Annotated in this window: 58 protein-coding genes (1 of these 58 running past the window's edge); 23 read left to right on the top strand and 35 right to left on the bottom strand. The window is 37.8% G+C overall.

Translation table 11 applies throughout. The features are described from left to right. On the top strand, nt 1–700 hold the 3' portion of the coding sequence (locus J3U37_RS11330) for an NAD(P)H-hydrate dehydratase (protein WP_267374967.1). 785 nt of this gene lie to the left of the window's left edge; only the last 700 of its 1,485 coding nucleotides appear in the window; its start codon lies off the left edge, out of view; the stop codon is at nt 698–700. 55 nt (nt 701–755) lie between these two features. Beyond that, complete coding sequence (locus J3U37_RS11325) at nt 756–1,115, top strand: helix-turn-helix domain-containing protein (RefSeq protein WP_267374964.1); 360 nt, start codon at nt 756–758, stop codon at nt 1,113–1,115. A gap of 72 nt (nt 1,116–1,187) precedes the next feature. Here J3U37_RS11325 and J3U37_RS11320 read toward each other — a convergent pair whose 3' ends face one another. Next, nucleotides 1,188–2,555, bottom strand: coding sequence for an L-serine ammonia-lyase (locus tag J3U37_RS11320; RefSeq protein ID WP_267374961.1), 1,368 nt, complete (start codon nt 2,553–2,555; stop codon nt 1,188–1,190). A 255-nt stretch (nt 2,556–2,810) separates the two neighbouring features. Continuing rightward, a complete protein-coding gene (locus tag J3U37_RS11315) occupies nt 2,811–4,115 on the bottom strand; it encodes a serine/threonine transporter (protein ID WP_267374959.1) in 1,305 nt (434 codons plus the stop codon). A gap of 358 nt (nt 4,116–4,473) precedes the next feature. On the opposite strand from J3U37_RS11315, the gene proS reads away from it, so the two are divergent. The 3 genes from proS (at nt 4,474) to J3U37_RS11300 (ending at nt 8,402) form a co-directional block, all read left to right on the top strand. Next, entirely contained in the window at nt 4,474–6,195 is a 1,722-nt protein-coding gene (gene proS, locus J3U37_RS11310; RefSeq protein ID WP_220218801.1) for a proline--tRNA ligase, read from the top strand. A 20-nt stretch (nt 6,196–6,215) separates the two neighbouring features. Then, the gene (locus J3U37_RS11305; RefSeq protein WP_267374956.1) at nt 6,216–6,800 is read left to right on the top strand and encodes a tyrosine-protein phosphatase; all 585 of its coding nucleotides are present in this window, start codon (nt 6,216–6,218) and stop codon (nt 6,798–6,800) included. A 138-nt stretch (nt 6,801–6,938) separates the two neighbouring features. Next, entirely contained in the window at nt 6,939–8,402 is a 1,464-nt protein-coding gene (locus J3U37_RS11300) for a M48 family metalloprotease (protein WP_416379777.1), read from the top strand. A 57-nt stretch (nt 8,403–8,459) separates the two neighbouring features. Here J3U37_RS11300 and J3U37_RS11295 read toward each other — a convergent pair whose 3' ends face one another. Genes J3U37_RS11295 through J3U37_RS11285 form a run of 3 tightly spaced genes read right to left on the bottom strand, consistent with a single transcriptional unit; the run spans nt 8,460 to nt 10,604 of the window. After that, nucleotides 8,460–9,122, bottom strand: coding sequence for a histidine phosphatase family protein (locus J3U37_RS11295; protein WP_267374954.1), 663 nt, complete (start codon nt 9,120–9,122; stop codon nt 8,460–8,462). A 22-nt stretch (nt 9,123–9,144) separates the two neighbouring features. Then, entirely contained in the window at nt 9,145–10,128 is a 984-nt protein-coding gene (gene rluC / locus J3U37_RS11290) for a 23S rRNA pseudouridine(955/2504/2580) synthase RluC (RefSeq protein ID WP_267374952.1), read from the bottom strand. Continuing rightward, nucleotides 10,098–10,604 carry a hypothetical protein gene (locus J3U37_RS11285; RefSeq protein WP_267374950.1) on the bottom strand — a complete coding sequence of 169 codons (507 nt, stop codon included), beginning with the start codon at nt 10,602–10,604 and terminating at the stop codon, nt 10,098–10,100. The genes rluC and J3U37_RS11285 overlap by 31 nt, the downstream gene beginning before the upstream one ends. Before the next feature lie 262 nt (nt 10,605–10,866). On the opposite strand from J3U37_RS11285, the gene dsbB reads away from it, so the two are divergent. The 4 genes from dsbB (at nt 10,867) to rapZ (ending at nt 13,744) form a co-directional block, all read left to right on the top strand. Beyond that, nucleotides 10,867–11,400, top strand: coding sequence for a disulfide bond formation protein DsbB (dsbB, locus tag J3U37_RS11280; RefSeq protein ID WP_220218795.1), 534 nt, complete (start codon nt 10,867–10,869; stop codon nt 11,398–11,400). A 72-nt stretch (nt 11,401–11,472) separates the two neighbouring features. Continuing rightward, nucleotides 11,473–12,129: a bifunctional tRNA pseudouridine(32) synthase/23S rRNA pseudouridine(746) synthase RluA gene (gene rluA, locus J3U37_RS11275; RefSeq protein WP_267374948.1), complete on the top strand. Its 657-nt coding sequence runs from the start codon at nt 11,473–11,475 to the stop codon at nt 12,127–12,129. Nucleotides 12,130–12,203: 74 nt separating this feature from the next. Continuing rightward, nucleotides 12,204–12,800, top strand: a complete 597-nt coding sequence (locus tag J3U37_RS11270) for an XTP/dITP diphosphatase (RefSeq protein ID WP_267329316.1) — start codon at nt 12,204–12,206, stop codon at nt 12,798–12,800. Nucleotides 12,801–12,895: 95 nt separating this feature from the next. Next, nucleotides 12,896–13,744, top strand: a complete 849-nt coding sequence (rapZ, locus tag J3U37_RS11265) for an RNase adapter RapZ (RefSeq protein WP_267374946.1) — start codon at nt 12,896–12,898, stop codon at nt 13,742–13,744. 3 nt (nt 13,745–13,747) lie between these two features. Here rapZ and J3U37_RS11260 read toward each other — a convergent pair whose 3' ends face one another. Both J3U37_RS11260 and envC read right to left on the bottom strand, forming a co-directional pair. Then, on the bottom strand, nt 13,748–14,569 hold the full coding sequence (locus J3U37_RS11260; RefSeq protein ID WP_267374942.1) for a divergent polysaccharide deacetylase family protein: 822 nt from the start codon (nt 14,567–14,569) through the stop codon (nt 13,748–13,750). Next, on the bottom strand, nt 14,566–15,729 hold the full coding sequence (envC, locus tag J3U37_RS11255; RefSeq protein ID WP_267329318.1) for a murein hydrolase activator EnvC: 1,164 nt from the start codon (nt 15,727–15,729) through the stop codon (nt 14,566–14,568). The genes J3U37_RS11260 and envC overlap by 4 nt, the downstream gene beginning before the upstream one ends. A 258-nt stretch (nt 15,730–15,987) precedes the next feature. Here envC and glyQ point away from each other — a divergent pair, with 258 nt between their 5' ends. The 4 genes from glyQ to ybaK all read left to right on the top strand — a co-directional run bounded on the left by glyQ (nt 15,988) and on the right by ybaK (nt 20,457). Then, nucleotides 15,988–16,923 (top strand): glycine--tRNA ligase subunit alpha, encoded by a 936-nt coding sequence (glyQ, locus tag J3U37_RS11250; RefSeq protein ID WP_220218789.1) that lies wholly within the window; start codon nt 15,988–15,990, stop codon nt 16,921–16,923. A gap of 10 nt (nt 16,924–16,933) precedes the next feature. After that, nucleotides 16,934–19,006, top strand: a complete 2,073-nt coding sequence (gene glyS / locus J3U37_RS11245; protein WP_366518700.1) for a glycine--tRNA ligase subunit beta — start codon at nt 16,934–16,936, stop codon at nt 19,004–19,006. 60 nt (nt 19,007–19,066) lie between these two features. After that, nucleotides 19,067–19,885, top strand: coding sequence for a hypothetical protein (locus tag J3U37_RS11240; RefSeq protein ID WP_267374937.1), 819 nt, complete (start codon nt 19,067–19,069; stop codon nt 19,883–19,885). Nucleotides 19,886–19,971: 86 nt separating this feature from the next. After that, nucleotides 19,972–20,457: a Cys-tRNA(Pro) deacylase gene (gene ybaK / locus J3U37_RS11235; RefSeq protein WP_267329321.1), complete on the top strand. Its 486-nt coding sequence runs from the start codon at nt 19,972–19,974 to the stop codon at nt 20,455–20,457. 170 nt (nt 20,458–20,627) lie between these two features. On the opposite strand, the gene J3U37_RS11230 is transcribed toward ybaK, so the two are convergent. From J3U37_RS11230 to J3U37_RS11215, 4 genes are all read right to left on the bottom strand, one after another. Beyond that, a complete protein-coding gene (locus tag J3U37_RS11230) occupies nt 20,628–20,900 on the bottom strand; it encodes an HU family DNA-binding protein (protein WP_220218785.1) in 273 nt (90 codons plus the stop codon). 164 nt (nt 20,901–21,064) lie between these two features. Then, a complete protein-coding gene (locus J3U37_RS11225) occupies nt 21,065–21,667 on the bottom strand; it encodes a YjaG family protein (protein WP_267374935.1) in 603 nt (200 codons plus the stop codon). Further along, nucleotides 21,660–22,733 (bottom strand): uroporphyrinogen decarboxylase, encoded by a 1,074-nt coding sequence (gene hemE / locus J3U37_RS11220; protein WP_267374932.1) that lies wholly within the window; start codon nt 22,731–22,733, stop codon nt 21,660–21,662. The genes J3U37_RS11225 and hemE overlap by 8 nt, the downstream gene beginning before the upstream one ends. Before the next feature lie 153 nt (nt 22,734–22,886). Continuing rightward, nucleotides 22,887–23,792, bottom strand: coding sequence for a LysR family transcriptional regulator ArgP (locus J3U37_RS11215; RefSeq protein ID WP_220218782.1), 906 nt, complete (start codon nt 23,790–23,792; stop codon nt 22,887–22,889). Nucleotides 23,793–24,000: 208 nt separating this feature from the next. Between J3U37_RS11215 and rpiA the strand changes: the two genes are divergently transcribed. The 4 genes from rpiA (at nt 24,001) to J3U37_RS11195 (ending at nt 27,758) form a co-directional block, all read left to right on the top strand. Beyond that, nucleotides 24,001–24,657, top strand: coding sequence for a ribose-5-phosphate isomerase RpiA (gene rpiA / locus J3U37_RS11210; protein WP_220218781.1), 657 nt, complete (start codon nt 24,001–24,003; stop codon nt 24,655–24,657). A 61-nt stretch (nt 24,658–24,718) separates the two neighbouring features. Next, nucleotides 24,719–25,960, top strand: coding sequence for a phosphoglycerate dehydrogenase (serA, locus tag J3U37_RS11205; RefSeq protein ID WP_220218780.1), 1,242 nt, complete (start codon nt 24,719–24,721; stop codon nt 25,958–25,960). Nucleotides 25,961–26,729: 769 nt separating this feature from the next. Next, nucleotides 26,730–26,894 (top strand): hypothetical protein, encoded by a 165-nt coding sequence (locus tag J3U37_RS11200; protein ID WP_267335085.1) that lies wholly within the window; start codon nt 26,730–26,732, stop codon nt 26,892–26,894. A gap of 699 nt (nt 26,895–27,593) precedes the next feature. After that, a complete protein-coding gene (locus J3U37_RS11195; RefSeq protein WP_267374929.1) occupies nt 27,594–27,758 on the top strand; it encodes a hypothetical protein in 165 nt (54 codons plus the stop codon). A 256-nt stretch (nt 27,759–28,014) separates the two neighbouring features. Here J3U37_RS11195 and srlR read toward each other — a convergent pair whose 3' ends face one another. The 6 genes from srlR to srlA all read right to left on the bottom strand — a co-directional run bounded on the left by srlR (nt 28,015) and on the right by srlA (nt 32,187). Beyond that, on the bottom strand, nt 28,015–28,794 hold the full coding sequence (gene srlR, locus J3U37_RS11190) for a glucitol operon DNA-binding transcriptional repressor SrlR (protein ID WP_220218779.1): 780 nt from the start codon (nt 28,792–28,794) through the stop codon (nt 28,015–28,017). Nucleotides 28,795–28,895: 101 nt separating this feature from the next. After that, nucleotides 28,896–29,261 carry a transcriptional regulator GutM gene (locus J3U37_RS11185; RefSeq protein WP_267374926.1) on the bottom strand — a complete coding sequence of 122 codons (366 nt, stop codon included), beginning with the start codon at nt 29,259–29,261 and terminating at the stop codon, nt 28,896–28,898. A 74-nt stretch (nt 29,262–29,335) separates the two neighbouring features. Next, entirely contained in the window at nt 29,336–30,115 is a 780-nt protein-coding gene (gene srlD / locus J3U37_RS11180; RefSeq protein WP_220218777.1) for a sorbitol-6-phosphate dehydrogenase, read from the bottom strand. Between the two features lie 10 nt (nt 30,116–30,125). Beyond that, the gene (locus tag J3U37_RS11175) at nt 30,126–30,494 is read right to left on the bottom strand and encodes a PTS glucitol/sorbitol transporter subunit IIA (RefSeq protein WP_220218776.1); all 369 of its coding nucleotides are present in this window, start codon (nt 30,492–30,494) and stop codon (nt 30,126–30,128) included. A gap of 102 nt (nt 30,495–30,596) precedes the next feature. Then, entirely contained in the window at nt 30,597–31,604 is a 1,008-nt protein-coding gene (locus J3U37_RS11170; protein WP_267374923.1) for a PTS glucitol/sorbitol transporter subunit IIB, read from the bottom strand. A 34-nt stretch (nt 31,605–31,638) separates the two neighbouring features. Continuing rightward, nucleotides 31,639–32,187, bottom strand: coding sequence for a glucitol/sorbitol-specific PTS transporter subunit IIC (gene srlA, locus J3U37_RS11165; RefSeq protein ID WP_220218774.1), 549 nt, complete (start codon nt 32,185–32,187; stop codon nt 31,639–31,641). Nucleotides 32,188–32,455: 268 nt separating this feature from the next. Between srlA and J3U37_RS11160 the strand changes: the two genes are divergently transcribed. From J3U37_RS11160 to J3U37_RS11145, 4 genes are all read left to right on the top strand, one after another. Further along, nucleotides 32,456–33,010 carry a Dps family protein gene (locus tag J3U37_RS11160; RefSeq protein ID WP_220218773.1) on the top strand — a complete coding sequence of 185 codons (555 nt, stop codon included), beginning with the start codon at nt 32,456–32,458 and terminating at the stop codon, nt 33,008–33,010. Between the two features lie 77 nt (nt 33,011–33,087). Beyond that, nucleotides 33,088–33,636, top strand: a complete 549-nt coding sequence (locus J3U37_RS11155; RefSeq protein ID WP_267329034.1) for an NADPH-dependent FMN reductase — start codon at nt 33,088–33,090, stop codon at nt 33,634–33,636. Between the two features lie 73 nt (nt 33,637–33,709). Further along, nucleotides 33,710–34,381 carry a DNA mismatch repair endonuclease MutH gene (gene mutH / locus J3U37_RS11150; protein ID WP_267329035.1) on the top strand — a complete coding sequence of 224 codons (672 nt, stop codon included), beginning with the start codon at nt 33,710–33,712 and terminating at the stop codon, nt 34,379–34,381. A gap of 395 nt (nt 34,382–34,776) precedes the next feature. Further along, complete coding sequence (locus J3U37_RS11145) at nt 34,777–36,030, top strand: PTS ascorbate transporter subunit IIC (RefSeq protein ID WP_267329036.1); 1,254 nt, start codon at nt 34,777–34,779, stop codon at nt 36,028–36,030. 96 nt (nt 36,031–36,126) lie between these two features. Here J3U37_RS11145 and argA read toward each other — a convergent pair whose 3' ends face one another. From argA to J3U37_RS11110, 7 genes are all read right to left on the bottom strand, one after another. Further along, nucleotides 36,127–37,455, bottom strand: a complete 1,329-nt coding sequence (gene argA, locus J3U37_RS11140) for an amino-acid N-acetyltransferase (RefSeq protein WP_416380010.1) — start codon at nt 37,453–37,455, stop codon at nt 36,127–36,129. 328 nt (nt 37,456–37,783) lie between these two features. Beyond that, the gene (locus tag J3U37_RS11135) at nt 37,784–39,064 is read right to left on the bottom strand and encodes an MFS transporter (RefSeq protein ID WP_220218767.1); all 1,281 of its coding nucleotides are present in this window, start codon (nt 39,062–39,064) and stop codon (nt 37,784–37,786) included. Between the two features lie 91 nt (nt 39,065–39,155). Beyond that, a complete protein-coding gene (locus J3U37_RS11130) occupies nt 39,156–40,355 on the bottom strand; it encodes an MFS transporter (RefSeq protein ID WP_220218766.1) in 1,200 nt (399 codons plus the stop codon). A 294-nt stretch (nt 40,356–40,649) separates the two neighbouring features. Beyond that, a complete protein-coding gene (aroL, locus tag J3U37_RS11125; protein WP_220218765.1) occupies nt 40,650–41,162 on the bottom strand; it encodes a shikimate kinase AroL in 513 nt (170 codons plus the stop codon). 212 nt (nt 41,163–41,374) lie between these two features. Then, nucleotides 41,375–41,728 (bottom strand): DUF1870 family protein, encoded by a 354-nt coding sequence (locus J3U37_RS11120; RefSeq protein ID WP_220218764.1) that lies wholly within the window; start codon nt 41,726–41,728, stop codon nt 41,375–41,377. 148 nt (nt 41,729–41,876) lie between these two features. Continuing rightward, entirely contained in the window at nt 41,877–42,707 is an 831-nt protein-coding gene (aroE, locus tag J3U37_RS11115) for a shikimate dehydrogenase (RefSeq protein ID WP_267329041.1), read from the bottom strand. Between the two features lie 287 nt (nt 42,708–42,994). Continuing rightward, a complete protein-coding gene (locus tag J3U37_RS11110) occupies nt 42,995–43,894 on the bottom strand; it encodes a LysR family transcriptional regulator (protein WP_220218762.1) in 900 nt (299 codons plus the stop codon). A gap of 300 nt (nt 43,895–44,194) precedes the next feature. Here J3U37_RS11110 and rpmB point away from each other — a divergent pair, with 300 nt between their 5' ends. Together rpmB and rpmG are read left to right on the top strand one after the other, a co-directional pair. Continuing rightward, nucleotides 44,195–44,431, top strand: coding sequence for a 50S ribosomal protein L28 (gene rpmB / locus J3U37_RS11105; protein ID WP_220218761.1), 237 nt, complete (start codon nt 44,195–44,197; stop codon nt 44,429–44,431). 15 nt (nt 44,432–44,446) lie between these two features. Beyond that, the gene (gene rpmG / locus J3U37_RS11100) at nt 44,447–44,614 is read left to right on the top strand and encodes a 50S ribosomal protein L33 (protein WP_034884348.1); all 168 of its coding nucleotides are present in this window, start codon (nt 44,447–44,449) and stop codon (nt 44,612–44,614) included. Nucleotides 44,615–44,739: 125 nt separating this feature from the next. On the opposite strand, the gene gltP is transcribed toward rpmG, so the two are convergent. The 11 genes from gltP to J3U37_RS11045 all read right to left on the bottom strand — a co-directional run bounded on the left by gltP (nt 44,740) and on the right by J3U37_RS11045 (nt 57,506). Next, on the bottom strand, nt 44,740–46,050 hold the full coding sequence (gltP, locus tag J3U37_RS11095) for a glutamate/aspartate:proton symporter GltP (RefSeq protein ID WP_370634042.1): 1,311 nt from the start codon (nt 46,048–46,050) through the stop codon (nt 44,740–44,742). Between the two features lie 87 nt (nt 46,051–46,137). Continuing rightward, nucleotides 46,138–48,831 (bottom strand): DNA topoisomerase (ATP-hydrolyzing) subunit A, encoded by a 2,694-nt coding sequence (gene gyrA / locus J3U37_RS11090; protein ID WP_267374914.1) that lies wholly within the window; start codon nt 48,829–48,831, stop codon nt 46,138–46,140. A 97-nt stretch (nt 48,832–48,928) separates the two neighbouring features. Continuing rightward, a complete protein-coding gene (locus tag J3U37_RS11085; RefSeq protein WP_267329043.1) occupies nt 48,929–49,507 on the bottom strand; it encodes an SIS domain-containing protein in 579 nt (192 codons plus the stop codon). 16 nt (nt 49,508–49,523) lie between these two features. Then, nucleotides 49,524–49,895: a YraN family protein gene (locus J3U37_RS11080; protein WP_267374912.1), complete on the bottom strand. Its 372-nt coding sequence runs from the start codon at nt 49,893–49,895 to the stop codon at nt 49,524–49,526. Next, nucleotides 49,858–51,708: a penicillin-binding protein activator gene (locus J3U37_RS11075; RefSeq protein ID WP_267374909.1), complete on the bottom strand. Its 1,851-nt coding sequence runs from the start codon at nt 51,706–51,708 to the stop codon at nt 49,858–49,860. The genes J3U37_RS11080 and J3U37_RS11075 overlap by 38 nt, the downstream gene beginning before the upstream one ends. 583 nt (nt 51,709–52,291) lie before the next feature. Beyond that, nucleotides 52,292–53,374, bottom strand: a complete 1,083-nt coding sequence (gene rlmM, locus J3U37_RS11070; protein ID WP_267329045.1) for a 23S rRNA (cytidine(2498)-2'-O)-methyltransferase RlmM — start codon at nt 53,372–53,374, stop codon at nt 52,292–52,294. 44 nt (nt 53,375–53,418) lie between these two features. Then, on the bottom strand, nt 53,419–54,369 hold the full coding sequence (locus tag J3U37_RS11065; protein ID WP_267374906.1) for a Kdo(2)-lipid IV(A) acyltransferase: 951 nt from the start codon (nt 54,367–54,369) through the stop codon (nt 53,419–53,421). A gap of 248 nt (nt 54,370–54,617) precedes the next feature. Then, entirely contained in the window at nt 54,618–55,412 is a 795-nt protein-coding gene (gene thyA / locus J3U37_RS11060) for a thymidylate synthase (RefSeq protein WP_267374903.1), read from the bottom strand. Next, nucleotides 55,409–56,278 (bottom strand): prolipoprotein diacylglyceryl transferase, encoded by an 870-nt coding sequence (gene lgt, locus J3U37_RS11055; RefSeq protein ID WP_220218752.1) that lies wholly within the window; start codon nt 56,276–56,278, stop codon nt 55,409–55,411. The genes thyA and lgt overlap by 4 nt, the downstream gene beginning before the upstream one ends. Continuing rightward, on the bottom strand, nt 56,275–56,847 hold the full coding sequence (gene rppH, locus J3U37_RS11050; protein ID WP_220218751.1) for an RNA pyrophosphohydrolase: 573 nt from the start codon (nt 56,845–56,847) through the stop codon (nt 56,275–56,277). The genes lgt and rppH overlap by 4 nt, the downstream gene beginning before the upstream one ends. Before the next feature lie 98 nt (nt 56,848–56,945). Continuing rightward, on the bottom strand, nt 56,946–57,506 hold the full coding sequence (locus tag J3U37_RS11045) for a YgjV family protein (protein ID WP_267329047.1): 561 nt from the start codon (nt 57,504–57,506) through the stop codon (nt 56,946–56,948). Between the last annotated feature and the right edge of the window lie 165 nt (nt 57,507–57,671).

The raw sequence follows: 57,671 nt of genomic DNA, 5'->3' as shown, positions 1-57,671 counted from the left end.
TCGAGCCGGCGCCGGGTTAGTACGTATTTACACACCAATTTGTAATAGCACTATTTTATTATCCCAACTCCCCGAAGCATTATTATCGCCTTTTACACCAAATCACGTTAATTTTAATGAACTTGAAACATGGATAAATTGGGCTTCGGTAATTGTTATCGGCCCCGGTATGGGGGTATCAGATGATAGTCATCAGATTTTATCTTACGTGCTTAACCATGCGACCGTGCCAATTATTATTGATGCTGACGGACTAAATGTGTTATCGCAAGATTTGTCATTACTTAAGCAAGCCAAATCGCCCATTATCCTTACACCACATTTAGGTGAAATGGCCAGCCTAACCAAACGCGCTATCGATGAAATTAAACATAATTTAATCGCAACAGCAAAAACTTTTTCGCAAAAGCACAATGTCATTTGTGTGTTAAAAGATGCTAAGACCGTCGTTGCCCAACCTCACAAACCGACTTATATTAATCAATCGGGTAATAATGGTATGGCAACGGCTGGATCAGGTGATGTGTTAACTGGCATAATAGCCGGACTCATTGCCGGTCATTTATCCGCCGCTCAAGCAGCCCCAGTAAGTGTTTACTTGCACGGTTTGGCAGGTAATAAAGCGGCTGAAAAATTAAATAAATACAGTTTATTAGCTTCTGATATCATCGAAGGTTTAACCCATATACTACCCAATTAATCCCAAAATAACAGGCTTGAAACCCAATGCATTATCTCTATATTGAGGATAACTCATGAATGAAACAACCGAAATGGTTGCAATGTTATGTCGCAGAATAAAAATGGCCAGAATTGAAAAAAATTTATCACAACAAGAACTTGCTCAAAAATCTGAGCTTGGCATAGCAACCATTAAACGCATCGAAAGTGGTGAATCCATTACTTTACATACACTGATTAACGTACTAAAAGGATTGGGCGAACTTGATCAGCTCAATAATTTACTTGCCTACAATGAACTGATGCATAGTACATCAACTGAGCAAGCTAAACGAAAAAGAAAGTTACGTTCAATAAAAAGTGAAAAAGTCGATATGCTGGCCAATAATGATTTTTTACGTTCTAAAGTCAATACCATGCGCTGGAAATATTAACTTTGATCGCTTCAATTCGCCAAATTGTTAATCGGCGAATTGAAGGATTAACTTATCGCAGTTAACGGCAAATTAACTACAATGAACGGTAATTGCCAGCCCGCCTCGTGATGTTTCACGATATTTAGCGTTCATGTCTTTACCGGTTTCATACATGGTTTCAATTACCTTATCTAGCGACACTTTGGCAACGGTTGTGCGTCTTAAAGCCATACGAGTGGCGTTAATTGCCTTAACAGCAGCAATAGCATTACGCTCAATACATGGCACTTGTACTTGCCCGGCAACCGGATCGCAAGTTAAACCTAAATTATGTTCCATGGCAATTTCAGCGGCCATACAAACTTGTTGCGGATTCCCACCTAAAAGCTCAGCAAGCCCAGCGGCAGCCATGGAGCAAGCAACACCAACTTCACCCTGACACCCTACTTCTGCACCCGATATTGAGGCATTTTTTTGATAAAGCTGCCCAATTGCGCCACAAGTTAAAAAGAAACGCATTGAGATATCCGGCGTAACAGGATTAATAAACTTATCATAATAGGCAAGCACCGCAGGAATGATCCCACATGCACCATTAGTTGGCGCCGTGACAACCCGCCCACCGGCAGCATTTTCTTCACTCACCGCTAAGGCAAACATATTGACCCAATCAATAATGACCATAGGATCGCTGATAATATTATCTTTGGTGGTCGATAATTGACGGTACAAGGAAAACGCTCGGCGTGGCACTTTAAGCGGGCCGGGTAATAACCCTTCGGTGTTCATGCCACGTTTAATACAATCTAAAATAGTCTGCCCGACACGATGAAAATAGTCTTCAATCTCTTCATAAGAGTGCAATTCCAGCTCGTTTTTCATCATAATACTGGAAATGGATAACGAATTATCTTCACACGATTTTAATAGCTGTGCGGCAGTCGAAAATGGATAAGGCAACAAAACCGGATTTTGTTCTTGCTGACCAAATTGCGCCTCTTCAACAATTTTGCCCCCACCAACAGAGTAGTAAGTTTTTTGAAACAGCAGCTCATCGCCATGATAAGCGCTTAATGTCATACCATTTTCATGTAATGGTAAAAATTTAGAATGAAAAACCATACACTCAGCTAGTGGAAAATCAATTTCATAACGATTGTCATAAATCGGTAACCGATTAGTCTGACTGATTTTTTCAATAAATATCGGGATGTTATCAATATTGACGGTATCGGGTTTTTCACCAGCCAGCCCCAGAATAATGGCGATATCGGTCTGATGCCCCTTACCAGTTAGTGATAATGAACCATAAACATCTGCTACAATTTTGGTTACAGACGGCATCAACCCTTGACTTATCAGCTCATCGACAAATGCTTTTCCAGCTCGCATTGGTCCGACTGTATGTGAACTTGACGGCCCAATACCGATTTTAAATATTTCAAATACCGAACTCATATTTTTCCCTTTTCAAAGCCCAATGTAACTGAGCCTTTTTGATAAAAACTTTATAGATTACTCAAACAAATTGGATAACAAACATCTGTGTTAAAAGCTTAACAACCACCAGTTAGGACAAAACGCCTCACGCTTAGAATGAAAAATTAGGACTGCTTTATAACACAATTGCTATCAACTTGAAGAATATTTATCCGCCTATTAACCTAAGCGGATTTTTTCTTTAAATGGTCATCATTACTGATAAATTCAAGCTTAAAGCAAATTATAAATCGCTGCTGAAATAGCAATCAAACCCATAATGACAATAAATATATTACTTAATTTGCCACGATACTTAGCTAATGCCGGTAATTTGTTGATCGCATACATTGGCATTAAAAACAGCAGTATCGCTAAAATTGGACCACCCAATGATTCAATTAAACCTAAAATACTCGGATTAAGTGTGGCTGTTCCCCAGGCCGTGATAAACATAAAGCCAATGGCAATTTTATCTAATTTTGCCGGTGAAATTGTCTTATCACAGCTACGCAGTGCTTTATTAATCACGCCATTAAAGCCCTCTTTACCCCCTAAATAGTGCCCTAAAAATGATTTCGCCATTGCAATAAACGCAATTGGGGGACCAATATACTCAATAACAGGTGAATTAAATCGGTTTGCCAAATAAGATAATGTCGAAATATTTTGTGCTTTTGCATCCAACAGCTCAGCAGGAGTTAAGCAAAGTGCACAGCTAAACACAAAAAACATGACCGTTACAACCATCATTATATTACTTGCGGCAATAATTGTAGAGCATTTTGGTTCAGCGTAAACATCGCCATACTCTTTGCGTTTAGCAACGGCTAAAGAAGAGATAATTGGAGAGTGATTAAATGCAAATACCATAACCGGAATAACCAGCCACAGCGTCATTAAAATACTTTGACTGCCGTCACTACCGGCCCCACTTAATGATACGTTAGAAAAAATTTCACCATTCCATTCCGGAATTAAAAATAGCGCTAAAATCATCAGTACAGCAATAAAAGGAAACACTAAAATCGACATCACTTTGACAATCAGCTCTTCACCAAAGTGAACAATCGACATTAAAAAAGCGACTAATACAAAAGATAATAACGCCCTTGGTATCGATGCCATGCCTAATTGATGTACCATAAAGCTATCAACAGTATTGGTGATACCAACGCTGTAAACCAATAAAATCGGGTAGATAGCAAAAAAATAGAGCACCGTGATAAAGTTGCCGGCAGTTCGTCCAAATGCCTCTTCAACCACCACCGTGATATCACCTTCAGGATTTTTACCCGATAAAACAAATCGACATAACGCTTGATGAGCATAAAATGTCATCGGAAAGGCAAGGACTAACATCACCAATAGTGGAATCAAGCCCCCGACACCTGCATTTATTGGTAAAAACAGAACGCCAGCCCCGATTGCTGTGCCATACAGACTTAGCATCCATAAGGTATCACTTTTACGCCACTTAGGTAATTTTACCCCATTGGTACCCCCAACAACATCTTTGTTTTCTACAGCATTATCCATATAAGATTCTCCTATACCTAAAAATTTGGGCGTATGATATCAATTTAACAACGTTACTAAAGTGATCTACATCACACAAATAAATAAAAAATTAAATATAATCAATGGGATAAACATATCTTTTTTGATACCTAGCCAACTTCCTAATTACTAAGGCATCATTTTTGATACGAAATGCATAAAAATCACTATCCTAATTACATAAATCTGTGGGTTGATCTAACCAAACTCTTTTAAACCAATTATGCCACTGCAAAAAAAATAACAATAAAATTACTTTAGTGTTACGTTAGGTACTGCTAAACTAGCTAACATTTTTATTATATTTATAGATAAATTATTTTTTCAGGATAAACGTATGCGAACCAGTAAATATCTTCTTTCTACGTTAAAAGAAACGCCTGCTGATGCTGAAGTCATTAGCCATCAATTAATGTTACGTGCCGGAATGATCCGCAAAGTTGCCGCAGGATTATATACTTGGCTACCGACTGGTTATCGTGTGCTAAAAAAAGTTGAAAACATTGTTCGTGAAGAGATGAATAAAGCCGGTGCGATCGAAGTGCTAATGCCGGTTGTTCAACCTGCCGATATTTGGCAAGAGAGCGGACGCTGGGAACAATATGGTCCGGAATTATTAAGAATTAAAGATCGTGGCGATCGTGATTTTGTCTTAGGTCCAACCCATGAAGAAGTCATTACTGATTTAGTGCGTAATGAAGTGAGTTCATATAAACAATTACCGCTAAATATTTATCAAATTCAAACAAAATTCCGTGATGAAGTTCGCCCAAGATTTGGCGTGATGCGATCACGTGAATTTATTATGAAAGATGCTTATTCGTTCCATACCACTCAAGAATCGCTTCAAGAAACTTATGATGATATGTATAAAGCCTATAGTGCGGTATTTACTCGTGCCGGATTAAACTTTAGAGCGGTGCGAGCAGATACAGGCTCAATTGGTGGTAACTGGTCACACGAATTTCAGGTATTAGCTGACAGCGGCGAGGATGATATTGTTTTTTCAACCGAATCGGATTACGCTGCCAATATTGAAATGGCACAAGCATTAGCTCCAACGCAAACTCGCCTTGCGCCAACAAGTGCCATGACATTAGTTGATACGCCTAATGCCAAAACTATTGAGGAATTAGTCGAACAATTTGAATTACCGATTGAAAAAACGGTTAAAACACTCATGGTTAAAGCAAGTAAAGAGAGTGGGCACCAGCTAGTTGCACTATTAGTCCGTGGTGACCATAGTTTAAATGAGATTAAAGCAGAAAAGATTGATATTGTGGCATCTCCTCTTGAATTTGCGACCGAAGAAGAGATACGGGCAATTGTCAAAGCTGGACCAGGATCATTGGGACCAATTAATCTCAATATGCCAATTATTATTGACCGTGATGTGGCTGTAATGAGTGATTTTAGTGCAGGCGCTAATATCGATCATAAGCACTACTTTAATATCAACTGGGAACGTGATTGCCCGCTTCCTCGCATCGAAGATATTCGTAATGTTGTTGAAGGAGATATCAGCCCGGATGGTAAAGGCACGCTACAAATAAAACGAGGTATCGAAGTTGGGCATATTTTCCAACTGGGTACTAAGTACTCACAAGCAATGAAAGCCACCGTACAAGGTGAAGATGGTCAAAATCATGTGATGATCATGGGCTGTTATGGTATTGGTGTAAGCCGTATTGTTGCTGCTGCCATTGAGCAGTGTCATGATGAACGTGGGATTGTATGGCCGGAAGCAATTGCGCCTTTCAGTGTTGTGATTATACCTATGAACATGCATAAATCAGAAAAAGTACAAGCAACGGCTGAAAAGCTCTATGCCGACTTGCAAGCTGCTGGCATAGAAGTACTATTTGATGATCGTAAAGAGCGCCCGGGCGTTATGTTTGCTGATGCTGAGCTTATCGGTATTCCACACACCATTGTCATTGGCGAAAGAAACTTAGATAACGGCGAAGTTGAATATAAACATCGTGCCGGTGGTGATAAAACGCTGGTAAAAGTTGAAGATATCCTTAGCTTTATCCAAAAGCGTCGTCAGTCAATTTAACACTGAATCAATTATTGAAGATGAATTATAAAACACAACATCTAATAGCAAACTATCCAAGCATACTAAAACAATTGGTGATGCTATTATTGTTGTGTTATTTAATTTTGATTACCACCGGTTGCCAGTTGTCGAATAAAAACCAGCTGGAACTACCCGGCAATTTTCATAAAATTTCTGATGATGTTTATCGCGCCGAACAACCGACAACGAAACAGCTACAGAATCTTAATGAGCTGGGCTTTAAAACTATCATTAATTTACGATTAATGCACAGCGATCGTGGTAGATTAACCGATACTAACCTCTCTGAGGTTTGGGTTAGAATGCGAGCCGGTGATATCAATGATGAAAACATGATTGAAGTGCTGACCGCTATTGCCAAATCCCCTAAACCGATTCTGATCCATTGTTGGCATGGTAGCGATCGCACCGGTGTAGTCAGTGCGATGTACCGTTTGGTTTTTCAAAACTGGACAAAAGAGCAAGCAATAAACGAATTGATGCAACCGGAATTGGGTTATCACAAAAAAGTATACCCCAATATCATACAATATCTGAAACAAGTGGATGTTGAAAAAATCCGTGCAGTCGTATTTCAATAATTTATTTTACGAATAAAAAACCGTTCAAGTTCGCCTCAATACGCATTTTATGCTCTTTTAGGAAAGGTTATTAAAATTCAGTGTGGTATTGTCTTTTTTTTCAGCTAAAATAACTGCCTATCACTCCTATGATTATGGTTGAAAAGAATGTTAAAGAAAGCAATCGCATTAGTTTTATCAAGTACATTATTATTACAAAATAGCGCTGTCGTCTACGCGAATAACATCTCCCTACCGGATATCGGCACCGCTGCCGCTTCGACCTTAAGTATTGGTCAAGAACTGGAAATGGGCGATTACTACATGCGAATGCTTCGTGCCAGTGCGCCAATCATTAACGATCCGGTTTTGAACCAATATATTAATGAGATTGGCAAAAAGTTAGTGTCAAAATCTGAATCCGTGCAAACCCCTTTCCATTTTTACATTATGCGAAGCGATGTGCTAAATGCTTTCGCCTTTTTTGGTGGAAATGTGGTGATTCATTCTAAACTTATATTAGATACCGATAACGAAAGCCAACTCGCCTCCGTTATGGCGCACGAAATTGGCCATGTTACTCAACGCCATTTGGCAAGAGCAATGGAAGCACAGAATCGTAATAGCCCTTATGTCTGGGGAGCTACGTTAGGCTCGTTATTGCTTACTTTAGCCAATCCTGAAGCTGGCATGGCAGCCATGACCGGCACGATGGCAGGATCGCAACAAAGCATGATAAGCTTTACTCAATCAAATGAACAAGAGGCCGATCGTGTCGGGCTTAGAACATTAGTTAAAGCGGGTTTTGATCCTAACGCTTCATCTGAATTTTTACAAAAACTCGCCGATCAAAGCCGTTTTACCACTAAACCGCCAGAAATTTTATTGACTCACCCCTTACCCAATAGCCGTTTAAGCGATGTTCGCAGCCGTTCCTTACAGTACGGTAAAAAAAATGTCTCCTCGTCAATAGACTACTATTTAGCCAAAGCACGACTTGCTATTCTTTATAACTCAAGAAATAAAAACATTGCTAAACTCTTGATTGAAGATTACAAAAAACTTAATACGCCACAAAGTAAAGTAGCCATTATCTATGCCAATGCGCTGGTTGATAATCATAATGGCAACAATCAGAAAGCTAAAGAGCAACTACAACCATTATTAGATAATGATCCAAACAATATCTGGTATATCGATTTGATGACCGATATTGATTTGGCAATGAATAATGGCAGCAGCGCTATTACTCGCCTGCAAGCGGCACTGAAACATTCACCGAATAACGCGGCATTAAAGCTTAACCTTGCAAATGCCTATATTAAAACGAAAAACTATCAGCAAGCTGCCAGTTTGTTACATCGTTATACCTTTGATAACAGTGATGATCAAAACGGCTGGGAATTACTGGTACAAGCTTACGGTGGCTTAAATTCACGCGCGCAAGAGATGAGCGCTCAAGCTGAAGTACAAGCGTTAGACGGTGATTTTGAAGGGGCAATTAATATCTTGCAAAATGCCAAACGTCAAACCAAAAACAATCAGACTTTAATTTCAAAGATTGATGCAAGAATTAATCAAATACAAAAACTACAAAAACGCTACGCGCCTTATCGAAGATAACAAGTAGCAAAACATCTCCAGACGACATTTTCGATGAGTCTGGAGAATAAAATCACACTATTTTTGGTTTAAATGATCGACATTATTGAAGAATTTAACTGAAAATTGACCTTCTGTCTGATCATCTGATTGCTGATAGTTCACCACGCTAATACTGGTATTTAACATTCGTGGGAAGTAATCCTCGTCACGATGCAACCGCCAGTCACCGCCATTTAGAACGCAAAGCAATAAGCGCAATACCGTGCCATGCGAAACCACAAGAATGTTACCATTTTGTTCGGGTGCATTTTGCACAATGGTGGTTAATGCGTTTTTCATTCGGGATAGCACTTCAAGGTAGTTTTCACCTTGATTGACACTTGCATCAAAATTAGCCGGATCGGTTAAATAAGTATTAAATTCCGGGACTTCTTTTTTCAGCATAGGAACATGCTGACCTTCCCAGGTACCAAAATCCATTTCCCGAAGATCGGTAAGTTCAAATGTTGGTATCACATTATCATTTTCATGAATAATATAATCTCGAGTTTCCATTGCTCGTTGCTGAGGGCTGGAATACGCCTGCATAAAAGGCACATTTTTTAAATGCTGTCCGGTCACTTTAGCCCCTAAAATACCGTCTTGAGTTAAAGGAGAATTTTGCGATCCTTGCATCTGATCTTTAATATTCCACTCAGTTTGACCGTGTCTTATTAGATATAAATTTAGATCTTTCATTCGTGCTTACTACCTTTTAATTTTATGATTTTGACTGTTGATGTTTATCTTTTCTCAGCAATGCCAAACAAGTTTGCAAAGTCTCATCCATCGGCGCTTGTAGTTGCATTGGCTCTAAGCTTTTGGGATGAATAAATTTTACATTGGCAGCGTGTAAAAATAATCGATTCAACTCGGTTTTATTTAATAATGCATCAAATTGATGACAACCATACCTGTCATCAAAAGCAATCGGGTGTCCGGTATATTGAGTATGCACCCGAATTTGATGCGTTCGCCCTGTGACAGGACTTGCTTTTATCAATGTGGCACATTCAAACCGCTCTTCAACTTTAAAGCGTGTTTCTGAAGGTTTACCATTTTTATCGACTTTAACCACACGTTCACCACTTTTAAGCACATTTTTAAGCAACGGCGCTTGCACGACTTTGCATTCAGAAGGCCAACTGCCTTTGACTAAAGCAAGATAGTTTTTGGTCATCTGTTTTAATCGGAGTTGTTCATGCAGTGCTTTTAAAGCTGAACGTTTTTTAGCAATTAACAGCACACCCGAGGTTTCACGGTCGATACGGTGAACTAATTCAAGAAATTTTGCTTCTGGTCTTAACGCACGTAATCCCTCAATAACGCCAAAACTCAGCCCACTACCGCCGTGCACCGCGATGCCGGAAGGTTTGTTAATGGCCAAAATGACCTCATCTTCATAAATAATCGCTTTTTCTAAATCAGCCACTTTATTGAGCTTAGTTGATATTTCCGGCGCGGGCTTTTCTGACACACGAATAGGCGGAATACGAATTTCATCCCCGATATTTAACTTATATTCGGGTTTTATACGTTTTTTGTTAACCCGCACTTCCCCCTTTCTCAATATGCGATAAATCATACTTTTTGGGACACCTTTTAAATGTGTGATCAAAAAGTTATCGATACGTTGAGTCGCATTTTCTTCAGATATCGTCACAAAAGTAACGTTTAATTTTTTTTGTGGGGCGTTTGTATGCATATAGGTGATAACTCGTTGATAATTGCTTCCCAATAATAATCCAGACTTTGAAAATGATTATTTAATATATTCATTTTTTGTTCAAAATCATCAAAATAGTGTGCTCTATTTTTTTTATCATTTTTCCAATTATTTAAAAATAATTCATAATAATAAATAGAGAATAGAAATTGAAATAATCCAACATTTAATATAATTTTTTTCTTATTTGAAGGAAAAAATAAATAAACGTGGTGATTAGTAATATTATATATTATCTTTCCATTTTCACTATCATCTAAAATTAATTCATTATTATTGAGATAGTTAGTTTCTTTTGTAAATTTAAAATCTAATTCTGTGGAGTTAGGTAAACCGATATTAAATAGTATTTCTGCATCTTCAATATTTAAACTATCTCTTAAATCATTGTTATCGTTTTTTATAATTAAATTATCTTGATAAAATAATTTGATTTGCGCTAGTTGATTTGTCATTCTTCTTCCATTATTACTAGGGAAAACCGGTTTTTTGCAAATATTAAATTTTCAATATCTGCTTAAACTTTTTAAGTTTCTTTTGTTAAATCCGGATAGTCATAACTTTGATTAATTAGAGATGATGAGTCCACTATCAATGAGTAAAAGTCGTTTTACATTATTGAAAAATCCTCTACACTACCGCTAACTTAATAATAGAACATTTTCCAATACACTCACTGATGAATGATTATAACGGAATACGGGAGAATAAAATAGTATGTTAGCATTGCTCAATCAATACTCACGTGGAAGAATAGCATGGGCGCTATTATTTTTATCTACAGCTGTTTTTGAAATAACCGCACTCTATTTTCAACACGGTTTAGGGCTAGCCCCTTGTACGCTTTGTATTTATCAACGATGTGCAATTTACGGCATCATGTTAGGCAGTATTTTCGGATTAATTGCACCCCAAAAGCTAATTTATCGCCTATTGGGTATTGCAATTTGGTTATATAGTGCCTATAAAGGTTTGAACTTAGCCATGTATCACGCCCATTTACAATTTGAACCCAATTTGACCGACAGCTGTGCTATAAACGTTCAATTTCCAAGTTGGCTACCATTAAATCAATGGTTTCCAAGCATGTTTAATGCTTACGGTAGCTGCGCTGAAAAAATATGGTCATTTTTAACCATTGAAATGTCACAATGGATGATTATCATTTTTGCCTGCTATATTATTGTCGGTATCATTGTCCTGTTTTCCCAAATTTTCCCAACAGCCAAAAGCTCGACGTGGCATAAATAATATTAGACTGGCACTTTTTGCCGAGTTTGTTAGAATGTGTGACAATTTTATTTTACAAATTGTCACACACAAATGCTTTTGGAATATCATCCGCCTACTGATCCGTGGCTTTCAATTCTATATCAAGATGATCATATTGTGGTTGTTAATAAGCAATCTGGTCTGCTATCTGTTTCGGGTAATAAGCCTCAATTTATTGACAGTATTATTCATCGTCTACAACAAAAATACAGTTATGTTGAATCGGTACATCGTTTAGATATGGCAACCAGCGGTATTATGGTCGCTGCGCTATCTAAACTTGCCGATCGTGAAATTAAGAAACAATTTAGAGAACGGATTCCGAAAAAAACTTATATCGCTGTTGTACATGGGCATATTGAACAAGATTACGGCCAAGTTGAACTACCTTTGATTTGTGATTGGCCTAATCGTCCACGGCAAATGGTTGATATGCAAAACGGTAAACATGCATTAACCGAGTATCAAGTCGTTGCACGCAATAGTGACAACACCACACGGGTTGAGTTATACCCGTTTACTGGCCGTTCGCATCAATTACGGGTACATATGCAAGCTATCGGACACCCAATTTTAGGCGATAAATTTTATGCGCACCCGCAAGCTTTTGCGATGTCGAAAAGATTGCTATTACACGCACAATCACTCACGATTAATCACCCTAAAACCGGGGAAAGCATGACATTTACTTGTGAACCGGAATTTTAAACCGCTAGGTAATCAGTAACCATTTAACTGACTAAAATAGCCTAAACAACATCAATCAATTAAGGAGCAACAAAATGCAACAAATTGTTTTAGCAACCAATAATCAAGGTAAGGTCAATGAGTTACAAACGCTATTAGCCGATGCCGGTTTTAATATTGTTGCGCAAAAACAGTTCAATGTTCCGGACGCTGAAGAAACAGGTTTAACCTTTGTTGAAAATGCTATTTTAAAAGCTCGTCATACTGCAAAATTAACCGGTTTACCCGCCATTGCTGACGACTCAGGATTAGTTGTTCAAGCGCTTAATGGCGCTCCCGGGATCTATTCGGCTCGTTATGCCGGTGAGCATGGCAACGACCAGAGTAATAATGAAAAATTACTCGATGCATTAAAAAATGTCCCGCCGGAAAATCGGCAAGCTTACTTTTATTGTGCGCTGGTATATTTGCAACATGAAAACGACCCAACGCCCATTATCTGTTTAGGTAAATGGGATGGTGTTATCTTAAATGAATTAAAAGGCGAAGGTGGTTTTGGTTACGATCCGCTGTTTTATATACCTCAACTCAATTGCACAGCAGCGGAGTTAACCAAAGATCACAAAAGCCAGATATCACATCGTGGATTAGCGCTTAAGCAGTTAATTGCCCAAATTAAAGCTAAGCACTAAAGCATAATGTTTTGCATGATTGTTTATACACAAAATTGCACAACAAGAAGTAAAAAGTATATACTTAAGGGAACAAATATGCTGGAGTTGTTATCATGATTTTAATGATAGTAAGTGGTCGTTCAGGTTCTGGAAAATCGATTGCGTTACGTGCATTAGAGGATATGGGGTTTTATTGTGTCGATAATATCCCGCTTGCACTATTACCACAATTAGCCGATTCATTAAAAAACAACAATACCCCTGTTGCCGTTAGTATTGATATCCGAAATTTACCCGCCAATTTTGACTTTAATCACGATGTATTACAGCGTTTACCGGCATCGGTAACCCCCGTAATTATCTTTTTCGATTGCAGCCGAAACACCCTTATTCGCCGTTACAGTGAAACAAGGCGCATTCACCCTTTAACCAATCAAAAATATTCGTTAGAAGAAGCTATCGACCTTGAAGAAAAATTTCTGGAGCCATTAAAATCGCACGCTAGCTTAGTGATTAATACCGATAATCTTTCGGTACATGAGCTATCAAGTATTTTAAGATCTCGAATTTTAGGTAAAAAAGAGCGTGAATTAACTATTATTTTTGAATCGTTTGGCTTTAAACATGGTTTGCCGGTCGACGCCGATTTCGTTTTTGATGTGCGCTTTTTACCCAATCCACACTGGGATATCAATTTACGAGCCCTAACCGGATTAGATGAGCCGGTTAAGCAATATCTGTTAAAACATGACGAAGTGACCAATTTTATCTATCAAACAGCCAATTACCTTAAGCAATGGCTGCCTCTTTTAGAAAAAAATAACCGCAGTTATTTAACCATTGCTATCGGTTGTACGGGTGGTCAACATCGTTCGGTTTTTATTGCTGAGCAGTTAGCGGCGTTTTTCCGGGCGCAAAATAAACAAATTCAAGTTCGTCATCGAACGTTGGAAAAAAAGTAACCGCTACTGTTTGGTTAGCATAAACTGACACAATAGCTCAAATAATTGTCGATATTTGTCGAGTAGTTTTTCTAAGTAAAGTGAGTTTTGCGTAGGTAACTCCGGGGCTGGAATTAACTCGCTGATTTTAATTAATTCAATATCATCGGGTAAATTTGCCAGTTTAGATGTTAGCACATTCACCGTTTGTGGATGAGGATGACCAATTGCAATTGCCACGCCATGCTTGCGCGCAACGTTAATTGCTGATTCAAATTGCTGGCCGATTGCGGTTTCAGTTATTTTATCATCTAAAAAGACATCTCGCTCAAGAACGGGAATAGCGTACTGGCTTGCCGCCTCTTTGGTTTTAGTTCTACCGATTGTCTTACTATCTAAAAAAAACATTGAGTAGTTGCTTAAGGCTTTCATCACATGATTCATACCCGTAAGATCCGAGGTCATCAAACTCCCCATATGGTTATTGACACCAATTGCATAAGGTACACGCTCTACTGCATCGGTAACAATTCGACTCACGACAGACTCTTCCATATAAGGAAAAAGGGTATCTTTCTCGAGCGGTTGTTTTCCTGTAGGTGCCATAGGTAAATGAATAATCACATCATTACCATGCTGATGAGCTAGCGTTGCAATCTTCTGTGCATTTGGAGAATTAGGTAAAACAGCGATAGTAATATTGGGTGAAAGCGCAATAATTTTCTGTTCGTTACTTTGCCGATAACCAAAATCGTCAATAACTAAAGCAAGTTTTGCCGCCCAAACACAGTGAACATTAATGATCATTAAGCTTAAACAAATAAAATGTACTAAACGTATCATCATTTTAACCACCCTCTTGGATCAAGCGCTTTACCGTCTCGCCTAATTTCAAAATATAAGCTTGGCGTATTTTGCCCGCCGCTTGAACCAACTAAAGCAATAGGTTGATTGGCATGAATTTTATCCCCAACATCAACTAAAACCCGTTGATTATATCCATATAAGCTCATATCACCTTTCCCATGTTCCAGTGCAACAACAAAACCATATCCTTGTAACCAACTGGCAAGAATAACTCGCCCGTCTGCAATCGCTTTTACTTGTGTACCGTCATTAGCATTGATTACCATTCCTTTCCAATGAAGTTCACCTTGTAAAGACTCACCAAATCGATGCGCAACAGTTCCGCTAACCGGCCAATCAAATTGGTGTCCGGGCTGACCAATACCACTGACACGAGCCATTAAACTGCGTTCGTCAGCGCTAAGTGTATAGTTTGTATTTTTCTGTTTTGCCTCAATGTGTTTTGCTTGTCTGGCTTCTTCTTCGGCAATAAGACGGCTCTCTCTTTCTGCCTGAGCAATTTTAGCTTGTAGTTTGGTTTCGTTTTCTTTTAGCTGAGCCAATTTTTGCTCATTTATTTGCATCGACGATTCAAGCGAGTTAATGGTTTTTTGCCGATCTTTTTGATTTTTCACAAGCCCGACTTGCTCTTGTTTCTGTTTGGTTTGTAATGCTTTTTGCGTAGTGAGTTTTATTTGTAACGCCGCTTTTTTATCGTTAAGTTGTAATTGCGTTTCACGCAGGGCATTAATTTGCTGCTCTCTTGCCTGATTGATATAACGATAATAGGTAATTAAACGTTCATTGCGATCGTTCTCTTCACTGGCAAAAATAAGTTCGAAACCGGTACTTTTTCCCAATTTAAACGCACTTTCAAGCTGTTTAGCTAATACCTGCCGTTGTTGCGTTTGTTTAGCGCTCAAATCATCGATTTGTTTAATTAATTGGTTAATTTCAGAATTGAGTTTTTTAAGTATGGTGCCATTTTTTTCAATGGATGTGAGTAGTTTGGCTATTTGTGTTTCTTGTTCTTTAAGCGCATTAACTAATTGTGTTCGCTCTTTTTTTTGCTCAGCTAAACGGGTTTCTTGCTCTTCAATGGATTGACGTATAATTTGTAATTGCTGATTATCATCAGCATACAAAAAACTAACTTTCATTAAGCAAATTAGCGTTACGACGACAATTTTGTTATGAATAGACATGGCGTTTGAATTTTTAATTTATTACCAAGCAATTAAGATAGTTTTACTATACCGATAAATAAGCCAATATGCAAAATGAAAACAGTATCAAATCGGTTAAACAATATATTAAATTATATAATGATTAGGCATTTCACAAGCTTGAATAAAAAGTATAAAATACAGCACTATTTAAATTATTGAAAAATCAATTCAACCATTAAAGATAACATCATGCAAAAGTTTAATGTCAAAACCTTTCAAGGGTTAATACTTACGTTACAAGATTACTGGGCTAATCAAGGTTGCACGGTAATTCAACCGTTAGATATGGAAGTTGGCGCCGGCACCTCTCATCCGATGACCTGTTTACGTGCACTAGGACCTGAGCCTATCAATGCCGCTTATGTTCAGCCTTCACGCCGCCCAACCGATGGTCGCTATGGTGAAAATCCCAACAGGTTACAACATTATTATCAGTTTCAAGTTATCTTAAAACCGTCACCAGAGAATATCCAAGAGCTCTATTTAGGATCACTCAAAGAGCTAGGACTCGATCCAACAATTAATGATATTCGTTTTGTCGAAGACAATTGGGAAAACCCTACGTTAGGCGCATGGGGATTAGGCTGGGAAGTTTGGTTGAATGGTATGGAAGTGACTCAGTTCACCTACTTTCAGCAAGTAGGCGGGCTTGAGTGTAAACCGGTAACAGGCGAAATAACTTATGGTTTAGAACGCTTAGCGATGTATATTCAAGGTGTCGATAGTGTTTACGATTTAATCTGGAGCGACGGTGCTTTTGGTAAAACCACCTATGGCGATGTGTTTCATCAAAACGAAGTTGAACAATCGACTTACAATTTTGAATATGCCAATATCGACTTTTTATTTTACTGCTTTGAACAACATGAAAAAGAAGCAAAATTTTTACTTGAATTAGAAAAACCTTTACCGCTACCTGCTTATGAACGAATTTTAAAAGCTGCACATTGCTTTAATTTACTTGATGCCCGTAAAGCGATTTCAGTAACCGAGCGACAACGCTATATATTGCGGATCAGAACATTAACCAAAATGGTTGCTGAAGCTTATTACGCCTCGCGTGAAGCACTTGGATTCCCGATGTGCCAAAATTCACCGTCAAACGAAAATGCATCATCTAAGTAGGAAGATAAATATTATGCAAAAAACATTTTTAGTGGAAATTGGTACAGAAGAGTTACCACCAAAATCACTCCGCACATTAGCGCAAAGTTTTGCCGCTAACTTTATTGAACAACTGGATAATGCTAATTTAGAACATGGTGAAGTACTTTGGTACGCATCGCCACGGCGTTTAGCGTTAAAAGTATTAAATTTAAATGATACTCAGCCCGATAGCCAAATTGTTAAACGTGGCCCGGCAGTGAGTGCCGCTTTCGATCAAGCAGGCAATCCAACCAAAGCGGCAGAAGGTTGGGCTCGTGGTTGTGGTATTAGCGTCGATCAAGCTGAGCGTGTGCAAACCGACAAAGGTGAATGGCTATCTTATACCCAATATCAAAAAGGTCAGGCGGTTGTTGATCTATTGTGTGATATGGTAAAAGCCGCGCTGAGCAAATTACCAATACCTAAACCGATGCGCTGGGCGGCTCGTCAAGTTGAGTTTATCCGCCCTAGCCATACTGTGACAATGCTATATGGTGATGAGCTGGTTCCCGGCACAATTTTAGATATTCAATCAGACCGCATTATCCGCGGTCACCGTTTTATGGGTGAACAAGAGTTTACCATTGATCATGCTGATCAGTATCCGGACATTCTTGAGCAGCGTGGTAAAGTCATTGCTGATTATGACAAACGTAAATCAATTATCAAACAGCAAGCACAAGAGGCGGCAGCCAAACTTAACGGTAAAGCAGATTTAACCGAAAGTTTACTTGAAGAAGTCTCATCTTTGGTTGAATGGCCGGTTGTGTTAACGGCAAAATTTGAAGAGCGATTTTTAGATGTGCCGGCCGAATCACTGGTGTATACCATGAAAGGCGATCAAAAATACTTCCCTGTTTATGATAATCAAGGCAAATTACTGCCGAATTTTATTTTTGTTGCAAATATTGAATCAAAAGATCCACAAGTGGTGATTGCCGGTAATGAAAAAGTGGTGCGTCCACGTTTAGCCGACGCCGAATTTTTTTATAAAACCGATTTAAAACAGCGTTTAGAAGACCGCTTACCTCGCCTTGAAACCGTGTTATTTCAACAACAACTTGGCACCGTTAAAGATAAATCATTACGAATCGAAGCACTGGCCGGTTATATAGCCGAGCAAATTGGCGCTGATGTTGCTAAGGCCAAACGTGCCGGAAAATTAACTAAGTGTGACTTAGTCACTAATACCGTGTTTGAGTTTCCCGAAACGCAAGGTATTATGGGACGATATTTAGCCATAAAAGACGGCGAAAGTATTGAAGTTGCCACTGCCATTGAAGAACAGTATAAACCACGTTTTTCAGGTGATGAATTGCCGAGCACAAACGTATCATGCGCGGTTTCAATCGCTGAAAAAATGGATACCTTAGCGGGTATTTTTGGTATCGGTCAACACCCTAAAGGCGATAAAGACCCGTTCGCATTACGCCGTGCGGCAATCGGTGTTTTACGTATTATTGTTGAAAAAAGCTTACCTTTAGATTTGCTTGATTTAACAAACTATGCGACATCACTATATGGCGATAAGTTAAACAATAAAAACGTTGTGACCGATATTGTCAGCTTTATGCAAGGTCGCTTCCGAGCATGGTATCAAGAGCTTGGTTTTGCAATCGATACCATTCAAGCGGTGTTAGCACTTAATCCAACTAAACCGGCTGATTTTGATGCCCGGATTAAAGCTGTTACCCATTTTAGAACGCTACCGGAAGCCTCTTCACTGGCTGAAGCCAATAAACGGGTTTCAAATATTTTATCGAAAGCACAAGTGCAAATTCCCGATACTATTAATACGGCATTATTAGAAGCCGGAGCAGAAGGTGAATTAGCGAAACAAGTGGTGATATTAAACGATAAGTTAGCACCTTATTTTAATGAAGGTCGTTATCAAGATGCGTTAGTTGAATTATCATCATTAAAATCACCTGTTGATGAATTTTTTGCATCAGTCATGGTGATGGCTGATGATGAAAAAATTAAACTCAATCGCTTGGCCTTGTTGAAGAAACTGCAAAATTTATTTTTAAAAGTTGCCGATATCTCTTTATTACAAGCATAACAACTATCTTATTTATAATAACAAGTGGTAATCAAGCGATTGCCACTCAGTGGATATAATATGAACAAACAATCAAGTTTAAGATTTAATGAAGTTTTCAAGCAAACTATTCATTTTATTAGCAATCGAATTGGGACGATTATTATTACCTGCATCATTTTTGGTGTATTAATGACATTGGCTATCAATAGTTTCTTTTATCAAGAATTACTAACTGAATTTGAAACTAATCCTGCTGTTATTATCTATCCCTTTTTTCAGTTTTATTTATTTCACACGTTTATAATAGCAATCATTATTGCAATGATTTATAGTTTTTCTCACTGTGATAATTTAAATATCAATAAATTAATATCTAACTCAGTAGCGAAATTTTTTCAGTTATGCGTTTTTTATTTACTATTTATTGGGGTGACATTAGTTCCTTTAATGATCGTCATTTTTTTATTACAGCATGTATTGTTATTACTATTTCCCCAACAAGGTGAAACGATATTTGACCTAATGATGACGATTGTTTCTTTAATTTTTCTATTTGTATTTTATTTTTATTGCGCATCTATCGTTGAACCTAAACAAAAAAGATTTAAGGATCTTTTTGCCGATGCCTTTAATTTTAGGATAAATCTTAAATCAGCAACAGCAATAATGTTCATTTGTTATATTGTTTGTGTCTGTGTTGTCTTACCACCGGTATTAAACTCACTAAACGCTGAAAATTACTTTGTTGTTATGAGTATTTTATTTTGTTTGACTTACTTTCTGATTTTTGTGTTGATAAGCTTTTTTTATCGTTTCATCACTTTACAGACCAATAATCAAACACCTGTATCGAAAAAAGATGAAGATGATCAGCAGTATAACAGTCTTATTTTGTAATCACTTTGCTTACTCGCTGGCTTTCCGTCAGCGGGTTGTTAAAGTTAGTTATTCAACGATTAAGGCCAATATCCGGATTAAATATCATGACACCTGCGATAAATCTTCTCAAAAAGCACAATATTCGTTTTCATCTTCATCAATATGATCATGACCCCAAACAGACACATTTTGGTCAAGAAGCCATTGATAAACTTGATCCTGATTCAAATGTAGTTGCCGGTCAAATATTCAAAACGCTCATTGTCAATTTAAATGGTGACAATAAAACATTTGCTGTTTGTGTTGTACCGGTTAATACCCATTTGGATTTGAAAAAAGCCGCTAAAGCGCTCGAATGTAAAAAAGTTGAGTTAGCCGATCCAAATTTGGCACAAAAAATTACCGGTTATTTGGTGGGTGGAATAAGTCCATTAGGTCAAAAAAAGCAATTACCCACACTCATTGACATAAGTGCAAATCAATTCGAAACGATGTTTATATCAGGTGGGAAACGTGGTTTAGAAATTGAGATTGCACCGCAAGCATTGGCAAGTATAGTAAATGCTAAATTGGTTGATGTTAGTGTTTAAACCAAAACAGTTTTAACCGGATAAATAGGGGTTATTAAATCAGGAAGAAGGAATAAAAGATAAGATAATATAATATTTTACGGCGTAAAAAAAGTTAATAGGCCACAAGACTAGGTCTTATGACCTCTAGATATCTTCTATCAATAAATCGACAGAAAATAAGCAAACAATTATTTGATTGCTTCTTTTAAGCTTTTACCAGAAACAAATGCTGGTACTTTACTTGCAGCAATTTTAATTTCTTTACCTGTTTTAGGGTTACGACCGGTACGAGCTTTACGAGCATTAACTTTAAACGTCCCAAAACCAACTAATTGAACTGGTTCACCTGCTTTTAATGATTCAGTTATAGCAGCTAAAGTAGCTTCTAAAGCTGTCTTTGCAGCAACTTTAGTTACACCAGCTTTGCTAGCAATTGCATCTACAAGTTCTGTTTTATTCATGGAGATATCCTTACATATTTATTTTATTGTTAATGTTGACATGATAAACAAAGTTAAAAAAACTTTGCAGCTGTAAACGTCTTTCAGACTACATTACTAGTAAATGTAGTCTATATTTCTCTAATGTTAAAGAAAAATTTATTAAAAAATAAAAAAAACACCCATTAAATGACTTGATTGCTCAAAAAAACACCAATATTACTGATTTTTTCAGACCTTATATCCGTCTTTAAGCCTTTTATTAAATCGATCATAACATTATTCTCATTACATAATAATCTAAATATCTCCCATTGCAAATCAAATTCTTCAATAACATCAGATAATTTTTCTTGCTCGCTTTCAGATAGAGAAATATTCGATTTGGTCATCTCAAATTCGGCAACAGTTGTGGCCGATATGCTGCTGACTTTAGCGGTATGTTCAGCGATCTCACCACTTAAATAGGAGTGCAAGATTTCACTTAATGCATGACAAGCATCAATTGCCGGATAAACCATATAAGGGCTATCTTCAGTAACGGTTGGAATAATCACTTCTAATTTTTCAAGTTGTAAATCGAAGTTAATTTTGGCATCTTGAACTAAGAGCGATTCCCAAATTAAATCTAGAATTTTTTTGAAGTTTTTGGCATCTTGTTCACACTGTTGTAAATTACAATAATAAACAAAGTTTGGATACATTCGTTCACACAAGCAAACCATAAATAATCGTTGTTGCCAATCTGCTAATTTTTCCACTCTTAATTGGACGGGATTTTTAATCATAATGAAACCTTTTGGACTGACGATGTACGGCGTCAACTAAATATTGTACATGCTCTACCGGAATATCGGGCAAAATTCCATGACCCAAATTAAAAACATGCCCATTATTATAGCCAAATTCTGATAAGAGTGATTCAACATTTGCTTCAATTGTCGGCTTATTGGCATATAAAACCGTCGGATCGAGATTACCTTGCAGCGCAATTTGCCCTTTATTGGCAATTTGACTTAAATTGACCGTCCAATCGACACCAACTGCATCACAGCCCGAACGCATAATGGTGTCTAACCATAAACCGCCACCTTTGGTAAATAATGTCACTGGTACATAAGACGTGATATCCTCACTCTTTTTACCTCGTTTTAATTGTGACAAAATTAGCTGCATATAATCTAATGAAAACGTTTGATAAGCTTGATGAGATAACACGCCGCCCCAAGAGTCAAAAATCATTACCGATTGCGCACCTGCTTCAATCTGAGCATTAAGATAAAGTGCAACACTGTGGGCTAACTTCTCTAATAAAAGATGCAGGGCTTTTGGTTCGCAATAAAGCATCTTTTTGATTTTACTGAAAGATTTGCTGCTTCCCCCTTCAATCATATAAGTGGCTAATGTCCATGGGCTACCGGAAAAACCAATTAACGGCACTTTTCCATTTAAGCTTTTTTTGGTTAAGCTAATTGCATCAGTAACATATTTAAGTGATTGATTGGGATCGGGAATCGGCAATTTTTCGATATCAGATAATTGAGTAATTGATCGGCTGAATTTAGGACCTTCTCCCGCTTCAAAATGGAGACCAAGCCCCATTGCATCAGGAATCGTTAAGATATCAGAAAAAATAATAGCGGCATCAAGATCAAAGCGTTGCAGTGGTTGTAAAGTGGCTTCGCAGGCCAGTTCAGGATTTTGACACATGGTCATAAAATTTCCGGCTTTGGCTCTTAATTGTCGATATTCAGGCAAGTAACGCCCCGCTTGACGCATCATCCATATTGGCGTGTAGTCTACCGGTAAACACTGCAAGGCACGTAAATAACGATCATTTTGTAATTGGCTCATTTTATCGACTCTTTAATAGAAGATGTTACGCTGTCAAAAAGTTTCAGAAAAGCACCATGTATCATAAGCACATGTCTAAAAAGTAATATATTTCAAATGGTTATATCTAAAAAATAATATGTTTCAGTAAAAAAGCTCAATACCCTTTGTATATTATTTTTTATCTTGCGGCTGTGATAATGTTCGCTGAGCATAACTAATCAATGTTTCTGAGATATTTTGCATGACACTGCTTTCCGGCGCAAAGCGATGCCAGTAAAGCATACGTCTTTGGTATAAACCTTCAGTTAAATTGACCAGCTCACCGGTTTTTAATTCCTGCTCAACTTGCAACATTGGGATCATACAGCACGCCGAACCTTGTTTAGCTAGCTGAACAAAAGCCTCAGATGAGCTAGTGATATGGCAAATCACACTGCCGGGGGTAAGATTAAAATTCTCTTGTAAAAACGCTTGATGCATATCATCCAAATGGTCAAAAGCCACCGCCGGCGCTTTTAATAGCGATGAGCGAGTCACGCCGTTAGGAAAGTATTTTTTAGCAAATTCCGGAGAAGCCACAAAAATATAGTCAAGCGCACCTAATCGATCCGACAAACAGCCAGGCAAAGGGTTGGCTTGAATACTAATGGCGGCAACAACGGTACCTAAACGCAATAGCTCTAAAGTATGCTCTTCATCTTTGACTTGAATGTCAAAACGTAAGATATTTTTATCCAAAACTGGCTTTAACGCAGGTAACACCCACGTTGCTAACGAATCGGCGTTAATGGCAATAGAGAGTGATAACGGCGTTGAATTTTGTTCATTGTCACCTAACCACTGCTGTTCTAACAATTCGACTTGATGCAATAATCCTAAAAGATGCTCACCTTGTTTAGTCGCTTTAGGCGGAATTGTTCTAACCAGTAATTGTTGGCCAAAAAAGCTTTCTAGTTGCTTGATACGTTGTGAAACCGCAGGTTGGGTAATACACAGTTTATCAGCCGCTCTTTCAAATCCTCGTTCTTTTATTACCGCATCTAATGCTTGTAATGCTCTATAATCTGGACGCTTCATAATCTCTTTACTAATGATTTGACCACAGCTTGGATAGTCAAGCTATATTAATTTTGCAAAAAAATTTAAACAGAACTTAAACTTAACATATTTTATAAAAATACTAATGATTTTTGCTTTCCAATTGGTTACTATGCCATATCTTCAACAATTTTGCTTTCAAAATTTTAATTTTTTAAGAAAAATTATACTTAAGTACGGTGATATCATGACGCAAGATGAATTAAAAAAAGCGGTGGGCTGGTCAGCATTAAAATTTGTTAAGCCCGGCGCACTAGTTGGTGTTGGCACAGGATCAACAGCTGCCCACTTTATTGATGCTTTAGCGACGATGAAAGATCAGATTAAAGGCGCTGTCTCAAGCTCGGAAGCATCGACCCAAAAATTAAAAAGCTATGGTATCACAGTGTTAGATTGTAACGATGTTGATAGTTTAGATGTCTACGTTGACGGTGCTGATGAAATTAATCATCAGTTACAAATGATTAAAGGCGGTGGCGCTGCGCTGACTCGTGAAAAAATTGTCTCAGCATTAGCCAAACAGTTTATCTGCATAGTTGATCAATCAAAAGTTGTTGATGTGCTAGGTAAATTTCCGTTACCGGTTGAAGTGATCCCAATGGCTCGCTCATATGTGGCAAGAGAGCTATTTAAACTCGGCGGAAAACCGATTTATCGTCAGGGTGTGATAACTGACAACGGTAATGTCATACTTGATGTCCACGACCTTGTCATTTCAACACCAACAGAACTTGAAGACCGCATCAATGGCATTGCCGGTGTGGTAACGGTAGGATTATTTGCCAACAAAGGCGCCGATGTTGCTCTAGTCGGTACGCCAAATGGTGTGACAGAATTAAGATAAAGCCTATTGCGCAAGCTGGCAGTATGTAACAATGATATAAAAAAGAAAGAGAGAGGAAAAAATGGTTGTTCAGGCGTTAACCAAAGATGAAAACAAATTTTTATTGCTTGAAGGGGTACACCCGACTGCGATAGAAACACTCAAATCAGCAGGCTTTACCAATATTGAGTATCATAAAAGTGCCTTATCGCAATCCGAACTGATCGAAGCATTAAAAGACGCACGTTTTATTGGCATACGTTCCCGAACAAACTTAACCAAAGAAATCATCGAAGCGGCGCCAAAACTAGCCGGTATTGGTTGTTTTTGTATCGGCACCAATCAAGTGGATCTTGATGCCGCTGCGGTAAAAGGAATACCTGTTTTTAACGCCCCCTTTTCCAATACTCGCTCAGTTGCTGAATTAGTGCTGGCCGAAGCCATTTTACTGTTACGCCGGGTACCAGAAGCGAACGCTAAAGCACATCAAGGAAAATGGAATAAAATAGCCACCGGATCGCATGAAGCTCGAGGCAAAAATCTGGGAATTATTGGTTATGGACATATCGGCAGCCAATTAAGTGTACTAGCAGAATCACTGGGTATGAACGTTTACTTTTACGATATTGAAACCAAATTACCATTAGGAAATGCCAAACAGATAGCCAGTATCAAAGAGTTACTCGCTATGAGCGATATTGTCAGTATGCACGTGCCGGAAAACGCAACCACAATAAAAATGATCAGTCACACTGAGTTTGACATGATGAAACCCGGCGCAATTTTAATTAACGCCTCACGTGGTAAAGTGATTGATCTGCAAGCATTAACGCAAGCGCTTGAAAGCGAAAAAATTAGCGGCGCAGCAATTGATGTTTTCCCAACCGAACCGGCGAGCAATAGCGATCCTTTTGATTCACCACTATGCAAATTTGATAATGTGATTATCACCCCCCATATTGGCGGATCCACAACCGAAGCGCAAGAAAATATCGGTATCGAAGTGGCGACAAAACTCGCCAAATACTCAGATACCGGCGCCACCCTATCGGCAGTTAACTTCCCCGAAGCATCATTACCGATTCCGGCGAAAGGATCCAGCCGTTTTATCAACATTCACCATAACCAGCCCGGCGTACTAACCGCAATCAACACCCTATTTGCCGAACAAGGCTTAAATATCTCAGCCCAGTATCTGCAAACCGATCCAAAAATTGGTTATGTGGTGATTGATATTGATCGCGTCGAGCAAAACAAAGCCGAAGAGTTATTAGTAAAACTTAAAAACGTCACCGGCACAATCAGAGCCAGACTCCTATTCTAATCACACCCCACGCAAGTGAACTGAGCGTCACTTGCGTAAAAATGCCAACCGCTAACCTTTCACCAAAGCCAAAAAATGCTTGTCAAGAAGTTTCAGAAAATATAGGTGTTTAAGCAAAAAACACAAATCCTTGACAAGAACTTTCAGAAAATACCCACGTTTCAGTATAAAATCAAAAAGTTTTAGATATTTCAAAAATATCCTAAACTCCTTATGCAGCTGCAAAGTAAAACCTTTTTTATAACTAAAAAGGTAGATTTTTCTAAACAACTTATGCAGCTATCAAGAGACAATTAAAAACGTGCTCGGTGGCAAAAAATTTCTAAACAGCTTATGCAGCCGTGAAGAATAAACAAATTGCATATGACTCATGTAACGATTTCTAAACGGCTTATGCAGCTTTGAAGACTTGATAGTTCTGCTCTGTGCTGTCCCGTCTTTTCTAAACGGCTTATGCAGCTTTCAAGTGTCGGTTTTTTGTTGAGTTCCTGCGTTTGTCTTTCTAAACGGCTTATGCAGCTTTCAAGTAGAATCTTACATACTATAAACATCGTTTATAAAAACACAAAGGGCAATTTTAGGTTTAAAAACCCTTTTTCTAACGCTTTCGCAATATATTGATTTTTAATGGTTTTATTTTTAGCTAAAAAAAAGGGGTTAAAAAGTTTGTATTTTAAACTCCACGACTATTTCTAAACGACTTACCATTAACTTTCTCAAAAACAAACAAGTGCACCAGACCGCACCTTCACAAAGCGCCGACAACTGAGTGAGGTTAGCACGCCAAACAGGGATGTTTGGCGAGGCGCTGCTTTGTCCGGAACAAATCAGCGCCGGTGCGTTAAGACCGAACGAAGGCGGAGGGCAGTCGAAGACCGCTTTGGGTGGTGCTGCGAGGGGGTTATTAGGGGGATTTCGCACAAAATCCCCCTAATTCGGACGCTGACACTGTAATGAAAATATCAACCAATTAACAGCGTCCGAAACCTACGGACTAAAAAACTGTAACTTTCAAAGAAAGTAAAAAACCTTGTCAAAAACTTCCAGAAAATACCTATGTTTCAGTATAAAGGCAAAAAGTTTTAGATATTTCAAAAATATCCTAAACCACTTATGCAGCTTCCAAGCATTAGAATGTTTTTAAATCTGATTGTTTTCTTTCTAAACAGCTTATGCAGCTTTGAAGAAAAACAGTATCTTTTGACGGTGTTTCTCGAGTTTCTAAACAGCTTATACAGCTTTGAAGTGCAATTGATAATTGAGCCTCATACCCTTCACTTTCTAAACAGCTTATACAGCTTTGAAGAAAGAGACTAGAGGGCTCTTAGTTATCGATGATTTCTAAACAGCTTATACAGCTTTGAAGTAGAAACTCACATACTATAAACATCGTTTATAAAAACATAAAGGGCAATTTTAGGTTTAAAAGCCCTTTTTTTTAGCGCTTTTGCAATATATTGATTTTTAATAGTTTTATTTTTAGCTAAAAAAAAGGGTTCATAAAGTTTGTATTTTCAATTCCACTACTAATTCTAAACGACTTACCATTACCTTCCACAAAAACAAACAAGTGCACCAGACCGCACCTTCACAAAGCGCCGACAACTGAGCGAAGTTAGCACGCCAAACAGGGATGTTTGGCGAGGCGCTGCTTTGTCCGGAACAAATCAGCGCCGGTGCGTTAAGACCGAACGAAGGCGGAGGGCAGTCGAAGACCGCTTTGGGTGGCGCTGCGAGGGGGTTATTAGGGGGATTTCGCATAAAATCCCCCCTAATTCGGACGCTAACACCAAAATGAAAATATCAACCAATTAACAGCGTCCGAAACCTGCGAACTAAAAACCCACAACTTTTAACTAAATTAAAAAACCTTGTCAAAAAGTTTCAGAAAATATAGGTGTTTAAGCAAAAAACACAAATCCTTGACAAGAACTTTCAGAAAACATAGGTGTTTAAGTAAAAAACGGTAATGGTAACCAAAGCCGCAATAAATAGTCGCTTACATGTATTTGGCTTATCAATAAGCTATAAAAAAGAACAACTACACTACGCCGTTAGCTATCAGCGACCTTAACTTTGATAACTTTGATATTTCGCTCAACAAGGGCATCATAATATTTATCATCTAAATTATCATCGGTAATAATGGTATCAACCGCACTTAAATCACACACCACATTGGGACTACGGCGGCCAAATTTTGAAGAATCGGCAAGTAAAATTAACTTAGCAGCGGCTTTACTCATCGCAACACTACCATGATAGCTTTCGTTAAAGGTTGTCACGCCACCGACTAAATCCACACCGTCAGCCCCCATAAACAGTTTATCAAAAGTATAGGATTCAAAAGCGGCAATCGCTGAAGCATTATTACTGTGAAAAGAGGCTGATTTACGGCGAAAGGTGCCACCTGTTAGGATAATAGTTTGATCGTTATCATTCGCCACCAGCTCATTTACCATATGTAAGCTGTTGGTCATAATAGTGAGATTATTAAATTGGGCTAACATGGGGATCATCTGTGCCACGGTGCTACCGGCATCAAAAATAATTGAATCACCTTCATGAATTAGTTTAGCCGCTTCGGCTGCTATCGCCTTTTTTGCGGCGGTATTGATGTAAGTTTTATGGTCAATAGCTCGATCACCAATCTCCCGATTTAACATAGCACCGCCATAAGTTCTTAAAACTAAACCACTTTCATTCAGTTGGGTAAGATCTTTACGAATGGTTGTACCGGTCGTTTGGAAATGGGCAACCAATTGATCAACACTTACTTGCCCATGATTTTGCAGATACTCTAAAATTGCAGTTTGTCTTTGCTTTACCTTCATGCTTAGATTCCATCATCATTATTAGCAGATATAAGAACTTATTTCGAAAATTATTATACTTTAAAATAAAAGAAAATACTTTTCATAATAAAAGTTTATTACTAATTATTTGCAGTAAGGGCGACACGTAATGCACTTTGTGAGGCAAGATCGTTTGGAAAGTATTGTATTGGATCGATTTGAGTGATCGATAAGCCATGTAAATCGCGCATCGCTTTTGGTAAAGCAAAAACGGTAATGCCCTTCATGATAACAGAGTCGATAACTACTTGATTTTCATCTAATGATAAAGCAATTAACACTCTAGGTTTAAAGCGTTTGGTTTGACTACGACCGACACCCAAATAAGTGCCTTTTTTCATGGCTAAAAATGCTTGATTGAAACGTCGAATCTGCACCCAGCTAAACACAATTTGGGTGCACCATGCAATAAAAGCCAGCACAATTAAGGTTGTTGTCATATTCATGGTGATCTCCGTTGATAAGCAAGGTAAATAGATGCGGCGAAAGCAATTGGTTTTGCTTTCGCGCGCTATTTTAACTAGAACATCACTTGTCCACCAGTAATATTAATGGATTGCCCGGTGCAGTAAGAGGCTTTATCGCTGGCATAAAACAGTAATACATTTAACACATCTTGATAATCACATCCTCTTTTGAGTGGCACTTTGTCAATATAGACTTGCTCAACTTCGCTTTCGGCAATACCTAATTTTTTCGCATATTGCGGGATCAATGATTGGAACATTGGCGATTTGAGTAAATTACCTAACATCAGTGAATTGACCGTAATGCCATAATCAGCCAGATCGAGCGCTAGCGATTGAGTTAATCCCACCCCACCGAATTTAGCCGCACTGTATCCGCAATTATGTTTGCTGCCGACTTTTCCTGATTTTGAGTTGATTTGAATAATGCGGCCGGCTATTTTGTGTTTTATCATCAATTTAGCAAATTCACGTGCACATAGAAAATAGCCGGTTAGATTGACATCAACCGAAAGTTGAAAATCTTTTAAGCTAAAATCGGTAATTGGTGCCGCTTTGGCCACCCCTGCACTATAGACAATTAAATCAACCCGATGAAAGGTATTATCGACATCTTGCGCCAGTTTAACGACACTTTCTTGATTGCCGGCATCAACCTTAAATCCTTGTGCCGTACCTGCACCATGTTTTTGATTAATTGCTTCGGCCACTTTGTTAGCATTATCTAAATTTAAATCCGCAACAACCACTTTATAACCGGCATCAGCAATCCCCAGGCTTAAAAATTCCCCTAGCGTTTGCCCGCCACCAATAACAACTGCAACTTGTTTCATTTTATATTCCTTAATTATTTACAATGCTAATTTCATCACCCACAAAAAGTTGAGCGGGTATGTCGCCTTTTACATGTACTGTTCCGGGTAATTCCGCTTGGCTACTACCGTCAAATCTTAATGTGATGTGACCCAATTGACGAAAATTGATGTTAGCGACATCGCCAACAGCTGTGATGTGATAAAGGTGCTTGCCTAATTGGAGTGTTTGCCCAACTTGCAGATCGTGTTTTAAATCGTCATGACTATGTACAAAACAGTAATCCGCCAAATCTGCCGGCGCGCCATTTTTAAACAGAATTAACATACCGTCAGCTAACGCTTCTTGAGCAAATTCACCGATTAGATCGATTTTTGAATGATAAATAACATTAGACATTATTAACCTTCTTTATTTGTAAGTTCTTAATCCAAAAATTTCTATTTTTTCCGCTACTTTTAGCAGGGATGAAATTCATCCCCGTGCTTTTGTTCAAATCATTTAATGATAGATAAAAAACGAGACTGCCCATGCAATAAGTACCGTTGGTGCGCCGGTCAGAAAACGGCTGACTAAAACAGCAGGTACCCCAACACGAACGGTATCTTGTTTAGCTTCCGCTAGCGATAAGCCAACCGGTATAAAGTCACATGCTGCTTGAGCATTAATGGCAAACAGTGCCGGTAGCGCTAAATGAGGCGGAATATTACCCAGTCCAATTTGAACGCCAACTAAGGTGCCAATCACTTGCGCAATAACGGCGCCGGGTCCTAAAAATGGTGAAAGTAGTGGGAATGAGCAGATCAACGCTAAAATGATTAACCCTATCGGATTATTTGCCAAAGGCACTAAACCATGGGCAATAAAGTCACCGAGTCCGGAGGCAATGATGATCCCAATAAGCGCCGAAACAAATGCCATAAAAGGCAGTATTGTTTTCAATACGGTATCTATCGTGTCACGGCCAGCTTGGAAAAATACCGCTACCCCCGATCCCATACCAATCCCGATTTTGGCTAACAGACCGTCACTTTGTTCGGTGATTTTTTTACTGCTGTCGTATTGCTTATAGCCGGTTGATTTTTGCTCTTCATCTATGATTGGCGGATTAGCGGATGCGTGATCGGCCGCATCACTTTGCTTTTCAATCAGTTGGATGTTATTGGGCTTGACTGCTGACACATAGATATCTTCCACAATATATTGCGCTAAAGGTCCGGATTTACCGGTGGCATGAATATTAATTGTAGGTACGCGATTTTTAGGGTAGATACCACAACGCAAGGTACCGCCACAATCAATGACAGCAACCCCGATCTCTTCTTTTGCCGGCTCGCCTTCTTTAAAACCGTCGATAGCTTCCCAGCCGGTTAATTCTACTAATGTGTCAACAATTGCTGGTCTTGTGCCGGCGGCGATATACACAATTTTTTTACCTGCAATAACCGGCAATTCTAAAGGGCCACCCCAACCCGCTTCGCCTTTTTCAATTCGAATAAATTTAGCCATTGTTGTATTCCTTCTTATAATGATTGATAAATATTTAGAGATGAACTTTTCTGTCTAATTTGATACCCATTTTTTTCTCAAAAATGGCGGTACAAAAGTCAGTTATCCAACCCCTAAAGAAGTTAGTGACAAGACCAACAAGAAAATAGCTAACCGCTAGCGGTCCTAATGGAAGATTTAATTGGGTTAAACCAGCGGCAATCCCTAAATAGACAAACAGCTCACCGGGATTAACGTGGGGAAATAGCCCATTCATGGAGTGGCAACTATAGGAAGAAGCTGCATAATAACTTGGCTTGTAAAACTCTGGCATAAAGCGACCTAAGCTTAATGTCATTGGATTACAAAATACAAATGTGCCAATTAAAGGTAATAACAGATAGCGTGAAATCGGATTACCGGCACAAGCTTGCGCTAAACGCTCAATCCGATCTTGCCCAATAAATTTAATTAGCGCATTCATCACAACGAGTAACGAAATTAACAATGGCAAAATGGCTGTTACCATGCCCACAAACACTTTGCCGCCCTCTTGGAATAAACCTATGAACCATTCGGCTCCAAACGAAATTGCATCAATCATATTGTCTCCTATTGAGTTAAATTTCGAAGGAATAGTAACAACTTTAAAAATCAAAAACTTTTAACTTTGTCACATTTTGAAATATTTTCTTTTATTTTGAAAGAAAATATTTAAAACAAAAGTTAACTTTAAAAGTTTTACAGATTCATAGATTGCTAAAATAGCAGTGATAGTCAACAATAGCTGTTTTTTATTGGACTTTGCTTCATAGTTAGCGTAATTTGATACTACAAAGCGTTTTTATTATAAATTTAGAGGAGAATCTAATATGGCTAAAAGCACTAAAAGTACCAAAAGTACGACTTCTGCAAAAAGGCTCCAACAAAAAGCAATTTTGTTTCCAACTGATTTAGGGCAAAAAGCATCAAGAGATATTTCCGGCGCAATGAATTCCGTTTTGGCAGATGTATTTGCCCTTTATTTAAAAACTAAAAATTTCCATTGGCATGTCAGTGGTCCACATTTCCGTGATTACCACTTAATGTTAGATGATCATGGTGAAGAATTATTCGCAATGACAGACCCTATTGCAGAACGTGTACGTAAATTAGGTGGTACGACATTACGCTCAATCGGTCATATCTCAAAATTACAAAGTATTTCTGATAATGATGCTGATTTTGTTGAACCGTCTGATATGCTTGCCGAACTTTGCCAAGATAATATTAAACTCACCGAGCGCATGCGTGTTGCTCATGATATTTGTGATAAATATAACGACTCAGCAACAGCAAGCTTGATTGAAGAGTGGATTGACCAAGCTGAACGCCGTGCATGGTTCTTATTTGAAACCGGTCGTCGACTTGATTCATCTGGTCACTAAAAAAGTATTATGCTCAATTATTACAACCCATAAGAGACACATTTGTGTCTCTTAATTCAAATTTAAGGGGTCGACAAATGAGTAAAAAAATTGCTGTATTGGTTGGAAGTCTGCGTAAAGATTCGTACAACTTAAAAGTTGCTAAAGTTTTACAACAAATTGCCCCACCTTCTTTATCACTATTAATCATTGAGATCGGCGATCTGCCGTTATATAACGAAGATATCGATACCGACAACCCTCCCGCTTCTTATACCCTTTTCCGTCAAGAAATTACCGATTGCCAAGGCGTCATTTTTGTCACACCGGAATACAATCGTGGTTTACCGGCAGTAATTAAAAATGCGATCGATGTTGGCTCTCGCCCTTATGGTAAAAATGCCTGGGCGAAAAAACCTGCGGCGGTGGTTTCCGTATCACAAGGTGCGATCGGCGGTTTCGGTGCTAATCATCAACTACGCCAATCTTTAGTCTTTCTTGATATGCCTACCTTACAACAGCCTGAAGCGTATATCGGCAATATCAATACTGCTTTTGATGAAAACGGTAATATTAGCGAAAAAACCAAAGCGTTCCTTTCACAAATTATTAATAGTTACGCCAGTTGGATTGAAAAGCTAAGCTAATAAGCCTTTCTTTTACCATTCACAGTCAATATAATTGACTGTGTTTAATCCGTTCGCTGGTAAGAATTGCTTTATGACACTGTTTTTTCCCAAAAATGAACAAGAATTACTAAATCGAGCCAAACTGGTTGCCGGCTACAGCTTTGGTGAAATAGCACAATATTTAAATATTGCAATCCCCGCTAATTTAAACAAGCAAAAAGGTTGGGTGGGTAATTTGCTTGAAACATTTTTAGGGGCGAATGCCGGCAGTAAAGCGCAGCAGGATTTTGCCGACTTAGGCATCGAGCTTAAAACCATTCCGGTTGATAAACAAGGTGAACCATTAGAGACCACCTTTGTCAGTGTCACACCGCTCATGGCAAATTACGGCGTTATTTGGGAAACCAGCCACGTAAAATATAAACTTAATAAAGTCCTTTGGATCCCAATCGAAGGTGAAAGATCCATTCCCCTTGCTGAACGTAAAGTCGGCCACCCTATCTTATGGACACCCACTGCCGAGCAAGAACAGCAACTTAAACAAGATTGGCAAGAATTAATGGATATGATTGCCCTAGGACAAGTTGAAAAAATTACAGCCCGCTATGGCACTTATTTGCAAATTAGACCGAAAGCGGCTAACGGCAAAGCATTAACCCAAGCAATTGGCGAACACGGGCAAATAATATTAACCCGACCAAGAGGCTTCTATCTAAAAAAAGCATTTACCCGACAAATCCTCAATTGTGTCATCAACGATTAAATATTTTGTCGCCTAATACAGCTTTTTCCAAAAAACTTCAATCGTTCAATTTTCTAACTGTTTTTATCTAACCGTTTTTCTCTCTAACACTATTCATCTTTTAAGAACTCGTCCTAAAAAAATAGTCTTTTGATTTTTATGATCATTCTATAAAAAAGGTCTTCCCACTCCCCACATCTTGCCAAATAACAAAGCAAGGTACCCTAGTCTCAACGATTTTTAATCTTTGTGATTGTTTTTTGTCGCAATGAGTTTCAGCTTATAACCGGTTGTTTAGTGTCGCACTGTAACATTTTGATGCTTACTTTCGTTAAATTGTGATCCCTAACACAATTACAAAACAATGTTTTAATTATAATAAATTTTAGTTTTAATATTGTTTAGGGAGTAAGTATATGGACCTATTTTTAAATATTTTTGGGCAACCTGCGATTATTATCGCTTTAGTCGCTTTTATCGGTTTAGTTTTACAACGGGCTAAATTATCAAAAATCATTACCGGAACGCTGTTATCTTTTATTGGATTTGTCTTAATTAAGACCGGTGGCAAGATACTTGGTGGCGTATTGGTGATGTTTAGTAATATGTTTACCCACGCATTTGGCATGCATGGCGTAGTACCAAGTAATGAAGCTATCACTGCCTTAACAATGGAGTCTTTGGGCGCAAGTGCGGCATTTATCTTATTTTTTGCCATGATTATTAACTTGTTATTAGCCCGTTTTACACGGTTTAAATCGATCTATTTATCACTGCATCTCATTTTGTTTATGGCATTTTCCTATACTGCGGTGCTTAAAGGTATGGGCTATGACGGTGTGATTATCGTGGCTTCTGGTGCCATAATTATTGGGTTTTATATGGCAATATTTCCTACTTTGCTCTCTCGATTTAGCCAAAAAATTATTGGCCATAACGATTATTGCATAGCGCATGCCGGCACTATTTCTTATTTGATTGGCGCATATAGCGGTCGGTTAATTGGCAATGCCAAAAACGATATTGAGCAGATTAAAATTAACGACCGTTTTAGCTTTTTAAGGCAAGCTGATGTAGCAACTTTTATCACGATGTTTGTTTTGTTGTGTCTCTCTGGATTATTTTCACAACCGGAATATTTAAAACAGATATTGAAGAATAATACCTTTATTATTTTTGCTTTGGAGCAGTCAGCTATTTTTGCTGGCGGTTTATATATTGCTAAAAAAGGGGTGGCTATTTTTACCGAAGAGATTATTCCGGCTTTTAAAGGCTTTGCACAAGTTGTTGCGCCCGGTTGTGTGCCAGCCGTTGATCCTATGGTGTTGTTTGATAAAGCGCCAAACTGTGTGTTGGTCGGGTTTATCGTCAGCTTTTTTACTGAAGTGGCTTGCGTGGTGATTTTTCCTTTTATTGGTTTGCCCATTATTATTCCGGGAATTATGGCAAGTTTTATAACTGGCGGAACGGCGGCTATTTTTGGTAATTCAACCGGCGGGGCGATAGGTGCAATAATTGCGGCGTTTATCAATGGGTTATTATTGTGTATTTTACCGGCTTTAGCATTACCACTTTTCGCCTTTTTAGGGGTTGAAGGGGTCACTTTTGCCGATCCGGATTTTACCACGCTTTCACTGCTAACTGAGGGAGTGATGAAACTGTTTCATTAATGTTATAGGTGCGCCATTTAGCCTATATTCATTGTATCAATTAGCCATTGGCTAGATAAAAAAAAGTCCGCCGAAGCGGACTTTGGGTTGAGGCAATTATAAAATATCTAACATTAAAATTTTGGAATTACGCTGATAGTTGTACAACTGTTTCTTTTTAATCGGTAAATCATCGACTTGAGCAGGATTAAAGCCTTTTTCCCTAAACCAGTGAATACTGCGGGTAGTTAAAACAAAGATTTTCTCTAATCCTAAACGATTAGCACTTTCAGCGATTTTTTCAATTAACAGATCGCCTCGTGAGGAGTTACGATATTGTGGATGAATGGCAACACAAGCCATTTCACCCATTTTTTCATCCTGATATGGATAAAGCGCAGCGCAACCAATTGTCATGTTATCCCGCTCGATTATGGTAAATTTATCAATTTCGATCTCTAATTGTTCTCTTGAACGTTTAACTAAAATGCCTTGCTCTTCCAATGGGCGTATCAGCTCTAGGATGCCACCGATATCGTTAATGGTTGCTTGGCGAACTTGTTCGGAGTGTTCCATGGCAACTTGCGTTCCAATCCCGTCCCGAGAGAATAACTCTTGTAAAATCGAGCCGTCAACCAGATAACTCACTAAATGACTGCGCCGTACACCATTACGACAAGCCTTCGATGCTGCACGTAAAAAGCGAGCTTCACTCGATAAGTGTTTTCCTTGTAACGCTTTTTGATCGACGTAATTATCGGCATCGATTGGAAACAGATCAGTAATAACATGCCCTTGTTCATCAAGCACACCTTGTTCGGCACAAAAGCTAATCAGCTTATCGGCTTTTAGTCGAATGGCAACCTCTGCTGCGACATCTTCTGATGCTAAGTTAAAACTCTCACCGGTAACAGAAACTCCCACCGGTCCTAATAAAACAATCGAGCCTCGATTTAATTGTTCATCAATCGCTTCACCATTAATCCGGCGAATTTTACCGGTATGACAATAATCAATGCCGTCATCAACACCGAGTGGCTGGGCAATGACAAAATTACCACTTACCACATTAATATGCGCACCTTGCAACGGGGTATTATTCAAGCTCATCGATAAACTGGCGGTAATATTAAGCTGTAATAGCCCGGTGACCTGTTTAACGATGTCAAGGGTAGGAGCATCGGTGATGCGGGTGTTTTTATAGTATTTCGGTTCGATATTGTGTTGTTTTAGTGATTCATCAATTTGATTACGAGCGCCGTTAACAATGACCAGTTTAATGCCCAGACTATACAGTAGACCAATATCGCTAATGATACTTGAATAATTATTACTTTTTAGAACAGCGCCGGTTAATAAAATAACAAACGTTTTTCCATGATGTGCATTGATATAAGGGACGCTATGCCTTAACCCTTCAACTAATTCAGTTGTTCTTTCTTTCATCATTACAACCACCAAAATGAATATTTATTCAGATTTTGTGTATTTTTATTTATTTTAAGCGGATTAGCAAGTAATATTTGTTAAAATATAGACAATATTCAGTGCTAACTTAGCGGTAGCAAAGGACGATGAAATTCGGAAAAGTTCAGGCTGGATAATGTTTAAAGGCGAAATAAGGTTACATTACCAATAGTTAAAAAGCACACCTTTTTTGAGGTGTGCCTTTTTATTGAGTTAATAGAAATTATTTTAAATAGTGGTGTTAAATATAGTTATGATCAACTAAATACAATTCTCTGTCACCCCTATTTCAGCGTGAATATTTTGCTTATTTTGCCACATTAAAAGTTTTACGATAACGCATCAGCACAATCAGCGCCATTACCGTTCCTAAACCGGCAAAGAAGGCATCAGTAAGCATAACGTAACGCAAACCATACATCGTTGATACCCAGCCGATTATAAATGGAATAACCATGGTGGCAAAGCTTGAAGAGGTAAAGAAAATACCCAATACTTTACCTTTACCGGACGGGAAAAACTCCGCCATAGTGGTGAGTGCCAATTGTAATACGCCGCCTGCTGCGGTAAATCCAAGCACAAACCCGCCGACAATACACATCATTGGGGTCGGATAAGAATACAGGGCGATCAGCATAAAGGTAGACAGTAACGGATAGAGCACCACAATATAAACAGGCCTAATTAAGCTTTTAACTAAAATTGATGTTAAAAAGACGCTAGCAAGTGTACCGATACCATACGCAGAAAAAGCTTTAACGGCACCCGCGGCATCCATATCTGCAACCGTTTGTGAAAAATCTTTCAAACATGAAGAGACTAAATAAAATGTTGCCGTTGAGGTAAAACCAATGACAATAAAACAGATTCCTTCGATCATTCTATTTGAATTCTGTTTCAATGTTGCAGGATTTTTTTCTATGGTTTGCAGATCTTTTACTTCCTCTTCCGGCGTAATTTTATGGTTAGGGAATGGCATTTTAAGCACGATTAGCGCATTTAAAGCCAGAACAACACAGCAGAAGATAAATGACCAACCATAATACCCCTGACTTGCCATAATAATCCCCATAATCAACGGTAAAACCGATTGACCAGCGGCAATCGCCGCTTTAGTGAGAATAGAAGCCGATCCCGGTGATTTCGGGAATGATTCCATTAATGCCGGGTATGTACCTGCATCAAGTGTTGAGTTGGCAATACCACCTAATACGGCAAATAAGAACGCAATATCAGCGTTAGGGCTAAATAAAATGCCAAGCAAGAAGCCAATATAAAATAATCCACCTAAGGCAATAAATGGTTTACGTCCATACTTATCTGATAATGTTCCCATGACAAATAACACGAGTAAACGACCAACACCTAATCCCATCATCACGTTGTAAACACTCTGTTTTGCCTCACCAATTTGGCTCAGCTGATCGGGCGTGAGTGCATCTTTAGCGATATTAAACAGATACGCTACTTGCGGATTAAATTGCGCGGCTAAATAGTCAATATTTAAACCAAGAATGATTGCGCCCATTCCATGCACAAAATAGTTCATATACATACAAACCGCTGTGCCTAAATATTTATTCTTCATCTATTTACTTCCTATATAAATTATGTAAAAACGCCTGAGTTTTTATTACAAAAGTAGGCGAGTATTTTGTAATTTTGTCTCTTTTTGCGATTTATATTTTGTTGATATCAATAACTTTTTTAAACCGATAAAAAACAATCGATCCTAAAATGACACTTAACATAGCGATAAAAAAGTCGAGCAAAATTGCGTAACTAACGTTAGTCATGGCCAGTTTCGGTACAATACGTGGTATAACAACGAAAGTCAGTCCACTAAAGGTGTACATACAACCGACCGCTAATCCTTTACGGGTTGGGAACATTTGCTGCATCACAACCAGTGTGAGTTGCAATACGCCACCAGCAGCAGTAAAGCCCATGCCGATAGCGGCAATAAGGCACATTAATGGTGAAATATTGAAATAAAATAAAATCAGAACAATGGCAGATAGCGCCGGCAATATAATGATACAAAAGATCGGTTTTAAGAATCGTTTTACGATAAATGCTGTTGCAAAAACCGAAATGATCGAAGCCGTACTGTAACAGCTAATCAGCAGGTTGGCGTCATCATCAGACATATTGACGCTTTTCATTGCGATAGTGGGTAACCACTGTAAGATAACAACGAAAGTTGCTGTGGTGGTAAATCCCATCAGCGTTAATAAAATGCCTTCAATTTCAAATCGAGGCGTAGCTTTAAAATAGTCCCCTGAACCTTTACTCCCTTTGATAGCGGTGTCTTTATGCGGAAATTTTTGCGGGAGTATTAATAAGCAATTAATTAAGAGATAAAAAGTGAAACCCCAAAATGCCCAGCCATACCATATGTGATTGGAATGAAAAAATGTGACAATAAAAGGAAGGACTAAAGAACCAATTGAGATAAATGCTTTAATCAGTACGCTTGCTGAGCCTGCCGAATTAGGAAAACATTCCGTTAATGCCGGCATTGAACCGGTATCTAAAAATGAGTTTCCGGCACCGACTGCAATAGCTAAACAAAAGGCGACATGAATATTAGTACAAAAAGTCATGCCGATAAAGAAAATGGCATAGCAACTCATACCTAATAAGATAAACAGTTTTCGCCCAAATTTATCTGATAATAACCCGCCAATAAACATTAGACCTATCTTGCCAATTCCAATACCGGAAGCGATATAGCCAAGATCAACAAGATCGGCATTGAGTTGGGTAAACAGATCTAGGGAGAATTGCATTATTACTATCAGCGCAATACTTTGAATAATATAATTAGCATAAATTGAACCGACAATTCCATATGAATTGACCTTTCGATTATCCATTGGTAATACTCCATATTTTAAAATTGAAAACTTTAACTACATTCAATATACAAGTATCAATATTAATCTGAAAGCGATAAGTACAAATTTATTGCTAAAATTTAACCTGCGTCACATTTATTTATAGATTTTAAACTATTTATAAAAAAAATAGCATGTTTTTGCGCAAGAATCATTCTTATACATAAAATTATTTTATAAGATTAGTAAAATCTATTCTTTTTTATTATCAAAAAAAATACCACGTTTAGGCGGTATTTTTAATAATGATCATGATAAGAATGATGATTAATATTAATTTTGTAATACTGTTAATATTTGAGCGAGAATCTGACTTTCATCCTGATCGACATTGATAACATGATGTGCTGCATCATGATAGAGTGGTAAGCGGTCAGCTAATACTTTTTCCATTTCATCAACAATCGATAAACCTGTCAAAGAGGGGCGCTGGGCAACATTTGGGTCTTTCATTAAACGAGCCGCTAGCGTTGCAGCTGGCGCAGAAAGAAAAATCACTATGCCATTTTCTTTCATAAAATCTCGATTATGATCAGCCAGTACCATTCCCCCGCCAGTTGCAATAACACGATTGGGCTTTGTTGTATCAACAAGTACTTGGCTCTCTCTTGCACGAAAACCTTCCCAACCCTCTTTTTCAACTATTTCAGCAACGGTTTTTTGTGTGGTTTCAAGTAGATGACAATCTGTATCAATAAAAGAATACGCTAACTTGTTGGCTAACATCTTTCCCATCGTGGTTTTGCCTGCGGCTCTTGCACCAACTAAAAAAATTGTATTATTCATTTTGTGTCCTTTTAGATATACAGATCTCACAATATGCTAACTATGCTAGTGATTCACTTGCCATTTTGCAACATTTATTTTACATTTTATTTGATAAATATTTAACTCTATGAATTTATTTAAGTTAATCATAAAATAAAACGCTCAATTTTGTAAACTAAAGTTTACATCGTTGATTTTTACAATCTGCTATACCCTATTATGGTTGCCAATTAGCACAGCTTTTCTAAGCCACGAAAATAGAGCTCAGTGGCTATGGATTGGTGCAATCGCCATTGAATAACGTCAAGATCGGGATTGACCTTTTTAAACTCGGCATAAGTCATAAAATAACGAATCGTATTGCTACCGACGCGATCATTAATGCTATTAATGATGATATTGATTTTGTCACTTCGCAATTTTTTCAGTTCTTGCATGGCATTTGCCACCGATTCCGGCACAGGTATTGAACCGTTTTCCCATTCATGCCATGTGCTAGCATCCGTTTTACCAATATATTCACTTGCCTCTGGCACTTTTAACATCAGAAAACGACGATATGCCTGTAATTCTAAATTGGTCATAATGACTCCTTTTGATAACATTTTTCATTTATACAACTCGCTAACACCCTATTTATTTTTCAATAGTTGAACTAAACACCTAGAGTGAAGTGTATAAATTTATTATTGATGCACCAAACAAATGCGGTTTGATGCATACTTTTTTGATCTATTTTTCAGCTAAAGCATCGATGACCGCTTGTTTGGCTTTTTCAGAAAGGTCTTTTCCTGTCCAAATTTTAAATTGCGCATTTGCTTGACCTATAAACATTTCACGCCCTGATATCGAGTCCCAGCCAGCTTTTTCTGCTGCTTGTCGGAATTTTGTATTATAAGGGGTGTAGACAATATCATAAGCCACACCTTTGCCTTTAAACCAATCTTGTTCGTAAGGTGTTTGATCTTCAAATTTACCTTTCATTCCTAGCGGTGTTGAGTTAATAATAATTTGTGCTTCAACTTTATGACGATCTTCCCACGCAACAACCTTGAGGTTGAACTCTTTAGCTAAAGCTTCCGGTAGATCGGTTACAATATCGGTAACAGTGATATCGGTATAGCCTAGATCATGCAATCCAACCACAGCGGCACGCGCTGCGCCACCGGCACCAAGTAATAAAACTTTTTTATACTCTGGTGGTAACTTTTTCTGTTCAAGGGGCTGCATAAAGCCAACAATATCTGTGTTATCACCACAAAGCTTATCGCCATCCCAATAAACTAAGTTTGCTGCCCCAGCTTTTTTTACATGTTCAGTTACTTCATCTAAATAAGGGATAATTGTTTGCTTATGTGGAATGGTGACACATAATCCCCTTATATTAAGTAATCTGACCGATTTAAACAGAGTTGCAATTTCTTCTGGTGGGGTAGGAAATGGGACTAAAACTGCTGGAATGCCATAATCTTGAAATGATGTCGTATGAATCAGTGGGCTCATACTATGCCCTAAAGGATAACCGATAATGCCGTATATGCTATATGGCGTGAACTGGCTCATATAATCTCCTTGAAAGTTAGAAAATTAAAGCGAATAAATAAAATCTTTATCAAGAGTATTAAAGCATATTTATTATAAAATTAAATCATTTTTTCTTAATTTATAGATACAGTTAATGTTTTGTTTTATAACAATATGTTTAATATATAAAAAATAATTATTCCGACTTATTGACTGAAAATTTTCTGACTTCAAGGCGATGATCGTAGCCTGATTCTATTTGGCATTTGTGCCAAATAAAATCAATCTGATTTGATGCTACCTGCAATATTGTTAATTATTGGCTATCACCTGCCAAAGATTGCATCATCGCTATGTTCGATTAAAAAGTGGTAAAATTTTTGTGCCGCAGGCAAAAGTGGTCTGTTTTCCATGGTGGCAATAAAGATATCTCTTTTTTGATAGTTTTTACTCATCGGCACCAGCGTTACGTTAAACTCTTCAGGTATCAACACTCTTGGCATAATACCGATACCATAATTGATTGAAACTAATCCCATCATGGCACCTTCTGTTTCTACTCGACAAGCTATATTGGGTTTTACCCCTGTTTTATATAACATCTCATCAACGACATTTTTCATTCCACTTCTTTCGGTAAATAAGATTAGCGGTTCGTTAATCAGATCTTTTAAATCGAGTTTTTTACGTTTCGATAACGGGTGATCGTTAGAAATTATAAATACCAGTTCTTGTTTAGTTAATTTTTGAAAATGAACATCGGGTTCATCTTGCAAACGGGAACAGATCGCAATTTCATATTTTTTTGCTTTCAACCCTTCAATAATATTTTGTGACATTCCTTCATAAAATGAGAAAGTAATATTTTTATTGTCCGGTTGATCTAAAAAAGCTTTAATGATTTTTGGCATGTAATTGGTACTTATAGAATAGATGAAAGCTAGCCCGATATGCCCATGCGAAACGCTGGTTAGCTCTCTTACAAATTGTTCACCTTCTGACAAGGCGCTTAAAGCTTGTTCTACATAAGTTAGATACTGCTTACCCTCTTTTGTCAGTTCGACGTTGCGCCCTCGTTTTTGAAACAGTTTGATTCCTACTTCTTTTTCAAGTTCTGAAATTGAATGACTTAAACTAGGTTGGCTAATGGAGAAATATTCTGATGTTGATGTGTAATGTTGTGTTTTAGCCAGTACCTGAAAGTACTTTAATTGTTTTAGATTCATGTCATCAAACTCTCTTAACTGATCTGTGCCCAAGACAGTATAGGAGAATTTTAGATTTACACAATATTTGTCGATTATTTAAATTTACCTTGTCGCTACTTATTTTTCGCATAAAATAAGATAATACTTGAGAATCTTTGCATAAAAGCGTATACTTCGCTACCTCATTATTATGGGTGTAGTGTGAGAGGTTAGTCTGCTTCTCAGATAGACTGCAGCAAACTAAAAGCCTGACGAGGTTAATTCCATTAACATATTACGCCCAAGGCTTAAGCATAGAAATTTCGGAGAATTATTGACATGTCACGAGTATGCCAAGTAACAGGAAAAAAACCTTTAGTAGGGAATAATCGTTCTCATGCGATGAATGCTACTAAACGTCGTTTTCTACCAAATCTTCAAACTCACCGTTTTTGGGTTGAGAGTGAAAAACGTTTTGTAAAATTACGTATATCTGCTAAAGGTATGCGAACTATCGATAAAAAGGGTATTGATGCAGTTTTAGCTGAACTTCGTGCCCGTGGTGAAAAGTACTAATAAGGAAACCATATCATGGCTAAAGGTGTACGTGAGAAAATTAGATTAGTTTCTTCTGCTGGTACCGGTCATTTTTATACCACTAGCAAAAATAAAAGAACAATGCCTGAAAAAATGGAGATCAAAAAATACGATCCTGTTGTTCGTCAGCACGTTGTTTATAAAGAAGCTAAAATTAAATAATTTTACTTTTAAATAAAAAAACCCAGCTTAAGCTGGGTTTTTTTATATATATAATCATGCAAATTAGATTAATTTAATAAAAAAGCTCCAGTTTTAACTGAAGCTTTATAAATTATAATGATGTTTTATTTTAAATATTGTTGCTCATATGCTCTTGCTTTTTTATCATCAAAAACATGTTCCCAGCGAGCGATAACGATAGCAGCCAATGCATTACCCACAACATTCACAACTGTTCTACCCATATCTAAAATACGCTCAACACCCATAATATAACCAATACCCTCGATTGGTATACCAACACTACCGAGTGTAGCTGATAACACTAAAATTGAAGCGCCTGGTACACCAGCAATCCCTTTTGATGCTATCATTAATGTGATAACGATGATAATTTGATCGAGAATACTTAAATCCATACCAAATAATTGCGCGAGAAAAATAACAGTTATACTTTGATATAGTGTTGAACCATCAAGATTAAATGAATATCCAGTCGGGATAACAAAACTGGTAATCGCTTTTGGTGCGCCATAAGCTTCCATTTTTTCAATGATCTTAGGCAAAGCTGTCTCGGAGCTTGCCGTTGAAAACGCAATAACGAGTTCTTCTTTTAATATTTTTAATAAGGTAAAAATATTAAATCGGCACAATTTACAAACTAAACCTAATATGACCAAGGTAAATATAATCATTGCTGAATAGACCGTTAAAATCAATTTCAGTAATGGTAGTAATGAAGCAAAGCCATATTTGGCAACGGTTACTGTGATTAAGGCAAATACCCCAATAGGTGCGTAACGCATAATCATATTTGTTACTTTAAACATTGTATCTGATACCACTTTTAATAAGAATAAAAATGGATCACGCTGTTTATCAGGTAACGACATTAAGCCTAAGCCAAAAAAGACACAGAAGAAGATAACAGGTAAAACTGCACCATCAGACATTGCTTTAAAGATATTAGCCGGAATCATGTCTAAAATCATAACAATTAAACCATGCGGTTTACCGCTAAGTTCTTCAGCTGCTTTCGTATATTTACTAATATCTGCTGAAGCTAACGTTGAAGAATCAATTCCCGCACCAGGTGCAAAGAAATTACCCCAAAAAAGACCTAATAAAATAGCAATAGTGGTAATAACTTCAAAATAAAGAATAGTTTTAAAGCCAAGCATTCCTAAACGTTTTGAACCACCAATGCCTGCTATACCCAACGTTAAAGTACTAAGAATAATTGGCAATACAATCATCTTAATTAAACGGATAAAAATATCACCTGCAGGTTGGAAAATATTAACAATGGCAAATTGATAATATGAATGTAATTCATGATTAGGATTTGCTAATTCATATAGAAAAGCACCTGTCACTACACCTAAGATCAAGGCAATTAAAATTTGCCATGCAAGATTAGTTAAGATTTTTTTAATAAAAAATGACATCTCATACGATTCCTTTTGAGGTTTTCTAAAACAAAAAAGGATTAGTTTTTCACTAATCCTTTTAATAATAAAGATTTATTCTTCGGATTCCTGTGCGGAATCACCCAGCTCCTCATTTTGCTGAGATAATTCCGAATCTGCCTCATCCTCAGTTTCAGCAATTCGCTGTAATCCGACCACTTTCTCGTTATCCGCTGTACGAATTAACATCACGCCTTGCGTATTTCGACCAACAACACTCACTTCTGATACACGAGTACGGACTAATGTACCGGCATCAGTAATTAACATGATTTGATCCGTTTCTTTAACTTGTACTGCACCAACTACTGCACCATTTCGCTCACTGACTTTAATCGATATTACGCCTTTAGTTGCACGTGATTTAGTTGGATATAATTCTTGTTCAGTACGTTTACCATAACCATTTTGCGTTGCAGTTAAAATTGCACCATTTCCACGAGGAACAATAAGTGAGACAACTTTATCATCGCCTTCTAATTTTATTCCTCTAACACCTGTTGCCGTTCGTCCCATGCAACGAACTTTATTTGCTGGGAATCGAACAACTTTACCATTAGCTGAAAATAACATAATGTCTTCTGTATTAGATATTTGAGACACTTCGTCATCATTGTCTGCCTCATCAACGATTAAATCATCATTCAGCTCTTCATCATCAACGATATCAGATGTTTCATTACTAGTTAAATCAACGCCGATTAATTCGTCATCATCACGTAAGTTAATCGCAATAATTCCACCACTGCGAGGGCGGCTAAATTCAATAAGTGAAGTTTTCTTAACCGTTCCTTGCGCGGTTGCCATAAAGACGCAATGTTCATCATCAAATTCCCGAACAGGCAAAATGGCAGTAATGCGCTCATCAGCTTCCAGTGGTAATAAATTGATGATTGGTCGACCACGTGATCCACGGCTGGCTTCCGGTAATTGATAAACCTTCATCCAATACAATCGCCCACGGCTTGAGAAACATAAAATAGTGTCGTGAGTATTTGCCACGAGTAATTTTTCAACAAAATCTTCTTCTTTGATTTTGGTCGCTGACTTACCTTTACCACCACGACGCTGAGCTTCGTAATCTGATAATGGTTGATATTTTACGTAACCTTGATGCGATAACGTCACAACAACATCTTCTTGAGCGATAAGATCTTCAATATTGATATCTGCGCTACTTGCCGTGATTTCAGTTCTACGAGCATCTTGGAATTGGTCACGAACAGCTTCAAGCTCTTCGCGAATCACTTCCATCAATCGTTCCGGGCTTGATAAGATAAATAATAGTTCACCAATTAAAACTAATAGCTCTTTATATTCATCAAGGATTTTTTCATGTTCAAGACCAGTTAAACGGTGTAAACGTAGATCTAAAATAGCTTGTGCTTGCGCTTCAGATAGGTAGTAGTGACCATCACGAATACCAAATTCCGGTGCAAGGTCTTCCGGACGAGCGGCATCATCACCGGCTTTTTCCAGCATAGCGGCAACATGGCCTAATTGCCAAGCTTGCGCTAATAATTTGGCTTTCGCTTCCGCTGGCGTTGCTGCCGCGCGGATTAACTCAATCACTGGATCGATATTGGCCAGCGCAATAGCGAGACCTTCTAACACATGGGCACGCTCACGTGCTTTACGCAGTTCATAAATGGTACGACGAGTGACCACTTCCCGACGGTGAAGCACAAATGCTTCAATCATTTCCCGTAAGTTTAATAGTTTTGGTTGACCTTTATGTAAGGCTACCATGTTGATACCAAATGAGACTTGTAATTGCGTCAGTGAGAAAAGATTGTTTAATACCACTTCACCAACAGCATCTCGCTTGATTTCAATGACAATACGCATACCGTCTTTATCAGATTCATCACGTAATGCAGAAATGCCTTCGACTTTTTTGTCTTTAACTAATTCTGCAATCTTTTCGATAAGCTTTTTCTTGTTAACTTGATAAGGAATTTCGTTAACGATGATTGTTTCACGACCGGTTTGGTCATCGACTTCAACGGTAGCTTTAGAACGAATATAAATAATACCACGCCCGGTACGGTAAGCATTTTCGATACCTTTGCGACCATTGATTAGCGCAGCAGTTGGGAAATCCGGACCTTGAATATGCTCCATTAATCCTTCAACTGAAATATTTTCATCTTCGATAAAAGCAAGACAACCATTGATAACTTCAGTTAAATTGTGAGGTGGAATGTTGGTTGCCATACCAACGGCAATCCCAGATGAGCCATTAATTAATAAATTAGGGATACGTGTTGGTAACACATCGGGGATCATTTCTGAGCCGTCGTAGTTAGGCGAGAAGTCGACCGTTTCTTTATCGAGATCGGTTAGTAATGCGCCAGCGAATTTTTGCATGCGAATTTCGGTATAACGCATCGCCGCCGCTGAGTCACCGTCAACCGAACCGAAGTTACCTTGACCGTCGACAAGCATATAGCGTAACGAAAACGGCTGAGCCATACGCACGATCGTGTCATAGACAGCAGAGTCGCCATGTGGATGATATTTACCGATCACATCCCCTACAACACGTGCAGATTTTCGATAAGGTTTATTCCAATCGTATCCGGCCTCATGCATGGCAAATAAAACCCGTCTATGTACCGGTTTTAATCCGTCACGCACATCAGGTAATGCACGCCCAACAATAACAGACATTGCATAATCAAGATACGAGGATTTCAATTCATCTTCAATATTAACGGGGGTTATTTCTTTGGCTAGTTCGGTCATAACACCATGTTCTCTTATTAATTTAAGTCATCAAATCAGCCTATAATTATAGCACAAAATCACTATAAATGCAGAATTAAACTGATTTAATTTCAACTTATTCACCATGAATAAACAATGTGTTTTCAATTAATTGGCATAAACAGTTTAAAATCATGGCATGCATTTCATATGCCATGACTTTTTTGTATGACGGAATTCGAATTTCGATATCATTTTGCCCCAGTAAACCAATAACTTCACCACCATCAAAAGCGGTCAAGGCAACAATTTTCATATCTTTGATTACCGCCTCTTGTACGGCTCGAATAATCGATCGGCTATTACCTTGGCAAGTAGAAATAACTAAGGTATCACCTCGATGACCGAGTGCTTGAATTTGGCGAGCATAGACTTCTTCATGATTACTAATAGCACTGAGTAACACATTATCAGAGACTAACGCAATAGCAGGAATGCTCGGTCTTTCTATATCCATACTGGTAATTAAACGTGAGGTAAAACTTTGCACATTTGCCGCCGCAGAGCCATTGCCACAACTCATTATTTTATTCCCATTTAGCAAACTCTCGACAATAATATTAGCAGCTTTTTCTATGGAAGAACCGAGTGACTCAGCCATGACAATTTGTGTTTGAATACTTTCTGTAAAATAATTTTTAATTAAGTCTTGCACGTTTTTCACCTAAAAATTAAAACGCATTGATAATCCATTTCTGGTTTTTACCGGTCACGGCAAAAACATCAAATCTAAATTCGGTTTCTTCTATATTTAAATTATTCGATATCATCCAAAGTTGTGCCGCTTGCCTAATTTTGGCTTGTTTAGACGGCGTAACTGTCGTTTCAGCTTCACCAAAATTAGCATTTTTACGGTAGCGCACTTCAACAAATACAAAACACTGTTTGTCACGCATAATTAAGTCAATTTCACCTAAGCGACATTGACTATTTTGTGCAACGAAAACCAGCCCTTGTTGAATTAAAAATTGGCAAGCAATTTGCTCATAATGCTTGCCAATATTTTTATTCTTCGTTTGTTGTGTTGGTTGATGCTGCAACATAAGCGTACTGTTGCCAGGATAACGAACGTGTAACTTCACATTGGTTACTGGTAGATAATTTCCCGGTCATACCGTTTAGGAAATCAGCTTGATAAGAGTCTAACTGATTAAAACGATTCGCTAGTCTCCATGCATCAATTCCCATTGCATACAATCGTAATAATGAATAATCTTTCTGAATATTACCCGGCACCATTGTTGTCATACTATCAGATAAGTTTACTATCATTGGAATATCGGCATACTCGGTTTGATTCATATCATAATTAAAATCGTTTGATCGATTAGCGGTATGGCTTTTAGAGCTGGAATAAAGTAATACTGAGCTCGATGCATTACCTACAGTTTTACCCGCACCCATATCAAGCATTGGTTTAATTAATGTCATTTCATCGTATGAAGCGTAAACATAAACGGCATCAAAACCAGAGGCTGAACCTGCATAGGATGCATCATCAGCAAAAACCGGACTACCTGTTAATCTAATTCCGACATTGCGATTCATATTTGCTCTTAGCGAGCTTGCATTAGCAAAATATTGAACATAGGCTTGCGAACTGTTTGCCGATAGTTGTGACCACTGTTTAGCAAAGCTTTGTGCAACCCGGCGACCTAAATCGGTTTGTGGTACAAGTAATAGTGGTCTTGTTTTATTTTGCGCATAAATATGGTTAGCCGCATCTATGGCTTCATCTTCCGGCGATAATGCAAAATAGCACATCTTGTTTGTCGTTGCGACGCTATTATCAACTTTATTAAGCGCTAAAACCGGAATACTTGGGGATAACTGTTTTATTTTTGTAACGTTATCTTTCAACAAAGGCCCCACGATTAATTGAACATTTTGGTCTTGAGCTTGTTGAATTAAAGATTCCATTGGGGCAGATGATGTATCTAAGATAACCATGTCTTGCTGTGGCTCCTGTGGATAAAATTTAATAGCATCCACATAGCCTTGGCGAATAGTATTACCAAATATGCGTGAAGAACCATTTAATGGCAGTAATAATGCAACTTTTTTAGCATTTGCATTATCTACCGAAATAGACTCTTCACCGGTTAAAGAAGGAATAAGTAATTTAGCTGGATGATCCGGATAACGCATCGCCCAATCTTTAATTGCTTGTATTAATATTGCATTTTGATTTTGAGCGTTCGCTGCAATGGCTTGACCATTTTCATCATCTTGTTTCACCGGCACTGGTCGATTGTTTAAAAACACAAACGCTAAATCAACCCAACCTTGCAACGTCGTTTCATTGTCGTAAACGCTAATTGAACTTAATTGATTTTTAGTTAGTTTTTTGAAGAAATTAAAGGTATTGTGAATCACTTGCTTTCTTTGCTGATCAGTAGCAAATATTTCAAGATCGATATAATCATGCGCTTGTTGATTGATATTTTTACTTTTTGCGTCAAACGCTAATTTTATACTGTAGTAACGATATAATTGACGATTATTTAATTCTTTAACATTTAATTGGTTGAGGTCAAATGATTTACCGGTTTTAACAGCAATTTCACCTAATAATAAGAGTTTTTCATTTTGCTGAGCAACATTGAGATCGGTTAGCTGAGATAAGATCGACTTCGCTTGTGAAATTTTATTTTCTTTCACTAACGCTCGCACCGCCAGTAATTGCCAGTTTGTCTTAGCTGAACCGGTCGCAGAATCTACCTGAGATAAATAATAAGCAGAATCTTTAGTCTCATCAAAATCAGAAGATTTTTTTGATATATTGAGTGTACAGCCAACCAGTAATGCATATAGTGCTAATATTACAATAGCATATAAGGATTGTTTTAATTTCATACCCATTCTCTTGTAATTTGTTATCTTAAAATTCTTTATTGATAAACAGTTTTATTTATCAATGACAATGACGCCAGTTTATTGCCACTCTTAGTTGGATTTATTTTCTAGCGCTTAAAAAAACGGTGATTAATTTTTTTAAAGACAGTGCAATTAATATTTCAAGATTAAAACATATCTTTCTATTAATAATCTGTCATTTGACAATCAATTGTATTAACGGAAATAGTGCTATGCCGTATTACATACAATAGAGTTTAAATGGTAAGCTTTTTAAGCACAAATTTAAAGCTATAATATTTCACTTTACCCTGATTATTGCGTTAATTTTAGTCAATAGCGCACTTTTTTATTATTCTACTGTTTAATTCGAATAAATAAACATCACTAACTGTCAAAAAAAATCTTAATAATTCTTAACAATTTAGTTTACGATTGTTTAAATTATTAAAAATTGACCAGTTAATAGATTTCGCTTTAATCACGCCGAATTGATATTATAATCGGCGCTTTTTAACAGTTACCTCAATTATTAGCCAATGGCTAATTAAGCGAGCGATAATCAAGTTATTAAATTCGTTTGCTATCCCCAAATTCTTTGTACATGAACGGTGATCTCTTCGCGATCATGATAAAGCTGTTTTGCCTGTATTTGTACATTAATCTGATGATTTTTCAGTTGGTTATGTAGTAGCTCTAAATTTTGTTTGACTTCTTCATAACGCTTTTTCATAGGTAATTTGAGATTAAAGATCGTTTCTCGACACCAACCATTGATTAGCCACTTTGCAATTAACTCAGTCACTTTAGCGGGTTTTTCAACCATATCACAGACCAACCAATAAATATTATGTTTTTTCGGTTCAAATTTAAAACCATCCTCACGAAAGTGTTTAACTTGACCGGTTTCCATTAATTTTTCATTCATTGGTCCATTATCGATGGCATAAACCATCATACTACGTTTAACTAGCTGATATGTCCAGCCGCCCGGGCAAGCGCCAAGGTCGACGGCATTTAAGCCGCCTTTTAAGCGTTCATCCCACTCTTCATAAGGAATAAAAATATGAAATGCTTCTTCCAATTTTAAGGTTGAGCGAGACGGCGCATCAGACGGAAATTTCAATCTTGCAATACCCATATAAAAAGGCGAGTTGTTTTGGCTTAATGAATAGCCAACATAACAGCTATGGTTATTGATAAATAATAAGTGAATAACCGGGCGTGAAGGATTTTGCACTTTTAGTAGAATTCGCTTATTTCTCAGAGCCTGTCTGAGCGGAACAGTAAATTTACGGCAAAACCCCGCTAACGCTTTACCTTCATTGGTATCAGCAACTTCAACCCGCAAATCGCCCGCTTTTTCGACACATCCGGTTAGTGCATCGATTATTGGTGATATGCGATCGTTGGTTGGCAGATCTGTTAGTAGGTCACCAGATACAAACATCTGCCTTGCAAAGATAAGTGTTCTAAATGATAACGTTTTAATTAAGCGCTGTGCATCTTCAGGTTGATAGCATTCAAACACGACATAACCACTGTTATCTTTTACTTTGGCAAAACCGTATATCTCATGCTGTGTGGCTTTATCGGTAATTTCTGCTGCACACTCTTTTTCAAATCCACAACGGCAATAGAGAATAATTTTATTAAGTTTTTGCATATTTCGTTTTGACTCTTTTAACCAACAATTTCAAATAACCTGTTTTAGTCAGATTGAACACTATCTGTGTATAACGGCGCTTCACCTTTTGGACGAGTTTTAAATCGTCGATGTAACCACATATATTGTTCGGGAGCTTTTAAAATTTCCTGTTCGATAGCTTTATTCATAAAGGTTGCAGCTTGAACATCATCATCGACCGGATACCCTTCAAGTGGCGGTGTAACATACACGGTATAACGACCATTTTTTTCACGTTTAGGGGTAAATGGAATAATAGCCGGGTGACCGAGTTTAACTAAAATGCGCGTGCCAATGGTTGTCGCTGCTTTTTCAACTGAAAATAGTGGCGCAAACACGCTATTTTTAGGTCCGTAGTCATGATCGGGGGCGTACCACAGTAATTCGCCATTTTTTAACGCCCGAACCATTCCTTTGGTGTTATAGCGATCTAACATATATTTATTTGATTTCAAGCGGCCTTTAAGCTGAACATAATCCATTACCGGATTATCGTTTGGTCGGTAGACCCCAACTCCCGGATGACTCATACCTAAAATACGGGCACCTAATTCAAGTGTTAAAAAGTGGATGCCAATAAGCAGTACACCCTGACCCGATTGCTGTATTTGGGTAATATAAGAATCACCGACAATCGAGGATTGTTTAGCTAGCCGTTTATCTGACCAAAACCAAGCGATTCCTGTTTCGAAAATAGCAACACCAGTTGAAATAAAATTTTCTCGCAACAATTGGTCTCGTTCTTGCTGGGACTTTTCAGGAAAACAGAGCTTAAGGTTTTGTCTGGCGGTCTCTTTACGTTTACCTATCAATTTCATGGAAAGCAAGCCTAGACCTTTACCAATTTGATAAATGATTGGATAAGGCAATAAAACGATTAGATACAAAATACCAATACCAAACCACGTTAACCAGTAACGAGGGTGTAATAAACGTTTTGAAAAAATGGGGCGTATTTCCTGATTTTGATTCATATTAAGATCAAATAATTATTTAAACAAAGTAGATTATTATATACCAAATCTTGATTTAAGAGGCAGAAAAATAACATGCTCGAGGGTTGCTTTAATCCTTCATCAAGATAAGGCGTTTGCATAAAGCTAATGATTTGAAACAGATGTTAGGGATTAAATTGATTAATCCCTATTGTGAAATTTAACACTTTAACAGCGCTAATTTTATACTCAAACGTATACTATTTCTGAAACTTCTTGACAAACAATTAGACTGCAACCGGTGCTTTAATTGCCGGATAAGGATCATAATCAACGATTTCAAAATCCTCGAAGACATAATCAAAGATTGTCGGTGGTTTACGTTTGATAACCAGTTTTGGTAACGCTCTTGGTTCACGAGTTAACTGTAAATGTGTTTGCTCCATATGATTTGAGTAAAGGTGAGTATCGCCGCCTGTCCAGACAAAATCACCGACTTCTAAATCACACTGCTGTGCAATCATATGCACAAGAAGTGAATAGCTAGCAATATTAAAAGGTAGACCTAAAAAAACGTCACATGAACGCTGATAAAGCTGACAAGAAAGTTTACCTTGTGCCACGTAGAATTGGAAAAAAGCATGACAAGGCGCTAAAGCCATTTGATCAAGCTCACCCACATTCCAGGCTGAAACAATCATCCTTCTTGAATCCGGGTCATGTTTAATTTGTTCAATCAGTTGCGAAATCTGATCGATTTGACGCCCGTCGGCAGTTCCCCATGCTCGCCACTGTTTGCCATACACAGGGCCTAAATCACCATTTTCATCAGCCCATTCATCCCAAATGGTCACTTTGTTATCTTGTAAATACTTTATATTGGTATCGCCTTTTAAAAACCAAAGCAATTCGTGGATAATTGAACGTAAATGACATTTTTTGGTGGTGACCAATGGGAAACCATCTTGTAAATTAAATCGCATCTGATGACCAAAAATAGATAAGGTCCCTGTTCCTGTTCGATCTGATTTAGGTGTTCCTTCATCTAAAATTTTTTGCATAAGTGCTAAATATTGTTTCATGGTTTTATGGCCTTTTTATTAAATCTGTAAGCATATAAAAGAATGAAAATACCACCAAAAATCATTGGTAGGCATAAAATTTGTCCCATACTAATGATGTTTAAAAATAAGCCCAACTGTTCATCGGGTTGTCGGTAGAATTCAATGACAAATCTAAACACACCATAGCAAAGCAAAAATAGACCGGATACACTGCCGGTTGGTCGAGGTTTGCGAATAAATAGATTTAAGATGATAAATAGAACAATTCCTTCAAAAAACATTTCGTAAAGTTGAGATGGATGTCTTGGCAAAATACCATTCAATTGCGAATAAAGCGAGTACCACTCAGGGTGAGACTGCACAAACATAAAATCAGCATGCGCAGATGTCGGAAATAACATGCCAATGGATGAATTGGTAACACGCCCCCACAGTTCGCCATTGATAAAATTACCAAATCGACCAAACATCAATCCGATTGGTACCAACGGTGCAACAAAATCAGCTACTTGCATAAACGTTTTGCCCGTTTTTTTAGCAAAAATTGCTATTACGCAGATGGCGCCAATTAAGCCTCCATGAAATGACATTCCCCCTTCCCACACTTTAAATAGCGTTATAGGGTCGTGCATAAAGGCTTCGAAATTGTAGAAAAAGACATAACCTACTCTTCCACCAATAAAGAGCCCTAAAAAGCCCCAGAAAAGGAGATTTTCAACTTGTTGTGCTGTCCATTGACTATCGGGTTTACTCGCTCGGCGTTTTGCCAGAAAAAGCGCACCAACTATGCCAAATAGATACATCAAACCATACCAATGCAAAGAAATAGGACCTAATGAAAGTGCAACTGGATTAAAATCCGGAAATTGTAAATATTGATTCATTTTTTTACACGCTGTTTGTTTTTTCGTTTATGAACAAAGAAATTAAATCGTTTCTTTTTAGAAACATTTGCTACAGGTAAATCCGATTCAGACTGTATGGTAAATACAGATAAGCAGAATTCTTTCATTGCTTTTCGGTATACATCCCGTTTAAAAGCAATAACCTGTCTAATAGGGTACCAATAGCTTACCCATTTCCAATCATCAAATTCCGGGGTAGAAGACATGTTTAGATTAATCACCGACGGATCAGAAATAAGCTCTAATAAAAACCATTTCTGCTTTTGTCCAATACAAACAGGTTGATTTTCCCAACGAATCATTCTTTTGGGTAATTTATAACGAAGCCAACCATTAGTTACTGACAAAATTTTTACATCTTTTGGTAATAATCCTACCTCTTCATTAAGTTCTCGAAACATTGCCTGCTCAGGCGTTTCGTTTTGTTTTATTCCGCCCTGAGGAAACTGCCAAGAATTTTGCCCGTAACGACGAGCCCAAAGTACTTGACCATACCTGTTACAAATAACTATTCCTACATTTGGACGGTAGCCATCATTATCGATCACTGACTACCTCAAAAAATTTATTTTTTATATAGCTGAATTGTTTCATACATACAGCAATAAATAAATAGAAAAATGATGTTAAACGTATAAATATGCTGTTATTCAGATGTTTTTTTCGCTAATTTGATAATCGTCACGATGTTAATCACCGCAAATGTGATTTCAATAGCCAGACTACCGAGTGAACCTATCACTAAACTATAGATTATCCATAATGCACTACTGAGTAAGATCAGTAAGCGCATTTGCTGTTGCCGAAAACGAAAAAGCGCAATGGTTACCAGTGTCGTACCGATAACAGAGAAATAGTGAATAAATTGCGTGCAGTCGGGCGTAGTGAGAAAATAAAATATCCACATTAGGGCTATAAAAAACAACATTGCCAACAGGCTTTTGGTATATGCTGAGGTAATATTTCGAAAAATGTTGATTATATTTAGGATAGCTGCCGGATAAGATTCGGGACCCAGCAGGTAAAAATGCAGTGTCATAATGATATTGACTAGGGTTAATTGATTACGAAAAGCGCTATCTTTACGTTGTAAAAAAGCACTTACGCCAACAAGATAACCTAATATTCCAACCAACTGAGGAACTGTTGTATATTTTTGAATAAAATCAGATCCAAAAAACTGATATAAATACTCCAGATTATCCATCGTTCACTCCTTAGACAAATGGATTGAAATTATACGATCTTTGCGTAAATCATTTAACCTAAATATTTAAACGATAAGATGCAAAAAAGCCCAGCATCTCTGCTGGGCTTTCGCTCTAATTTAAAAGTCTGGCGGCACCCTACTCTCACATGGGTAATACCCACA

This window comes from Gilliamella sp. B3172 (genome assembly GCF_026536465.1).
Classification (GTDB): Bacteria; Pseudomonadota; Gammaproteobacteria; order Enterobacterales; family Orbaceae; genus Gilliamella.
This window is presented reverse-complemented; position numbering and strand designations above follow the sequence as displayed.

Bases quoted from the DNA above. Each gene is read 5' to 3' on its own strand.
- J3U37_RS11325 (WP_267374964.1), top strand. From the start codon at position 756: ATGAATGAAACAACCGAAATGGTTGCAATGTTATGTCGCAGAATAAAA.
- J3U37_RS11175 (WP_220218776.1), bottom strand. From the start codon at position 30,494: ATGTCTAATGTTATTTATCATTCAAAAATCGATCTAATCGGTGAATTT.
- thyA (WP_267374903.1), bottom strand. From the start codon at position 55,412: ATGAAACAATATTTAGCACTTATGCAAAAAATTTTAGATGAAGGAACA.
- rpiA (WP_220218781.1), top strand. From the start codon at position 24,001: ATGACGCAAGATGAATTAAAAAAAGCGGTGGGCTGGTCAGCATTAAAA.
- J3U37_RS11260 (WP_267374942.1), bottom strand. From the start codon at position 14,569: ATGATGATACGTTTAGTACATTTTATTTGTTTAAGCTTAATGATCATT.
- J3U37_RS11110 (WP_220218762.1), bottom strand. From the start codon at position 43,894: ATGAATCTAAAACAATTAAAGTACTTTCAGGTACTGGCTAAAACACAA.
- proS (WP_220218801.1), top strand. From the start codon at position 4,474: ATGCGAACCAGTAAATATCTTCTTTCTACGTTAAAAGAAACGCCTGCT.
- gyrA (WP_267374914.1), bottom strand. From the start codon at position 48,831: ATGACCGAACTAGCCAAAGAAATAACCCCCGTTAATATTGAAGATGAA.
- rlmM (WP_267329045.1), bottom strand. From the start codon at position 53,374: ATGCAAAAACTTAATAAAATTATTCTCTATTGCCGTTGTGGATTTGAA.
- dsbB (WP_220218795.1), top strand. From the start codon at position 10,867: ATGTTAGCATTGCTCAATCAATACTCACGTGGAAGAATAGCATGGGCG.
- J3U37_RS11135 (WP_220218767.1), bottom strand. From the start codon at position 39,064: ATGAAGAATAAATATTTAGGCACAGCGGTTTGTATGTATATGAACTAT.
- hemE (WP_267374932.1), bottom strand. From the start codon at position 22,733: ATGAGCCAATTACAAAATGATCGTTATTTACGTGCCTTGCAGTGTTTA.
- J3U37_RS11130 (WP_220218766.1), bottom strand. From the start codon at position 40,355: ATGGATAATCGAAAGGTCAATTCATATGGAATTGTCGGTTCAATTTAT.
- J3U37_RS11155 (WP_267329034.1), top strand. From the start codon at position 33,088: ATGAGTAAAAAAATTGCTGTATTGGTTGGAAGTCTGCGTAAAGATTCG.
- J3U37_RS11305 (WP_267374956.1), top strand. From the start codon at position 6,216: ATGAATTATAAAACACAACATCTAATAGCAAACTATCCAAGCATACTA.
- envC (WP_267329318.1), bottom strand. From the start codon at position 15,729: ATGAAAGTTAGTTTTTTGTATGCTGATGATAATCAGCAATTACAAATT.
- J3U37_RS11160 (WP_220218773.1), top strand. From the start codon at position 32,456: ATGGCTAAAAGCACTAAAAGTACCAAAAGTACGACTTCTGCAAAAAGG.
- mutH (WP_267329035.1), top strand. From the start codon at position 33,710: ATGACACTGTTTTTTCCCAAAAATGAACAAGAATTACTAAATCGAGCC.
- J3U37_RS11185 (WP_267374926.1), bottom strand. From the start codon at position 29,261: ATGAATATGACAACAACCTTAATTGTGCTGGCTTTTATTGCATGGTGC.
- J3U37_RS11145 (WP_267329036.1), top strand. From the start codon at position 34,777: ATGGACCTATTTTTAAATATTTTTGGGCAACCTGCGATTATTATCGCT.
- lgt (WP_220218752.1), bottom strand. From the start codon at position 56,278: ATGAATCAATATTTACAATTTCCGGATTTTAATCCAGTTGCACTTTCA.
- J3U37_RS11285 (WP_267374950.1), bottom strand. From the start codon at position 10,604: ATGACAAATCAACTAGCGCAAATCAAATTATTTTATCAAGATAATTTA.
- J3U37_RS11270 (WP_267329316.1), top strand. From the start codon at position 12,204: ATGCAACAAATTGTTTTAGCAACCAATAATCAAGGTAAGGTCAATGAG.
- glyQ (WP_220218789.1), top strand. From the start codon at position 15,988: ATGCAAAAGTTTAATGTCAAAACCTTTCAAGGGTTAATACTTACGTTA.
- ybaK (WP_267329321.1), top strand. From the start codon at position 19,972: ATGACACCTGCGATAAATCTTCTCAAAAAGCACAATATTCGTTTTCAT.
- J3U37_RS11065 (WP_267374906.1), bottom strand. From the start codon at position 54,369: ATGAATCAAAATCAGGAAATACGCCCCATTTTTTCAAAACGTTTATTA.
- rluA (WP_267374948.1), top strand. From the start codon at position 11,473: ATGCTTTTGGAATATCATCCGCCTACTGATCCGTGGCTTTCAATTCTA.
- rpmB (WP_220218761.1), top strand. From the start codon at position 44,195: ATGTCACGAGTATGCCAAGTAACAGGAAAAAAACCTTTAGTAGGGAAT.
- J3U37_RS11225 (WP_267374935.1), bottom strand. From the start codon at position 21,667: ATGATTAAAAATCCCGTCCAATTAAGAGTGGAAAAATTAGCAGATTGG.
- rluC (WP_267374952.1), bottom strand. From the start codon at position 10,128: ATGCATACAAACGCCCCACAAAAAAAATTAAACGTTACTTTTGTGACG.
- serA (WP_220218780.1), top strand. From the start codon at position 24,719: ATGGTTGTTCAGGCGTTAACCAAAGATGAAAACAAATTTTTATTGCTT.
- J3U37_RS11195 (WP_267374929.1), top strand. From the start codon at position 27,594: ATGTTTGGCGAGGCGCTGCTTTGTCCGGAACAAATCAGCGCCGGTGCG.
- J3U37_RS11295 (WP_267374954.1), bottom strand. From the start codon at position 9,122: ATGAAAGATCTAAATTTATATCTAATAAGACACGGTCAAACTGAGTGG.
- J3U37_RS11315 (WP_267374959.1), bottom strand. From the start codon at position 4,115: ATGGATAATGCTGTAGAAAACAAAGATGTTGTTGGGGGTACCAATGGG.
- J3U37_RS11120 (WP_220218764.1), bottom strand. From the start codon at position 41,728: ATGACCAATTTAGAATTACAGGCATATCGTCGTTTTCTGATGTTAAAA.
- J3U37_RS11240 (WP_267374937.1), top strand. From the start codon at position 19,067: ATGAACAAACAATCAAGTTTAAGATTTAATGAAGTTTTCAAGCAAACT.
- aroL (WP_220218765.1), bottom strand. From the start codon at position 41,162: ATGAATAATACAATTTTTTTAGTTGGTGCAAGAGCCGCAGGCAAAACC.
- aroE (WP_267329041.1), bottom strand. From the start codon at position 42,707: ATGAGCCAGTTCACGCCATATAGCATATACGGCATTATCGGTTATCCT.
- J3U37_RS11215 (WP_220218782.1), bottom strand. From the start codon at position 23,792: ATGAAGCGTCCAGATTATAGAGCATTACAAGCATTAGATGCGGTAATA.
- srlA (WP_220218774.1), bottom strand. From the start codon at position 32,187: ATGATTGATGCAATTTCGTTTGGAGCCGAATGGTTCATAGGTTTATTC.
- J3U37_RS11080 (WP_267374912.1), bottom strand. From the start codon at position 49,895: ATGTTGCAGCATCAACCAACACAACAAACGAAGAATAAAAATATTGGC.
- J3U37_RS11170 (WP_267374923.1), bottom strand. From the start codon at position 31,604: ATGGCTAAATTTATTCGAATTGAAAAAGGCGAAGCGGGTTGGGGTGGC.
- rpmG (WP_034884348.1), top strand. From the start codon at position 44,447: ATGGCTAAAGGTGTACGTGAGAAAATTAGATTAGTTTCTTCTGCTGGT.
- J3U37_RS11320 (WP_267374961.1), bottom strand. From the start codon at position 2,555: ATGAGTTCGGTATTTGAAATATTTAAAATCGGTATTGGGCCGTCAAGT.
- srlR (WP_220218779.1), bottom strand. From the start codon at position 28,794: ATGAAGGTAAAGCAAAGACAAACTGCAATTTTAGAGTATCTGCAAAAT.
- J3U37_RS11075 (WP_267374909.1), bottom strand. From the start codon at position 51,708: ATGAAATTAAAACAATCCTTATATGCTATTGTAATATTAGCACTATAT.
- J3U37_RS11230 (WP_220218785.1), bottom strand. From the start codon at position 20,900: ATGAATAAAACAGAACTTGTAGATGCAATTGCTAGCAAAGCTGGTGTA.
- argA (WP_416380010.1), bottom strand. From the start codon at position 37,455: ATGAAAGAAAGAACAACTGAATTAGTTGAAGGGTTAAGGCATAGCGTC.
- rapZ (WP_267374946.1), top strand. From the start codon at position 12,896: ATGATTTTAATGATAGTAAGTGGTCGTTCAGGTTCTGGAAAATCGATT.
- J3U37_RS11045 (WP_267329047.1), bottom strand. From the start codon at position 57,506: ATGGATAATCTGGAGTATTTATATCAGTTTTTTGGATCTGATTTTATT.
- srlD (WP_220218777.1), bottom strand. From the start codon at position 30,115: ATGAAACAAGTTGCAGTTGTTATTGGTGGCGGGCAAACGCTAGGGGAA.